General features: G+C 31.4%; 46 protein-coding genes, 1 other RNA gene and 2 riboswitches (1 of these 49 running past the window's edge). Of the genes, 45 read left to right on the top strand and 2 right to left on the bottom strand.

Annotated elements, in window-relative coordinates:
* On the bottom strand, positions 1-1,800 hold the 5' portion of the coding sequence (locus tag B3630_RS09985; RefSeq protein ID WP_346897750.1) for an ABC-F family ATP-binding cassette domain-containing protein. It extends 114 nt beyond the left edge of the window; 1,800 of the gene's 1,914 nt are visible here — the first part of the coding sequence; the start codon lies at positions 1,798-1,800; its stop codon lies beyond the left edge, outside the window.
* Positions 1,801-2,241: 441 nt separating this feature from the next.
* Between B3630_RS09985 and B3630_RS09980 the strand changes: the two genes are divergently transcribed.
* The 39 genes from B3630_RS09980 to B3630_RS09790 all read left to right on the top strand — a co-directional run bounded on the left by B3630_RS09980 (position 2,242) and on the right by B3630_RS09790 (position 46,281).
* Entirely contained in the window at positions 2,242-2,892 is a 651-nt protein-coding gene (locus B3630_RS09980; protein ID WP_346871141.1) for a redox-sensing transcriptional repressor Rex, read from the top strand.
* Positions 2,893-3,134: 242 nt separating this feature from the next.
* On the top strand, positions 3,135-3,914 hold the full coding sequence (locus B3630_RS09975) for a short-chain-enoyl-CoA hydratase (protein WP_035130499.1): 780 nt from the start codon (positions 3,135-3,137) through the stop codon (positions 3,912-3,914).
* A gap of 36 nt (positions 3,915-3,950) precedes the next feature.
* A complete protein-coding gene (locus B3630_RS09970; protein WP_346897748.1) occupies positions 3,951-5,090 on the top strand; it encodes an acyl-CoA dehydrogenase in 1,140 nt (379 codons plus the stop codon).
* 13 nt (positions 5,091-5,103) lie between these two features.
* A complete protein-coding gene (locus B3630_RS09965) occupies positions 5,104-5,889 on the top strand; it encodes an electron transfer flavoprotein subunit beta/FixA family protein (protein ID WP_346866799.1) in 786 nt (261 codons plus the stop codon).
* A 24-nt stretch (positions 5,890-5,913) separates the two neighbouring features.
* Entirely contained in the window at positions 5,914-6,921 is a 1,008-nt protein-coding gene (locus B3630_RS09960) for an electron transfer flavoprotein subunit alpha/FixB family protein (RefSeq protein WP_346871143.1), read from the top strand.
* A 257-nt stretch (positions 6,922-7,178) separates the two neighbouring features.
* Entirely contained in the window at positions 7,179-8,027 is an 849-nt protein-coding gene (locus tag B3630_RS09955) for a 3-hydroxybutyryl-CoA dehydrogenase (protein WP_346897746.1), read from the top strand.
* 600 nt (positions 8,028-8,627) lie between these two features.
* Positions 8,628-9,491 carry a sulfide/dihydroorotate dehydrogenase-like FAD/NAD-binding protein gene (locus B3630_RS09950; RefSeq protein WP_346897744.1) on the top strand — a complete coding sequence of 288 codons (864 nt, stop codon included), beginning with the start codon at positions 8,628-8,630 and terminating at the stop codon, positions 9,489-9,491.
* Positions 9,491-10,873, top strand: coding sequence for an NADPH-dependent glutamate synthase (gene gltA, locus B3630_RS09945; protein ID WP_346897742.1), 1,383 nt, complete (start codon positions 9,491-9,493; stop codon positions 10,871-10,873). Before B3630_RS09950 ends, gltA begins: the two co-directional genes overlap by 1 nt.
* Positions 10,874-11,097: 224 nt before the next feature.
* Positions 11,098-11,508 (top strand): C-GCAxxG-C-C family (seleno)protein, encoded by a 411-nt coding sequence (locus tag B3630_RS09940; protein ID WP_346897740.1) that lies wholly within the window; start codon positions 11,098-11,100, stop codon positions 11,506-11,508.
* Positions 11,509-11,602: 94 nt separating this feature from the next.
* The gene (locus tag B3630_RS09935; protein ID WP_346897738.1) at positions 11,603-12,484 is read left to right on the top strand and encodes a DNA-3-methyladenine glycosylase; all 882 of its coding nucleotides are present in this window, start codon (positions 11,603-11,605) and stop codon (positions 12,482-12,484) included.
* A gap of 57 nt (positions 12,485-12,541) precedes the next feature.
* Complete coding sequence (locus tag B3630_RS09930) at positions 12,542-13,258, top strand: TVP38/TMEM64 family protein (RefSeq protein WP_346897736.1); 717 nt, start codon at positions 12,542-12,544, stop codon at positions 13,256-13,258.
* 194 nt (positions 13,259-13,452) lie between these two features.
* Positions 13,453-13,737, top strand: a complete 285-nt coding sequence (gene groES, locus B3630_RS09925; RefSeq protein ID WP_346897734.1) for a co-chaperone GroES — start codon at positions 13,453-13,455, stop codon at positions 13,735-13,737.
* Positions 13,738-13,818: 81 nt separating this feature from the next.
* On the top strand, positions 13,819-15,447 hold the full coding sequence (gene groL / locus B3630_RS09920; protein ID WP_346897732.1) for a chaperonin GroEL: 1,629 nt from the start codon (positions 13,819-13,821) through the stop codon (positions 15,445-15,447).
* A 233-nt stretch (positions 15,448-15,680) separates the two neighbouring features.
* Positions 15,681-15,765, top strand: a riboswitch (cyclic di-GMP riboswitch).
* A gap of 96 nt (positions 15,766-15,861) precedes the next feature.
* A complete protein-coding gene (locus B3630_RS09915) occupies positions 15,862-16,599 on the top strand; it encodes a prepilin peptidase (RefSeq protein ID WP_346897730.1) in 738 nt (245 codons plus the stop codon).
* Positions 16,600-16,684: 85 nt separating this feature from the next.
* On the top strand, positions 16,685-18,373 hold the full coding sequence (locus tag B3630_RS09910; protein WP_346897728.1) for a GspE/PulE family protein: 1,689 nt from the start codon (positions 16,685-16,687) through the stop codon (positions 18,371-18,373).
* A gap of 18 nt (positions 18,374-18,391) precedes the next feature.
* A complete protein-coding gene (locus B3630_RS09905) occupies positions 18,392-19,597 on the top strand; it encodes a type II secretion system F family protein (RefSeq protein ID WP_346897726.1) in 1,206 nt (401 codons plus the stop codon).
* Between the two features lie 174 nt (positions 19,598-19,771).
* Complete coding sequence (locus B3630_RS09900) at positions 19,772-20,179, top strand: type II secretion system protein (protein WP_346897724.1); 408 nt, start codon at positions 19,772-19,774, stop codon at positions 20,177-20,179.
* A gap of 640 nt (positions 20,180-20,819) precedes the next feature.
* Positions 20,820-22,085: a pilus assembly protein PilM gene (pilM, locus tag B3630_RS09895; RefSeq protein WP_346897722.1), complete on the top strand. Its 1,266-nt coding sequence runs from the start codon at positions 20,820-20,822 to the stop codon at positions 22,083-22,085.
* Between the two features lie 8 nt (positions 22,086-22,093).
* Positions 22,094-22,669: a PilN domain-containing protein gene (locus tag B3630_RS09890; protein ID WP_346897720.1), complete on the top strand. Its 576-nt coding sequence runs from the start codon at positions 22,094-22,096 to the stop codon at positions 22,667-22,669.
* On the top strand, positions 22,656-23,903 hold the full coding sequence (locus B3630_RS09885) for a hypothetical protein (protein WP_346897718.1): 1,248 nt from the start codon (positions 22,656-22,658) through the stop codon (positions 23,901-23,903). The genes B3630_RS09890 and B3630_RS09885 overlap by 14 nt, the downstream gene beginning before the upstream one ends.
* On the top strand, positions 23,890-24,750 hold the full coding sequence (locus B3630_RS09880; protein WP_346897716.1) for a type IV pilus modification PilV family protein: 861 nt from the start codon (positions 23,890-23,892) through the stop codon (positions 24,748-24,750). The genes B3630_RS09885 and B3630_RS09880 overlap by 14 nt, the downstream gene beginning before the upstream one ends.
* Positions 24,751-24,805: 55 nt before the next feature.
* Entirely contained in the window at positions 24,806-26,830 is a 2,025-nt protein-coding gene (locus B3630_RS09875; RefSeq protein ID WP_346897714.1) for a hypothetical protein, read from the top strand.
* Positions 26,831-26,849: 19 nt separating this feature from the next.
* On the top strand, positions 26,850-27,344 hold the full coding sequence (locus B3630_RS09870) for a prepilin-type N-terminal cleavage/methylation domain-containing protein (protein ID WP_346897712.1): 495 nt from the start codon (positions 26,850-26,852) through the stop codon (positions 27,342-27,344).
* Between the two features lie 85 nt (positions 27,345-27,429).
* On the top strand, positions 27,430-30,381 hold the full coding sequence (locus B3630_RS09865) for a VWA domain-containing protein (protein ID WP_346897710.1): 2,952 nt from the start codon (positions 27,430-27,432) through the stop codon (positions 30,379-30,381).
* A gap of 190 nt (positions 30,382-30,571) precedes the next feature.
* A riboswitch (purine riboswitch) is annotated at positions 30,572-30,670 on the top strand.
* Positions 30,671-30,916: 246 nt separating this feature from the next.
* Positions 30,917-32,371 carry an IMP dehydrogenase gene (gene guaB / locus B3630_RS09860; RefSeq protein ID WP_346897708.1) on the top strand — a complete coding sequence of 485 codons (1,455 nt, stop codon included), beginning with the start codon at positions 30,917-30,919 and terminating at the stop codon, positions 32,369-32,371.
* A gap of 22 nt (positions 32,372-32,393) precedes the next feature.
* Positions 32,394-33,923 carry a glutamine-hydrolyzing GMP synthase gene (guaA, locus tag B3630_RS09855; protein ID WP_346897706.1) on the top strand — a complete coding sequence of 510 codons (1,530 nt, stop codon included), beginning with the start codon at positions 32,394-32,396 and terminating at the stop codon, positions 33,921-33,923.
* Positions 33,924-34,250: 327 nt separating this feature from the next.
* A complete protein-coding gene (locus B3630_RS09850) occupies positions 34,251-34,634 on the top strand; it encodes a hypothetical protein (RefSeq protein ID WP_346897704.1) in 384 nt (127 codons plus the stop codon).
* 259 nt (positions 34,635-34,893) lie between these two features.
* Positions 34,894-35,256, top strand: a complete 363-nt coding sequence (locus B3630_RS09845) for a NifB/NifX family molybdenum-iron cluster-binding protein (RefSeq protein WP_346897702.1) — start codon at positions 34,894-34,896, stop codon at positions 35,254-35,256.
* Between the two features lie 18 nt (positions 35,257-35,274).
* Positions 35,275-36,105, top strand: coding sequence for an ATP-binding protein (locus B3630_RS09840; protein ID WP_346897700.1), 831 nt, complete (start codon positions 35,275-35,277; stop codon positions 36,103-36,105).
* Positions 36,096-36,947, top strand: a complete 852-nt coding sequence (locus tag B3630_RS09835) for an ATP-binding protein (RefSeq protein WP_346897698.1) — start codon at positions 36,096-36,098, stop codon at positions 36,945-36,947. The genes B3630_RS09840 and B3630_RS09835 overlap by 10 nt, the downstream gene beginning before the upstream one ends.
* Positions 36,948-36,987: 40 nt before the next feature.
* Positions 36,988-37,344 (top strand): NifB/NifX family molybdenum-iron cluster-binding protein, encoded by a 357-nt coding sequence (locus tag B3630_RS09830; RefSeq protein WP_346897696.1) that lies wholly within the window; start codon positions 36,988-36,990, stop codon positions 37,342-37,344.
* Between the two features lie 210 nt (positions 37,345-37,554).
* Entirely contained in the window at positions 37,555-38,007 is a 453-nt protein-coding gene (locus B3630_RS09825) for a DUF134 domain-containing protein (RefSeq protein ID WP_150845363.1), read from the top strand.
* Positions 38,008-38,125: 118 nt separating this feature from the next.
* Entirely contained in the window at positions 38,126-39,136 is a 1,011-nt protein-coding gene (locus B3630_RS09820; protein ID WP_346897694.1) for a hypothetical protein, read from the top strand.
* Positions 39,137-39,469: 333 nt separating this feature from the next.
* Entirely contained in the window at positions 39,470-40,162 is a 693-nt protein-coding gene (locus tag B3630_RS09815; protein ID WP_346897692.1) for a hypothetical protein, read from the top strand.
* Positions 40,163-40,294: 132 nt separating this feature from the next.
* The gene (locus B3630_RS09810) at positions 40,295-41,317 is read left to right on the top strand and encodes a calcium/sodium antiporter (protein WP_346897690.1); all 1,023 of its coding nucleotides are present in this window, start codon (positions 40,295-40,297) and stop codon (positions 41,315-41,317) included.
* Between the two features lie 29 nt (positions 41,318-41,346).
* A complete protein-coding gene (locus B3630_RS09805) occupies positions 41,347-42,702 on the top strand; it encodes a glucose-6-phosphate isomerase (RefSeq protein WP_346897688.1) in 1,356 nt (451 codons plus the stop codon).
* 2 nt (positions 42,703-42,704) lie between these two features.
* Positions 42,705-43,151 (top strand): YaiI/YqxD family protein, encoded by a 447-nt coding sequence (locus B3630_RS09800; protein ID WP_346897686.1) that lies wholly within the window; start codon positions 42,705-42,707, stop codon positions 43,149-43,151.
* A 208-nt stretch (positions 43,152-43,359) separates the two neighbouring features.
* Entirely contained in the window at positions 43,360-45,366 is a 2,007-nt protein-coding gene (locus B3630_RS09795) for a triple tyrosine motif-containing protein (protein ID WP_346897684.1), read from the top strand.
* A 72-nt stretch (positions 45,367-45,438) separates the two neighbouring features.
* Entirely contained in the window at positions 45,439-46,281 is an 843-nt protein-coding gene (locus B3630_RS09790) for a lytic transglycosylase domain-containing protein (protein ID WP_346897682.1), read from the top strand.
* Between the two features lie 56 nt (positions 46,282-46,337).
* On the opposite strand, the gene cutC is transcribed toward B3630_RS09790, so the two are convergent.
* On the bottom strand, positions 46,338-48,722 hold the full coding sequence (gene cutC, locus B3630_RS09785; RefSeq protein WP_346897680.1) for a choline trimethylamine-lyase: 2,385 nt from the start codon (positions 48,720-48,722) through the stop codon (positions 46,338-46,340).
* 280 nt (positions 48,723-49,002) lie between these two features.
* On the opposite strand from cutC, the gene B3630_RS09780 reads away from it, so the two are divergent.
* The 6 genes from B3630_RS09780 (at position 49,003) to ssrA (ending at position 57,341) form a co-directional block, all read left to right on the top strand.
* Positions 49,003-49,719 carry a 16S rRNA pseudouridine(516) synthase gene (locus B3630_RS09780; RefSeq protein WP_346897678.1) on the top strand — a complete coding sequence of 239 codons (717 nt, stop codon included), beginning with the start codon at positions 49,003-49,005 and terminating at the stop codon, positions 49,717-49,719.
* A 901-nt stretch (positions 49,720-50,620) separates the two neighbouring features.
* A complete protein-coding gene (gene rnr / locus B3630_RS09775; protein ID WP_346897676.1) occupies positions 50,621-52,798 on the top strand; it encodes a ribonuclease R in 2,178 nt (725 codons plus the stop codon).
* 427 nt (positions 52,799-53,225) lie between these two features.
* Positions 53,226-54,392 carry an iron-containing alcohol dehydrogenase gene (locus B3630_RS09770; RefSeq protein WP_346897674.1) on the top strand — a complete coding sequence of 389 codons (1,167 nt, stop codon included), beginning with the start codon at positions 53,226-53,228 and terminating at the stop codon, positions 54,390-54,392.
* Positions 54,393-55,493: 1,101 nt separating this feature from the next.
* The gene (smpB, locus tag B3630_RS09765) at positions 55,494-55,961 is read left to right on the top strand and encodes an SsrA-binding protein SmpB (protein ID WP_035131317.1); all 468 of its coding nucleotides are present in this window, start codon (positions 55,494-55,496) and stop codon (positions 55,959-55,961) included.
* Between the two features lie 196 nt (positions 55,962-56,157).
* Positions 56,158-56,769: a histidine phosphatase family protein gene (locus B3630_RS09760; RefSeq protein ID WP_346897672.1), complete on the top strand. Its 612-nt coding sequence runs from the start codon at positions 56,158-56,160 to the stop codon at positions 56,767-56,769.
* Positions 56,770-57,006: 237 nt separating this feature from the next.
* Positions 57,007-57,341, top strand: a transfer-messenger RNA (tmRNA) gene (ssrA, locus tag B3630_RS09755).
* The last annotated feature ends 330 nt before the right edge of the window (positions 57,342-57,671 follow it).

Below are 57,671 nucleotides of genomic sequence, written 5' to 3'. Positions count from 1 at the left end.
TAGCTGCCCTTGAAGCCCTTCAAGAGATTCCTCTGTAGCTGCTATTTTATTTTCAATGTTTTTAAGCATATTAGCTTTTTCTTTTTCAGCTTTTTCAGCTTCGCGTTTTTTCTTTTTATCTAGTTTTAACTGAGTCTTAGTAATGCCAGAACCTTCCTCTATGTCCTCAAACCTTAAAGGGTTTTTCTTTTTCTCTATGTAATAGGAATAGTTGCCTAAGTATTCTTTCACTCCATCCTCGTTAAGCTCAAAGATTTTATTTATAATTTTATTTAAGAAGTATCTATCATGGGATATGAGAATTATTGTACCATCATAGTTTAAGATTGCATCTTCTAAGGCCTCACGAGAGATAATATCTAAGTGGTTTGTGGGTTCATCTAGAAGAAGAAAATTAGCTTTAGAAAGCATTAGTTTTAGTAAATTAATTCTACATTTCTCTCCACCACTAAGAGTAGATATGGACTTAAATACGTCATCCCCTGTAAATAAGAAGGCTGCAAGAGCCGATCGTATCTCCGTGGTAGTCATATGAGGAAAATCATCCCATACCTCATCTAAAATAGTTTTATTAAAGTTTAAATTAGATTGCTCTTGATCGTAATATCCAACAAATACGTTTTTACCTAACACCTTAATCCCATTATCTGAAGATATTTTATCCATGATTATTCTAAATAAAGTAGTTTTACCACGACCATTTTCACCTATAAGAGCAATTTTCTCTTCACGTTTAATATCCATATTTAAACCTTCAAATAAAAGTTTTTCGCCAAAACTTTTACTTAAATTTTCTATATAAAGAACATCATTACCACTTTTTATTTGTGTTTCAAACTTTATTTTTGAAGCCTTAGACTCTTTAATAGGTGCTTCTATTCTTTCTATCTTATCTAAGGCTTTTTGACGACTTTCAGCAGCTCTTATACTTTTTTCACGATTAAAGGACTTATACTTAGTTATGATTTCTTCTTGTCTTTTAATCTCTGCTTGTTGAAGGTCGTAAGCCTTCTGCATCACTTCTTTATTTTTCTCTTTAAGGTCGATAAAGGCTGTATAATTTCCGTTATAGCACTGTGCAGTTCCACCTATGAGTTCTATGGTTTTGTTAGTGATAGCATCCAAGAAGAATCTATCGTGGGAAATTACTATAATTGTGCCTTTAACTTCTTTAAGATAGTTCTCTAACCATTCTATTGCATCAAGGTCAAGATGGTTTGTAGGTTCATCTAGAAGCAAGATTTCAGGTTTTCTAAGAAGGAGCTTACATAAAGCAACTCTAGTCTTTTGACCACCGCTTAATATAGATATGGACTTATCAAAATCAACTTCTGTAAAGCCTAGTCCTTTAAGTACACGACTAATTTCACCTTTGTAAGTGTACCCACCACGATTTTCGTAAACCTCTGTTAAAGTAGTATAATCACGTATAATCTTATTGTGGTATTCTTCTTTAGCAGCATCATAAGGTTCCTTCATCTTCTCTTCTAAATTGTGTAATCTTTCCTCCATATCTATTAGTGACTTAAATACAGAAAGAAGTTCAGTATATATGGTATTATCTGAATCTAGAGAAAGGTTTTGAGAAAGATATCCAAGTTCCTTTGATTTATCTATAAATAGCTCACCACTATCATATTCCATTTGATTGGTTAAAATTTTAAATAGGGTTGATTTACCTGCACCATTAGCACCTATTAAGCCTATTTTTTCACCTTCATTTACATTAAAGGTAATATCTTTTAAAATCATATCTATTCCGAAGTATTTACTTATATTTTTACAACTTAAAACTATCATTTATTTCACCGTCCTACTAGCATTTTATCATGAAAGTTAGAAATTTAAAATAATTTGTATAGTACAGTGTAGGAATGGGTATTGTGAGTAATATGAAACATTGTTATATATAATACAATGAAAAGTAAAATTGGTATAGAAATTAAGTTTATTAAATTTATAGATTATTTATGATAAAAAGTTAAAAAAATTTATAATTTATATATACAATAAAGTGTTTTAAATGTACAATATAGCATTATAGTTTATTTATTTGATAAAAAAAATGTATAACAAATCCGTAATGATATAGTATAATATCTATATGAATAAAATCTCAGTTAAATATGAGATTATAACAGTTATTTTAGATAATATTTTCAATAGAAGATTATAATATGAAAAAGTATGGAAGTGAAAGTGAAAAATATATAAAGAATATAAATAAGGAGTTGATAAGAGGTGGAGAAGAAAAGAAGCATTTCTATGGCTGTAATAAAAAGGCTACCTAAATACTACAGATATTTGCGCGAATTAGATAAAAATGAAGTTGATAGAATATCATCTAAAGAACTAAGTGAAAGAATTGGGTTTACAGCTTCACAAATAAGACAAGATTTAAATTGTTTTGGAGATTTTGGTCAGCAGGGGTATGGATATAATGTTAAGGAATTATTATATCAAATCTCTGTTATATTAGGCCTTAATAAAGAGTATAATACTGTAATAATTGGAGCAGGAAATATAGGTCAAGCAATTGCCAATTATACAACCTTTGATAAGATGGCATTTAATCTTAAAGGTATTTTTGATGTAAATGTAAAACTTATTGGGCTTAAAATAAGAGATATAGAAATTAAAGATATGGATGAATTAGATAGTTTCTTACAGAGAGAAAAGATTAACATAGCCATAATTTGTGTTCCTAAAAATAGAGCTCAAGGGGTAGCAGATGTGGTAATAAAGAATGGCGTAAAGGGAATATGGAATTTTGCACCTATAGATCTAAAGGTTAACGAAGATGTTATTGTAGAGAATGTACATCTTAATGAGAGTTTAATGACTTTAAGTTACTTATTAAATGAGTGTGAAAAAGAAGAAGAATTCCTATAATGCTAAAAAAAGACAATACAAATTTCTTAAAATTTGTATTGTCAGGAATTTTTTGAATTTAATTATATGAATTAAGTAAAAAGATTCATTAAAAACATAAATAAAATATAAATTAGGTTGAAAAAGAATTATAAACAGTCTATAATAGTGATTAAGGTATTAGAACCTTGATCACTATTTTGTTAAATTAATAACGATTTATGGCGGCTAACACCTGAAAAATTGCATGGGGGATTTTAAAAATGGATTATAAGAACATAGTCTTGGAAAAAGAAGGAAATGTGGCTTTAGTTAAACTAAACAGACCAAAAGCATTAAATGCTTTAAACACAGAAACTTTAAAAGAAATTGATTGTGTTATCCAAGAAATTTCTGGGGATAAAGAAATTTATGCAGTTATTCTTACAGGAGAAGGTAAAGCTTTCGTTGCTGGAGCTGATATTTCAGAAATGAAAGAAATGAATGCTATAGAAGGTAAAGAATTTGGTATTCTTGGGAATGGGGTTTTTAGAAAAATTGAAAAACTTGAAAAACCTGTTATAGCTGCAGTTAATGGTTTTGCATTAGGTGGTGGATGTGAACTTGCAATGGCTTGTGATATTAGAATTGCATCAGTTAAAGCTAAGTTTGCACAACCAGAAGCAGGGCTTGGAATAACTCCTGGGTTTGGCGGAACTCAAAGGTTATCAAGACTTGTAGGTGAAGGAATTGCAAAAGAATTAATTTACACTTGTGACATGATTAATGCTGAAGAAGCTTTAAGGATTGGATTAGTAAACAAGGTAGTAGAACCTGAAACACTTTTAGATGAAGCAAAAGCTATGGCTAATAAAATAGCTAAGAATGCTCCTATAGCTATAAGCCAATGTAAAGCTGCTATCAATAGAGGCTTGCAAATGGATATTGATAGTGCAGTATTATATGAAGCTGAGGCATTTGGAATGTGTTTTGCTACTGAAGACCAAAAAGAAGGTATGACAGCTTTTGTTGAAAAGAGAGACAAGAATTTTAAGAATAGATAATCGAAATAGATAATCGTATAAGTAGGAGGTATTATAATGAATTTTTCATTAACTAAGGAACAAGAACTTGTAAAGCAAATGGTAAGGGAGTTTGCTATTAATGAAGTAAAACCTATAGCAGCTGAAATAGATGTTACAGAAAGATTCCCAATGGAAAACGTAGAGCAAATGGCTAGATACAACATGTTAGGAATTCCATTCCCAACTGAATTCGGTGGAGCAGGTGGAGACAACGTATCTTATGCTATGACTGTAGAAGAACTTTCTAAAGTTTGCGGAACTACAGGAGTTATAGTTTCTGCACACACTTCTTTATGTGGAGCACCAATATATCAATTTGGTACTCAAGAGCAAAAAGAAAAATATTTAACACCACTTGCAAAAGGTGAAAAACTAGGTGCATTTGGTCTTACTGAGCCAAACGCAGGTACTGACGCTGCTGGACAACAAACAACAGCTGTACTTGAAGGAGATCACTACGTATTAAATGGTTCAAAAATATTCATCACTAACGGTGGAGTTGCTGATATATTCGTAGTATTTGCAATGACTGATAAATCAAAAGGAACTAGAGGAATATCTGCATTCATAGTTGAAAAGGATTTCCCTGGATTCTCAATAGGAAAAGTTGAAGAGAAGTTAGGAATAAGAGCATCATCTACTACTGAATTAGTATTTGAAAACTGCATAGTTCCAAAAGAAAACTTACTTGGAAAAGAAGGAAAAGGATTTTCTGTTGCAATGAAAACTCTTGACGGAGGAAGAATTGGTATAGCAGCTCAAGCTTTAGGACTAGCTCAAGGAGCTTTAGATGAAGCTGTTGCTTACATGAAAGAAAGAAAACAATTCGGAAGATCAATAGCAGCATTCCAAGGACTTCAATGGATGGTTGCTGATATGGATGTTCAAATTGAAGCTGCTAGACTTTTAGTATACAAAGCTGCTTACAAAAAAGATATGGGTATGCCATACTCAGTAGATGCTGCTAGAGCTAAATTATATGCTTCAGAAGTAGCTATGGATGTTACAACTAAGGCTGTTCAATTATTTGGTGGATATGGATACACTAAAGAATATCCAGTTGAAAGAATGATGAGAGATGCTAAGATAACTGAAATCTACGAAGGAACTTCTCAAGTTCAAAGAATGGTTATCGCAGGAAGCATATTGAAATAGGAGGTAGTGAAAGATGAAAATAGTTGTTTGTGTAAAACAAGTACCAGATACAAATGAAGTTAAAATAGATCCAAAAACAGGAACTCTTATAAGAGATGGTGTTCCTTCAATAATAAACCCAGATGACAAGAATGCTTTAGAAGGAGCATTACAATTAAAAGATACTTACGGTGGACACGTAACTGTTATAACAATGGGACCTCCACAAGCAAAAGTAGCTTTAGAAGAAGCATTAGCAATGGGAGCAGACGAAGCTATACTAGTTACAGATAGAGCTTTTGCTGGAGCTGATACATTAGCTACATCTCACGCTTTAGCTGCAGCTATTAAAAACTTAGATTATGATATAATATTCGCTGGAAGACAAGCGATTGATGGAGATACTGCACAAGTTGGACCAGAAATTGCTGAACACTTAGGAATGCCTCAAATAACTTATGTTGAAGCAGTTAGCCAAGAAAAAGAAGGCGTATTAAACGTAAGAAGAGCTTGGGAAGATGGATATGAAAATATCAGAGTTAATACTCCAGTTCTATTAACTGCAATCGAAACTTTAAATGTGCCAAGATATATGAACATTAAAAACATATTCTCAATGGCTAAAGAAAAAGAAGTTAAAGTATGGACTGTAGCAGACATTAACGTTGATGTTAACCTACTTGGTCTTAAAGGATCACCTACAAAGGTTAAAAAATCAATGACTAAAGAAGCTAAAGGACAAGGTGAAATATTTGAAGTATCACCAAAAGAAGCAGCTTCAATTGCGCTTTCAAAACTAAAAGAAAAACACTTCATCTAAGATATAGTTAAGGAGGAAATTACCATGAATATAGCAGATTATAAAGGTGTATGGGTCTTTGCAGAGCAAAGAGACGGAGAATTACAAAAGGTTGCTTTAGAATTATTAGGAAAAGGAAGAGAAATAGCTGACAAGTTAGGAGTAGAACTTACAGCATTATTACTTGGACATAAAAATATAGAAGAAATGACTAAAGAATTAGGAGCTTTTGGAGCAGATAAAGTATTAGTATGCGACAATGAGTTACTAACTCACTATTCAACTGATGGATATACAAAAGTTATAAACGAAGTTGTAAACGCTAAAAAACCAGAAATCCTATTCATTGGAGCTAGCTTCATTGGAAGAGATTTAGGACCAAGAGTTGCAGGAAGACTTTCAACAGGTCTTACAGCTGACTGTACATCACTTGATGTAGATCCAGAAAATAACAACTTATTAATGACAAGACCAGCTTTCGGTGGAAACCTAATGGCTACAATCGTTTGTGGAGATCATAGACCACAAATGTCTACAGTAAGACCTGGAGTTTTCGAAAAGTTAGCTAAAGATGAAAACAGAGCTTTCCAAGTTGAGAAATTTGACGTTGAATTAGCAGCTTCTGATATAAGAACAGAAACTATGGAAGTTGTTAAATCAGTAAAAGAAATGGTAGACATTACTGAAGCTGATATCGTAGTTTCAGGAGGAAGAGGAGTTGGTTGTAAAGAAAACTTCGATTTACTTCAAGAACTTGCAGACGTAATGGGAGGAACTTTAGCTGGATCAAGAGCAGCTGTTGATAATGGCTGGGTAGAAAAAGCAGTTCAAGTAGGACAAACAGGAAAAACTGTAAGACCTACTATATATATAGCTTGCGGAATTTCTGGAGCAATCCAACACTTAGCTGGAATGCAAGATTCTAACTATATCATAGCTATTAACAAGGATTCAGATGCTCCAATCATGAAAGCTGCTGACGTAGCTTTAGTAGGAGACTTTGCTAAAGTTATTCCAGAAATGATAGCTCAATATAAAGAGATGAACAAATAGTAAATTTATAAGACTTTAGATTAATTGAATTTTATAGTACACTAATTAACATAAGATGAGGGGATATACGGAGATGTATATACCCCTCATTTGTTAAATATTGAATAATAGTCTTATTTCGTTGAAAATTGTATACATATATTTATATTTATTGAGTTATTTTTGATAAATATAAATATAAATATATAAAAATGTGGTAATATAGATTTGTAATAGTCTATAATCCATAATACAAAATTATGTTAGGAGTGTTTAATATGAAAAAGATATGTGTTTTAGGCGCAGGTACAATGGGATCAGGAATAGCTCAAGCTTTTGCCGCTAAAGGATATGAGGTAATAGTTAGAGATATAAAGGATGAATTCGTACAAAAAGGTCTTGGAATGATAGAAAAAAATATTAAAAAACTTGCTACAAAAGGTAAAATAACAGAAGAACAAGCAGAAGAAATTCTATCAAGAGTTAGTGGAACTACAGAATTAAGTTTATTAGATGATGTAGATTTAATAATAGAAGCTGCAGTAGAAAACATGGAAATCAAAAAACAAATATTCAGGGAATTAGATGAAATCTGTAAACCAGAAGCAATCCTGGCTACAAATACATCTTCACTTTCTATAACTGAAATTGCTACTGCTACAAAGAGAGTTGATAAAGTTATAGGACTTCACTTCTTTAACCCAGCTCCAGTGATGAAACTTGTAGAAATCATAAAAGGAATGGGAACATCACAAGAAACATATGATGCAATGCATGAATTAGTTATTAATATATCTAAGGAGCCAGTTCAAGTAGAAGAAGCTCCAGGATTTGTAGTAAACAGAATTTTAGTACCTATGATAAATGAAGCTGTTTGCATCTTTGCAGAAGGTATTGCAAGTGCTGCAGATATAGATAAAGCTATGATGCTTGGAGCAAATCATCCAATGGGACCTCTTGCGTTAGGTGACTTAATTGGACTAGATGTTTGCTTAGCAATCATGGATGTATTATATAAAGAAACTGGAGATTCAAAATACAGAGCACACAGCCTACTTAGAAAATTCGTTAGAGCTGGACAATTAGGAAGAAAAACTGGAAAAGGATTCTTCGATTATAGTAAATAATAATAGAGTAAAAATATTATAATAAAAGAGTAAAGAGTAATTTATCTTTACTCTTTTATTTATGTGAAAATAAATTAAATATAATTAAAAAAATAAAAGATAGATAAAATTATAACAATGAATCGTATAATTTATTGTAGATTTTTAAAAATAAAAAGAGTATAGTTTAAAAGGAATCATTAGAAGTTTGAAAAAATAACTGTAATTAAAGAAGATGTTTATAAAAAAATGGATTTATTTGCTTGAAAATTTATAATATTTAATTTACTATATGGTTGACTATAATTAAATAAAATTATAAAATATAAGTGTAACCGACACAATGTATATTCATGTAAAGGATTTAAGTCGTATTATTTAAGGATATATGGAGATTTAAGTTAGTTTATTGGACAAGTGTAATGTGGTAAAGAATCCTATCATTATTGCGCTGTTTATTTTTGCGTTTGTAACCACTATGTTAAATAAATATCTAATGTTCATATATAAATTTCAATGAAAATAGTATAATATTATATTTGGCAAAGGATATGAATTAAAATGGTGAAATATTAAATTCATATAAAAACAAAATATGTTTAAAATACGGAGGAAAGTACTATGTATAAAATTGTTGAAAAGAAAATTTTGGCACCTTCAATATTTATGATGAAGATTTTAGCACCAAGAGTAGCTAAATCAGCTCGTCCAGGTCAATTCATTATAATAAGAATGGATGAAAAGGGTGAGAGAGTACCTTTAACAGTATGTGACACAGATGTAGAAAATGGAACAGTATCAATAGTTGTACAAACAATTGGATGTACTACAAAAGCTATGGAACAATATGAAGAAGGGGATTCTTTCTTTGACTTTGTTGGACCTTTAGGAATGCCTTCTGAGCTTTTAGAAGAAGACAAAGATAAGCTAAAAAATGAAAAAATAATGTTTATATCAGGTGGAGTTGGAGCTGCACCAGTATATCCTCAAGTAAAATGGTTACATGAAAATGGAATTAAAGCTGACGTAATCATGGGATTTAAAAATAAAGAAATGGTTATTTTAGAAGAAGATATGAAAAATGTTGCAGACAATGTTTATATAGCAACTGATGATGGTAGCTATGGATTTAAAGGAATGGTTACTAATAGATTAAAATCTTTGGTTGAAGAAGGCAATAAATACGATACAGTAATTGCTATAGGACCAATGATAATGATGAAATTTGTATGTAAATTAACAGAAGAATTGGGAATAAAAACAATAGTTAGTATGAACCCAATCATGGTTGATGGAACAGGTATGTGTGGTGCTTGTAGAATAACTGTTGATGGAGAAACTAAATTTGCTTGTGTTGATGGACCAGAATTTGATGGACATAAAGTAAACTTCGATGAAGCATTAAAAAGAACAACTATGTATAAGACAGAAGAAATACAAAAGGATTCTATACAAAAAGGATGCAAAGTAGGAGGAAATAACTAATGGATAGAATGAAAAGAACTCCAATACAAGAACAAAATCCAAAGGTAAGAGCAACTAACTTTCAAGAAGTTTGTCTTGGTTACACTGAAGAAGAAGCAGTTCAAGAAGCTTCAAGATGTTTAAATTGTAAAAATAAACCTTGTGTATCTAAATGTCCAGTTGCAATAGATATACCAGAGTTTATTCATCACGTAAAAGAAAGAGAATTTGAAAAGGCTGCAAAGTCTTTAGATAGATATACAGCACTTCCAGCAGTATGTGGAAGAGTTTGTCCTCAAGAATTACAATGTGAAAGCAAATGTGTTCTTGGAATAAAAGGTGAGGCAGTAGCTATAGGTAAATTAGAAAGATTTGTAGCTGACTGGTCAAGAAATAATAATGTAGATTTAACTCAAGAAATTCAAAAGAAAGATAAGAGAGTTGCTGTAATTGGATCAGGTCCATCAGGAATAACTTGTGCAGGGGAGCTTGCAAAAATGGGTTATGATGTAACTGTATTTGAAGCTTTACATGAGCCAGGTGGAGTTTTACTTTATGGAATTCCTGAGTTTAGATTACCAAAGGATACCGTTGTTAAACATGAAGTAAACAACCTAAGAAAATTAGGAGTTAAAATAGAAACAAATGTAGTTGTTGGTAGAACAGTTACAATAGATGAATTAATGAATGATGAGAAGTTTGATGCTGTATTTATAGGATCAGGAGCAGGACTTCCTAAGTTTATGGGAATTCCAGGAGAAAACTTAAATGGAGTATTCTCAGCAAATGAATTCTTAACTAGAAATAACTTAATGAAAGCATTTAAAGATGAATATGCTACTCCGATTAAGTCTGGTAAGTGTGTTGCGGTAGTTGGTGGTGGTAACGTTGCTATGGATGCTGCTAGAACAGCTTTAAGACTAGGTTCAGAAACACATATAGTTTATAGAAGAAGTGAAGCTGAACTTCCAGCTAGAGTAGAAGAAGTACATCACGCTAAAGAAGAAGGAGTTATCCTTGATTTATTAGTTAATCCTACAGAAATCCTTGGGGATGAAAATGGTTGGGTTAAAGGAATGAAATGTGTAAGGATGGAACTTGGAGAGCCAGATGCATCTGGAAGAAGAAGACCACAAGTAATAGAAGGTTCTGAGTTTACATTAGACTGTGATACTGTTATTATGTCATTAGGAACTTCACCAAACCCATTAATTCCAGCTACAACTAAAGGCTTAGAAACTAATAAATATAAATGCATAGTTGCAGAGGAAGAAACAGGACTTACCTCTAAAGAAAAAGTATATGCTGGTGGAGATGCTGTAACAGGAGCAGCTACGGTTATACTTGCTATGGAAGCTGGTAAAAAAGCTGCTAAAGCTATTGATGAGCAATTAAGTAAATAAGACATCTTCAAAAAATCAAGCCATATTTTAAAGTTATGTGAAATTCTTTAAAATATGGCTTTTTTATATGATAAATATAGTATAATGAAACTGAAAACTAGTAGGTTTCTAATACATTTAAAGAAATTTTTTAGTCATAGATTTATAACTAAAAATATAATAAATAGAGTTCTTAGCTTCTCTGAAGGTTAGAACTAATTAATAGGAAAGTAGGGTGCATAAATATGTTATTAGATGTAGTAAAAAAATATTATGGAGAAGAATATGATTTAAACTGTGCAGAGACTATGCTATATGCTGCTAATGAAGAATATGGTTTAAACTTAAGTAAGGAAACTTTTAAAACTATGGCTGCTTTCGGTGGGGGAATGGGTGTAGAATCAACTTGTGGGGTTATTACAGGAGCAATCTCTGTTCTAGGTATTTTATTTACAAAGGAAAGAGCTCATGAAAGTGATTATGTAAAAAACCTTACTCAAGAATTCATTAAAACCTTTAATAAAGAATGTAATTCATTAAACTGTGATAAATTAAAGGAATTATATAGAAATGATGAAATAAAATGTCTTAATATAGTAGAAAAAGGTGCAGTTATATTAGACAACATAGTAGCTAGAGAGAGAAATAAATATTAAGTGAGAATAATTTTAAAACTTAGTGCTGAGAATATCCTTAGCACTATTTTTAAACTAGCATCCCATAAGTGATATTTCAAGGAGGTTGATATGGATGGACTTTAAAGAAGCTATTGAAGAAAGTGGAAAAGTTATATTAAAGGATGTAAAGAATTTTGAACTTCCCCATATTTTCGATTGCGGACAATGTTTTAGATGGAACAGACAAGATAATAATAATTATATAGGTGTAGCATTCGGAAAAGTTATTGAAATTGAAAAAAAACATAATGATATAATTATATATAATACGGATTTAAAGGATTTTAATGATATATGGATAAATTACTTTGATTTAGAAAGGGATTATTCAGCTATAAAAGAAGAATTTGAGAAGGATGAACTTTTAAAAAAAGCAGTAGAATTTGGTGTAGGAATAAGAATACTACAGCAAGATACCTTTGAAATGCTAATATCTTTTATTATATCTGCAAATAATAGAATTCCTATGATAAAAAGAGCTATAGAGAATATAAGTAAAGCATTTGGCAAATCTATAAAGTACAAGGGAAATACATATTATGCTTTTCCAACCTTAGAGGAGTTTAGAAGAGCTACAGTAGAAGATATAGAAGCTTTAGGCGTTGGATTTAGGGCTAAGTATATATATAAGGCACTAGAAGATTTGAGTAGTGGCACCTATGATTTAAATGCAATAAAACAATGTGATGATGATGGATGTCATGAGGGTCTTAAAAATTTTAATGGAGTAGGGCCTAAGGTAGCAGATTGTATAATGCTATTTTCTATGGGGAAATACTCTGCATTCCCAGTGGATGTATGGGTGAAAAGAGCAATGCAATTCTTTTATGTGGCACCAGATGTATCATTGCCTAAAATAAGGCAGTTTGCAAGAGAGAAGTTTGGTAGTTTATCTGGATTTGCACAACAGTATTTATTTTATTATGCAAGAGAAAACAATATAAAAATAGATTAAATTAGAAATATGTTGATATATAGAACATAAACTAAGGGTATACAAGGTGGGAAAGGTATGGAGAATAAAAATAAGATAAAAAAGTATGTAATAAATGGAGTAATATGGACTATAGTTATAGTAGTGTTACTAATAGCCTATTGGGAATTTTCCAAGAAATTCACTGTATTTAGAGATCCTGAAGAATTAAAAAAATTAATACTATCCTTTGGTAGTTATAGTATAATTGCATTTGTAGTTCTACAAATGATACAAGTAATAATATTCTTTATACCAGGAGAAGTTGTTCAAGTAGCAGGGGGATACATATTTGGACCTTTAGTAGGAGGAATTGCTTCCGCTATAGGGATAATTCTTGGAAGTATAGTTGCTTATTTTATAGCCAAATTATTTGGAAAAAAATATATAAATAAGCTTATTGAAAAAAATAATTTAACTAAGATAAAGAGGATATTAGATGCTGGAAGTAATAATATAGTTATCTTTGTAATATACTTTATACCTGGAATACCTAAAGATATATTAGTTTATGTAGCTGGTATATCCAATGTAACTCTAAGTGATTTTATATTGTATTCTTCTGCGGGGAGATTACCATGGATAATCACATCTGCCATGTTTGGTCACGGTATACATAGTGGAGACTATGTATCTATGATAATTATAGGGGTAGTATCAGGAGTCTTATTTTTAGTCGGAATACTTAAAGGACATAGCATTATAGACTTTTTCCATAGAGCGTTAAAGCATAAAGGAAAAAATAAGAGAAAATAAGAGAAAATATTACCATGAGTGAGATATTTTAATATATTCGCTTATTTTACCAGGTTCTATTAAAATAAAAGATTTGCTTATAAAATAATAATTATATATTATTATATTGTAGTTAGCACTCAATAGTTCTGAGTGCTAATAAATAAAGATAAATAAAAAAATTATATAAATAATTAACATTAGGAGGGTTTTTTATGAATATCAGACCATTAGGCGACAGAGTTGTAATCAAAAGATTAGAATCTGAGGAAATAACTAAAGGGGGAATAGTTCTAGCAGGTACTGCAAAAGAAAAACCACAAGAGGCAGAAGTCGTTGCAGTAGGTCCGGGAACTTATTCTCATGGAAGAGAAATTAAGATGGAAGTGAAGATAGGAGATAAAATATTATTTTCTAAATTTGCAGGCACAGAAGTTAAATTACAAGGACAAGAATATATAATATTAAAGCAAGAAGAGATATTAGCAATATTAGAATAAATAATATATCTTAATAATTGTAAAGAAAAATAATTTTAATGATAAGCTAAGAAATTCACATATCATAGGAGGTAAATGAATATGGCTAAAAGTATTTTATTCGGAGAAGAATCAAGAAGAGCTATGCAAAGAGGTGTAGACGTACTTGCAGATACAGTTAAGGTAACTTTAGGACCAAAGGGAAGAAACGTTATATTAGATAAAAAATTTGGTTCACCACTTATAACAAATGATGGTGTTACAATAGCTAGAGAAATAGAACTTGAAGATGCATATGAGAATATGGGAGCACAGCTTGTAAAAGAAGTTGCAAACAAAACAAACGATGTAGCTGGAGACGGAACTACAACTGCTACAGTACTTGCTCAAGCTATCATAAGAGAAGGACTTAAGAATGTAACAGCTGGTTCAAACCCAATGTTACTTAGAAATGGTATAAGAATGGCTGTAGATACAGCAGTTGAAGAAATAAAAAAATACTCTAGACAAGTAGATGGAAAAGAAGACATAGCAAGAGTTGCAGCTATATCAGCAGCAGACGAGGAAGTTGGGGCTCTAATAGCTACAGCAATGGATAAAGTAGGTAACGAAGGTGTTATCGCTGTAGAAGAGTCTAAAACAATGGGAACTGAACTTGATGTTGTTGAAGGTATGCAATTTGATAGAGGATATTTAAGTGCATATATGGTAACTGACACAGATAAGATGGAATCTGTACTTGATAATCCGTACATTTTAATAACTGATAAGAAAATATCTAACATCCAAGAATTACTTCCAATTCTTGAGCAAATAGTACAACAAGGTAAAAAACTTTTAATAATTGCTGAAGATGTTGAAGGTGAAGCAATAGCTACTTTAGTAGTTAATAAATTAAGAGGAACATTTACATGTGTTGCTGTTAAAGCTCCAGGCTTTGGTGATAGAAGAAAAGAAATGCTTGAAGATATAGCAATACTTACAGGTGGTACAGTAATTTCAGAAGAATTAGGACATGACATTAAAGATGCAACTATTGAAATGTTAGGAAGAGCTGATAGTGTTAAAGTTACTAAAGAAAATACTGTTATCGTAAATGGAAAAGGTGCAAAAGAAAATATAGCATCTAGAGTAAATCAAATTAAAAAACAAATGGAAGATACAACTTCTGAATTTGATAAAGAAAAATTAAATGAAAGACTTGCAAAGCTTGCTGGTGGAGTTGCAGTAATCAAAGTTGGTGCTGCTACTGAAACAGAATTAAAAGAAAAGAAATTAAGAATTGAAGATGCTCTTGCTGCTACAAAAGCTGCAGTTGAAGAAGGTATCGTTGCAGGTGGTGGAACTGTTTATATCAATGCAATAGAAGCAGTTACTAAGCTAACTTCAGAGGTTTCAGAAATTCAAGTAGGTATTAACATTGTAAGAAGAGCTCTTGAAGAACCACTAAGACAAATAGCTACAAATGCTGGTGCTGAAGCTTCAGTAGTAGTTGAAAGAGTTAGAAGTTCAGCTACAGAAATAGGTTATGATGCATTAAATGCTGAATATGTAGATATGATTAAAGCTGGAATAGTTGATCCAACTAAGGTTACAAGAAGCGCACTTCAAAATGCTGCATCTGTAGCATCAACATTCTTAACAACAGAAGCTGCTGTTGTTGATATTCCAGATAAAAACCCAGCTCCAATGCCAGGTGCACCAGGAATGGGAATGGACGGAATGTACTAAAATTAAATATTAAGTAAAATTAAGACCTTCATGATGCTTTCGTGGAGGCCTTTTTTTTACAGAAAAACATTAAATACACTAGATTCTAAGAATAAATGTAATAAAATAACACATACCAAAGAAAATATATAGAAATATAATACATAATATAGTATAATATGTTTAACGTTTCTAAATTTATACAATGATAAAACAAATTTATATAAATTTAAAATTAGTTTGTGTAAAAAGAAACTATGTTTAGATACAGTGATGCAACTTTTTTATTTGGGTACCTTGAAAGTTGTTGAGTTAATGGTACAACCGGCTAAATTATTTATTTAGTCGGTTTTTTTGATGCATTTTATATACACATATGTAAGAATATAGTATAATAGTTTTTAAATAGAAATAAATGTAAAAGGATAATAAATTATGGGTTTTATAGTATTTTTATATGGGATAGTAATAGGAAGTTTTTTAAATGTATGTATTTATAGAATACCTAATAATCAGTCGTTAATTAGTCCGCCTTCCCATTGTGGAAATTGTGATACTAGATTGAAATGGAAGGATTTATTACCAATAGTAAGTTACCTATGGCTTAAGGGTAAATGTAGATACTGTAATTCTGAGATTTCTATGAGATATCCCTTAGTAGAAGGGTTTACAGGAATTTTATTAGTAGGAATATATCTAAGATATGGCATAGGAGTAAGCTTTTTTAAGTATTCCCTTTTAACTCTATTTTTAATAGTCATAGCCCTTATTGATTATGATACTACAGATGTGTATTCTAGTGTAGTTTATAGTGGGATGGCAGTGGGTATAATATTTATCCTTATAGAAACTGTAACGTATCCCAATAGTATAACTAACTATATTATTGGGGGATTAATAGGCCTGGGGATTATTGGTTTAATATATGTTTTAACTGGTGGCATGGGTGTTGGAGATATTGAAATAGCAGTATTATGTGGATTATTTTTAGGGTGGAAATTGGAGATATACTTTTTACTCATATCCTTCATTATAGGAGGAACAATTGCAGTTATGTTAATTGCATCAAAAAAGAAATCAAAGGATGAGTATATTCCTTTAGGACCTAGCTTGGCTATGGGAGCATATATAGTCCTAATCATTGGAGAACAATATATATTAAATTTCATTTAATATAAGGAGTTTTAAGAAATAAAAAGAAGTATAAAACTTTTAGATAAGTACAAATAAATTAATTGTAAAGGTGAGGTGGAGAGAAATGGCAAGGAATACTGTCAGACTAGGTGACTTGCTAGTAAAGGCAAATAAAATTACTAGGTCACAATTATCAGAAGCCTTAGAGATTCAAAAGGTAAAGAGAAAAAAACTAGGAGAATTATTAATCGATGAAGGTATAGTAACAGAGGATATTATTATAGAGGTACTTCAAGAACAGTTAGGTATTGAAAGAGTAACATTAAGTAATATAGATGTAGATTCTAAGGCTGTTAAATTAGTTAACGAAGGCTTATGTAGAAAATATGAATTATTCCCTTTTTATATAGAAGGTGGAGTAATAAAGATAGCGGTATCAGATCCTTTAAATATATTTGCTATGGATGATGTAGCTATAACTACGGGGCTAAGGGTGGAGCCTTATATCTCCACAAAGGATGACATTCATAAGGCTACGGAAAAGTATTATTCAGATAGAAATGTGGAAAGTGCTGTAGAAGAGATAACCAGGTCTAGGATAGTGTTTCATAACAAGACAGAAGATATAGAAAAGATTGATGAAGTTAAAAATGCTCCCACAGTAAAGCTAGTAGATTCTCTACTTAAAAATGCAGTGGAACAAAGAGCTTCAGACATTCATATAGAGCCCTATGAAAAATATATAAGAGTTAGATATAGAATAGATGGTCAGCTAGAAGAAATATCATCCTTAAATATTGATGTACTTCCAGGTATAGTTACTAGAATAAAAATTCTAGCAAATCTTAACATAGCTGAAAAAAGAATTCCTCAGGATGGAAGAATAGTTACTGTGATCAATAATAAAAACATAGACATGCGTGTGTCTATAATACCACTTATCACAGGGGAAAAGGTTGTAATAAGAATATTAGATAGAAGTAACTATAAAATTGGAAAAGATAATCTAGGCATGAGTAGTGAAAATATAAAAAATCTTGAAAATATCATATCTGCACCCCATGGAATAATTTTAGTAACAGGACCTACAGGAAGTGGAAAATCCACCACTCTATATACTATTTTAGTGGAACTTAATGATATTAATAAGAACATAGTTACTGTAGAAGATCCTGTAGAATACTCCATGGATGGAATAAATCAAGTAAATGTAAATAATAAGGTAGGACTTACCTTTGCTACAGGCTTAAGGTCTATATTAAGACAAGATCCAGATGTAGTAATGGTGGGAGAGATGAGAGATAGTGAGACTGCTGAAATTGGCATAAGAGCGGCCATAACAGGTCACCTGGTTCTTAGTACACTACACACAAATGATGCACCATCCTCAGTAATAAGGCTTATAGACATGGGAGTTGAACCTTTCTTAGTTGCCACTGCCATAAAAGGAGTAATAGCTCAAAGGCTAGTTAGAAGAATATGTCCAAGCTGTAAGGAAGCTTATGAGGGTGATGAAGCTGAAAGGAAACTTCTTAACTTAAATAGTGATGATAAAGTAACTCTTCATAGAGGCAAGGGTTGTGCTAGCTGTAATTATACTGGTTATAGTGGCAGACTTGGAGTCTATGAAATAATGAATGTAGATAGAGATATAAAAGATTTAATTATAAAATCTAATAACTCAGAAGAACTAAAGGATGAAGCTGTTAAAAAAGGTATGAAGACTTTATCGGATAGTTGTAGAGAGTTAGTTCTTAAAGGTGAAACCACCATGGAAGAAATGATGAAGATAATATTTATGGATAACTTGTAGAGGAAGGAGAACTAAATTATGTCTAAATATAAATATAAGGCTATTAGCTCTAAGGGTGAAGTTATTCAAGGGGTACATGAATGTAGGAGTAGAGAAGAGGTACTTAATCTTATGGTATCTAGTGGATATTCACCACTGTCCATTGAGGAAGCTATAGGTAGTAAGGAGATTATCCTAGGAAATAGAAATAAGGTTAATAACAAGGATATTTCTATATTTTGTAGACAACTAGCTACCATGATAGAAGCCGGTGTTTCCATAACTAATGCAATAGGTCTTCTAGCAGAACAAATACCTAACAAGAAGCTTAGGGAAGTCCTTGTAAAAGTAGATGAAGATATAAGAAAAGGTGAAGAATTATCTGTAGCCATGGGTAAATACTCTAATGAATTTCCAGACTTGCTTATAAGTATGATTCAAGTTGGAGAACAAAGTGGTACCCTAGATTCCATAATGAATAGGATGGCCACTTACTATGAAAAGCAAACCAAGATGAACGGTAAATTAAAAAATGCCTTAATCTATCCAGGCATATTAGCCACAGTAACAGTGTTTGTAGTGGTATTTATTTTAACCTATATAATGCCAATGTTTATGGATATGTTTGAATCAGCTGGTTCAGACCTTCCAGCCATGACAAAGATAGTACTATCTCTAGGAGATGGCATAAGGCACTACGGTATATTAATAGGTCTTATTATTGTAGGTACAGTAGTAGGCTTTAAATATTACACCACGAGAGTTGATGCTGGAATTTATATGTACAGTAAATATAAACTGAAAAAATCTCTCTTTAAAGACTTAAACCAAAAGATTGTAGTATCAAGATTTGCAAGGGGCTTATCTACAGTTTTAGGAGCAGGACTATCCATAGCCAGCTCCATAGATGTAGTATCTGCAGTACTAGAAAATAAATATGCATATGCAAAACTAAAAACAGTAAAAGAAAGAATGTTAGTTGGAGATACACTATCCGATGCCATAAAGGAATCACAGTTATTTCCACCAATGCTGGGGTCCATGATAAAAATTGGAGAAGAAGCTGGAGAACTAGATAACATCCTAAGCAAAACAGCAGACTTCTACGACGAAGAGCTAGAAAGAACAATAGAAGCCTTCACCACAATCCTAGACCCAATAATGCTAGTAATAATGGGAGTAGTAGTAGGGTTCCTAATAATCTCCATCCTAACTCCAATGTTTGAAATGTACAATGTAATGTAAAAAGGACAAGCATATCTTTTAACTAATGTGAATAAGTACTTCATATTATCTGCACTCAGACAATATTGAAGTCGAGTATTCACAATTATCTAGAACATAGTCAAAACAAAACAACAGGTCTAATTAGGGGAAACCCTTTAGAAATAAATAGAAATAATTGGGAGGTCATTTAAAATGATAAAAAGAACAAACAACAAAAATAAAAAAGGTTTTACACTGATAGAACTAATCATAGTTCTAGCAGTAATGGCAATCATAGCATTAATAGCTATACCAAACTTCTCAGCAGTAAGAGAAAATTCTAAAACTAAAGCAGATAAACAAAGCTGTGAAACAATTGAAAGAACTGTATTAATGCTAGTTTCAGATGAAACTATAAAAACAAGTGGTACAGCGGTAGTTTCTTTTGATGCAGATAATAAAATTAGTACTGTAACTAATAAGGGAGGTTCATCAATAGGGGATACAGAACTTGATCAGATTAAGACTGCACTATCTTCAGTAAAAAAACCACAAACAAAAGATACTTATGAGATAGTAATTGATGCAGCTAAAGCAACAGTCAAAACTACTACTCCATAAGCTGAAAAATAATGTGGAAAGTAATAATTCAAACTATATATGCTTATTGCATTAAAATAACTAAAACAACCCACAAACATAAGTGTAAAGCCACCCTTTACACTTATGTTTCTAAAAACAAATAAAGCATTCAGCTACATAAATAAACATTACTTATATCAACACTTAAACCATGAAAGAACATAAAAACATAGAAAATACAGAATTTATACATAACCGCTAAAACATCAAAAATACTGCAAACCATTGATACCACAATAACTAGTTAACTATTTATATAGTTTTATATAAAAAATTTTATATAGCTATATATTTAAATAGTTTTATAGATTTATAGCAAAATCGTTAAATGGACGTATAGTTTCATATTTTAATAGGTATATAGATAAATATTTAATTTAGGAATAATGAAGAAAATTTTAAATTGCCAATGTAATTTAATGATGAAAAATATTTTTCCTTGGAGATATTTCTCGGGGAATAAAGAAGATATATGAAAATTAATAGAAGTTATGAAAGAAAAATAATGAATTTGAAAGTTATCTAGGGTGCTAAGTTATTAGAGCCTTAGTGTATATGAAATAGATATAAATATTGTTAATTAAGCATAAAGGATTTGAAGAAGAAGGGAGTGCTAATTTTGAGTTTGTTTAATAAATCTAAGGTCAGTGAAGGATTAAAGAATAAGGAAATTCAAGTAAATATAGATAATGATACCTTACTAAATAAGGAAGATTATCATAAAGGCATTGATGTTGAAAATTCTAAAAAGGAATCCATATGGAATAGAGATATAAAGTTGCAGGATTTAAAATTTAAAAGAATAAAAAAAGTTGATGATAGTAAACCTGCTAAGCCTAAGAGTATAAGACTTATAAGTCTTGACATAGGCTCTAGTGATATAAAAATAGTAGAGGGACAAGTTAAGGGTGGAAAGTTAAAGGTTTATAATATGAGGAAAATAAAATCTCCAGAGGATATTATTCAAGATGGAGAGCTTTTTAATGAAGAATCTATCTTACTTAAGTTAAAGGAAGAAATGAAAACCTCAGGGGTGAGAACTAAAAATATAGCGGTAGTTTCCTCCTCATCTACAATCATAAGTAGAGAGATTATAGTTCCTTATGTGGATAATAATGAAGAATTAAAAACCTTAGTTAATTATGAAATAGAGCAATTTCTAGCTATAAATTTAAATAACTATGTAATTCAATTTATGAGGTTAGAGGAAGTTATAGTGGATGAGGTGAGAAAGCAAAAGATATTTACTATTATATATCCTAAAAATCTCATTGAATCCTATAGAAACTTAGCTGAAAAACTACTTTTAAATCCCTATGCGCTGGATATAAGTAACAACTCCATAAGAAAACTAAGTAGCACTACAGATATATATAATGTAGATTTAATAAATAAAGAGGAATCCATTTTGTATTTAGACTTAGGTTATAAAAGTGTAGATTTATCTATAGTTAATAACAACAAGTTAGAATTTATAAGAGTTATGCCCATTGGTGGAATAGAGATAGATAAATTTATAGCAGATTTAAATAGAATTTCTATGGAGGAAGCAGAGGAAATAAAGAAGGCTCAGGTTGAAGTAGGAAAGCGTAGGAAAGAAAATCAACTTAATGATGGAGTAGTAGAAGTCATAGAGGGTTGGCTAGAGGATTTAAATAGAATTATTCAGTTCTATACTAATAAAAGTAATGGGAAAAAGATAAGTCATATATATTTATACGGTGGCACTTCTAAGTTAAGGGGAATAGATGAGTATATATCCTTAAAGACTGGCATAGAAACTACAAAAATAATTACAGCTAACAATATAGAATTTAGTAAGAATGTAAATACAACAACTATTGAAGAGTATGTTAATGCATTAGGTGCATTAGTAAGATTGTAGGTGAGATTATGAATGATTTGAATTTTTTCTATGTGGATATAAATAAAGAAAGCGATGCAGGAATAAAGAAAGCAATTTTTAGTGCAGCAGCTATAGTTGGGTTAGGTATTATAGTAACCTTGTCATTTAATACTTTTGGAATTTATAGAGCTGAAAAATCAATAAATGATCTTAACAATAAAATTAATGAAGAAGCTTTTGTAGAAAATTATAAGGAAAGTTTAGAGGTAGCTACAGAGAAAAAAACCTTTTCTACTTATAATAGTAAGTTAAATGAAATTTTCCATGGCATAATTGATAGAAATAAATTAAGTCCAGATTTTATTGAAGAGATAAATTATACCCTTCCAAAAGAAGTGTATTTTAAATCTATGAATTTTGCAGCAGGTTCTATAGAAGTAAACGCTACAGCTACAAATAGAGAGGCTATTGCTGAGTTCCAACATAATATGAATAATATTGAATTCATAGAAGAATCTCATATAGGTGGAATAGTGTCAGACTTAGGTGAAGGTGAAAAAGAAGTATTTACCTTTACTATGACCTGTAAACTAAAGGAGGCGTACTATAATGAAAGTAAGTAAAAGAGAAAAATTTTTATTAGGAGTATTAGTCCTCATAATTATATGTACAGCATATTATAAGCTGGTTTATGAAAGGCAATATGCTAAATTGCAAGAAATTAAACAGGAAGAATCAGAGCTGAATAAGAAATATAATGAGATGTTTTCAAATATAAATACTATTACAAAGAATAAAAGTGACATAAAGATTCTAAAGGATAGGATAGGTTCAAAATCTATGCTCTTATATCCTAAGATCTATCAAGATAGAATAATAATAGAGCTAAATAAACTATTAAATGATGCTGGAATTAAGGGAAGTTTAACATTTTCAGAGGTTACTGTTTCTCCAATAGAAGTTTATTTTTCAGTAGTAGCAGACCCTAAGGAACAACCATCCCTAGAGCAAGTAGTAGAGGAGTCTAGTAAAGAAAAGATTAAGGAAGATGTGGAAGAAAAACTAGAGGAAACTAAAGAACTTGGAGAAGAGCAAGCTACTAAAAAAGATGAAGGAGAGTCAACTGGAAATAAGGTAGAGCAAATGAAGGTATCTGTATCCTTTAATGGCACCTATAAAAATGTTACTAAGTTTATAAAGCTAATATCAGAATATGAAAGAATTTTAGCTATGCCCAATATAAACATAACAGCCTCAGGAAATGATGAAGTCTCTGGAACCTTAGATTTAGAATTTTACTCCATACCAAAAATTAATCCTTATGAAGATTCAAAATACTTAAAATGGACTTTTGATGAGGAGTATGGAAAGGAAAATCCTTTTTTAGAAGGAAGTCAAAGCTCCATGGCATCAAGAACTAGTGAAGGAAATAATTATGTTCTAATTATGGCTTTAAAGGGTGTAAATTCAGATTTACCGAGTTTAACTTTAGGTAAGGAAAATGATTTAACTAGAGAAAGTTATATATATAACGATGAAAATAAAAAGGTAGATGTAGAAATTCAGGTAAATAAAGAAGGTGGTAAGTACTATATTAAGTACAAAACAGAGAAATTTAGCTATCCATCGAATTATAGTAAAAATGGTATAGAATTAAGGAATGTGGATGAAGAAAACATAAATATTGCAATATACTCATCTAAACGTATAGGTATTGATGATAAGGTAGGAGCAAATATAAAGGTAATAAATAATGCTAATGATAAGAAAGTTTCACTTACTATAATTGATGATGATAAAACTAGTCCAAGGGTGCAAATAACACCAGAAGGAAAGGTGGAGTATGTTAATAAATAAAGTTACTAAATCTAGAAAAAGTAAAAAAGGTTTTACTCTTCTAGAGGTAATAATTAGCTTTGCTCTAATTTCAATTATTCTTATTCCTATATCTGATTTAGTACTAACTTCTGTAAAAATAAATAAATCAACAGAAAATAAACAACAAGCTAAGGCAGTACTTCAGGAAACCATAGAAAATATTAAAGCTATAGATAATTTTTCAAGTACTTTAACAAAGCCATTAAATAATGGCATTACTTTAAGTGAAGCTACAGGAGAAGATGGTAAGTTAATGTATTCCTTAAGTGGGGAGATAAATGGATTTTATATAGAGGGATATATAAAAGAACAGTCCCAGGTCATTAATAATAAGGTTAGTGAAATGGAAGTTGATAGAACTATATATTTTAATGGGGGGTCCATATCCATATCAAATGGTAAGGAGGTTATAGGAGAAGCTATAAAAAAACTATCAGATAACTCAGCTACACCATCGGAGGAAGTCTTTATTGAAATGAAAGAAGCAGGGGAGATAAATGTTACTTATGGGGGAAGTATCATTGCTATTCCTAAACCAGAAGCTAAGTCATTACTTATATGCTTAAATGAAGACAGTGAAAAGAAGTTAAATTTAAGTGTAGAAAATAAGAGTCATACAGAAAACTTAAAAATATATCTATATAATGGGGAAAAAGTATCTGAAAGGCAAGATGTAATAATATCTAAATTTAATGGACAAATAGAATTAATCGAAGGAGTTCAATATAGTGATGATATTATCAATGAAAAATTGTACTTTGTAGAATTAAGAGCTAATAAAGATGGGGAAGCAGTAGAAACTATGAATTTAGAAGTACTTAAGTAGAATAATTAATTAAAAGGGGTTTTAATAAAGTTATTAAATTAAGAGGAGGGAGAAGATGAGAAGAAGAAAGACTAAAGGTTCATCTATGTTACTTGTAATAGCTGTATTTGGTATATTAGCTACCTTAGCACTGGCTATGCTAGGAGCTACCTATGCAAACTATAGACTAAGAATAGAAGAGAACAATAGGGTCAAAAATCTCTATTCTGCTGAATCTGGAATTGATAAGGCCTACACTAGAATCACTAAAGTAGTAGAGATAGCTATAGAGGAAGGTATAGCGGCAGGTAATAAGGAGACTACAATAAAGAAGCAAAATGAAATTTTCAAAGGGGTTTTTAAGGATTATATAGATTATAATCTTATAGATTACGTATCTGGAGAATATGTAGTAAATAGTAACAAGGCAGAAGTTAAGTGTGAGTTAAAAGTTCCAGCAATAGAAAAAGAGGGGTTAGATTATAAAATTGTTAAGTTAACTTCTACCTATAAAGATGATAAAGGCAAAGAGAGAGTGGTAAGTGTAGCTTACAATTTAGTTACGCCAGAATCTTATAGAATCCTTGGCAAAACCGATGGAAACACATCTAAATTAATAAACTATTCTTTAGCTGCTGATGGAAACTTAACTATTGCTACTGATTCGTCCCATGTTAAGGAAGGTAAAGTAGAAGTGGATGGAAACCTATGGATTCAGGGTTTACGAAGCGAGGATATGGCTAAAGCTCCAACGGTAGATAAGTATAAGGGTGGAATTGAGATAAATAATACGGATATAGAATTTAAAGGACAAGTTAATACTGCTGCCAATATTACTATAGACAAAAGTAAGGTAAATTTTAAAGCAATAACTTTAGAGGATAAAGAAGTTGATAATAAGGTTTATGCTGAGAATATATTTTTAGGTAGTTTAGCAGAAGGTGATGTGGATAGGGGTATAGATGTAGATTCCAGTAAGGCAGATATATATCTAGCTAACGATTTAGTTATAGGAGCTAGTGATGTGAAAATTAATATAAAAAACCTCTATGGGTTTAATGATTTAAATATTGCGTCACCTACAGATAATGGACAGGTTGTTAGGGGTTCTAGTTCTATAATAATTAATTCTATGAAGTGGCCTAATAATAAGGGTAATTTAATAGTTAGTGATAGTGCCTATTTAATGGGTTCTGCTTATATAAAGACTCATAGAGAGCCTTATCAGACTGGAGAGTCTGTAGCCTTAAAGGGGAATTATAAGGCTTATGCCAAGGATTATAATGGGAATTATAAGGATAGCCAATATGAGTATTTAGATCCCTTAGTCCTTATAACGAAAGATGCACAAGGACAACCTTTAAATGTAGTAAATAAAGCAGAGCACTTTGTAGATTATAGTAATTCAAGTGATGAAAGTATAAGAGCGAAGGGAATATCCCTTCCACAGAAAACTTATACTGCTGGAGCCTATATTTCAGGAGGAAAAGCCCATGGAAATTCAGTGAATCTTAATGAAAAAGAACTTGATGAAGTAAAACACATGAGGGAAAGTTTTGTACAAGCTGTTTATTATATGGAAAATGAAGAGTTTGATGTGAATAAATTTCAGCAGGGTAAGGCTGTTTATACTGTAGAAAATCAAATAAACTGGGATGGTGTATCTTCATTAATTGCTAATAGGGGTAACATTATTCAGTTAGAAAACATGGTAATTCTATTAAATGATGATGAAAATAGGGGCATTGAAATTAATGATGATAAGCTTATCTTAAGACATGAAAATAAAGAGGCAACCTATAATAAAGAATTTAATAGAGAGGAATCTAAAGATATAACATATATAGTAGTGACAAAGGGTGATGTAAATTACAATGGAACTAAGGACTATAAAGGTACTATTATATCCTTAAAAGATATAAATATAAAGAATTCTAAGGGTTTAATAGGAACTGCTAAATTATCGGAAGCTGAGATAAAGGATAAGAAGAATAAAGGTGTATTAGATTTTATCTTTACTCAAGGTAAAAACTTAGTAACAGAGAGAACTATACTAGCTACAGATTTGATTACAAAGGAAAAATGGACACTAGAAAAATAAGTTATAAGGTAGTGGGATTATGATTTTAAATAGAAAGAAAAAAGGAGTAACCTTAATAGAATTAGTGATAGCATTAGGACTTTTAGCTATAGTTACTTCATTCATATTCTCCTTTTTCTTTTCTAATGAAAGAAAGCTAGAGGAGATAAACACTAGGTCAGACCTTCAATATGAAGCTAAGGTTATTTTAGATAGTATATCTAGACATGCCATGGCAGCTACTAAATGTAAAGTGGACAAAGAACTTGATGGTACTGTAAAAACTATAACCTTTTCAAAGGTTGAAGATGATGGCACAGTAACTGCTGAAGGAGCTGAATTTATCATTGAAGAAAATAATGTTTATCTATCTACAAAAGAGGATGGTAAAAGACGTATTGGTTCACATTTACATCACATAGAGACTTCAGATGACGTTTTAAAGAGTATAGAAGTTAGATTGTCATTAAAAGAAGAGGATATAGATTATTCAGTAAAAGAGAGTTTTTTATTTAGAAATAGTCATAAGAAGTAATGAATTAAGCTTCATTGGGAATAAAGTTCCCACTAAGGCAAGGAAGTCTGTTAACAATCTACTAATGGTGATGGAGGTGGATAAAATGAAAAAAAGAATCGGTTACAAAGCAATATTATGCATAGGTCTTATTCTATGCATGACAGCTACCTTAGTAATGACTTCTGCATCAAATGCCAGTGCTGAAGTAGCAACAAAACCAGCCTTCGAGGTAAAGATAAATTCAGTATCCCCTGAATTCCCTAAGGTAGGAGAAGATATTACTGTCAGTGGAGAAATAATTCCTAAACCCTTTGAAGCTGAAGTTCCAGCTAAAGAAATCGTATTGGTGCTAGATGTATCTGGGAGTATGAAAGATAATATTGATGTGGAATGTACTAATGAAAGACTTAGGTATTGCACAGCACATGGTAGAGCCCATTGTGAAGATAGTCCTTGTAAATTAGAATGGCGTTGGTATAACAATTGGTATGGATATAGATATTATTGTTTAGAACATGGGGGATGGAGCGATAGCTATAACGTGGGTTGTAATAATAAATACCACTATTGGGTAGAGGACTATTGTAAAGAACATGATAAAATTGGACCACATACTACAAAATCAACAAAGATAAAAGAGCTTAAAAAAGCTGCTAAAAATTTCGTAGATAAGATGAAGAATGTACCTAATTTAAAAATTGGTATTGTAGTATATTCTACAGAGGCGATTATAAATCCTTATGGTAAAAATGGCGATAAATATATAACAGATATTGATAAAAAGAATGGTCATTATATACCTAATTATGTTTCTATTAGTGATGATTTTATAAATATAGATGACAATAGGCTCTCATCTATGATAGATAATTTGGAAGCTTTAGGAGGAACTAATACTGGAGAAGGTTTAAGAAAAGCTGAATATATGCTTGAAGATGGAAAATCTGATGCTAATAAAACCGTAGTTTTGATGTCTGATGGATTACCAACATTTTATTCAGTGAAATCAAGAAATAAAGAAAATTATACTACAATAGACAATAAAAATCCAAGCTTTGCTGGAAATGGAAGTAGTGTAACTGAAGAGACTGTTTCCTATGCAACTACCATTGGTGAAATTGTAAAAGGGACAGCAAATAATGTATTTTCTATTGGATATGGTTTAGGAGATGAGAAAAGTAAAGACAACCAAACATTAAAACAAATCCATAAATCTATGGGAGGCTCGGATAGTAATTTTTTTGCAACCAGTGATGGTGCCATTGATAATGTATTTAAGCATATAGCTATAGAAATCTTATCTACCTATGCTATCAATAATGTAAAGATGGAGACGAATCTTAAATCAGGTTTTACTCTAAATATTGGAGGAAATAAAGTAGATATTGATAATGTAATATATAAAACTGATGGTGAAGTTAAAAATGGCAAAGTTACCTATGAAGCAGATCATGTACCATTTAAATTCATAATTAAAAGTGAAGTAACAGGATATCATGAACTCTTTAATGGGTCTACAGTAAGCTTTCCTTGGAAAGATGATGAGATTATCACTGCTCCAGTACCTAGTATAAACGTTAATATAGATAAAAATGAATTACCTAATATTAGGGCTAAGTTAACAAGTCCAAGTGAAGTAGAGGCTTATTCGGGAGATGAAATAAAGGTAACCTATGATGTAATAGGAGAAGATTTTACTTTTGAAGATAGTAACAATATGAGGAAAAAGGATATAGCCATAGTGTTGGATGTATCAAAGTCTATGTTAAAGAGTGGAAAGTTAGATGAGATAAAAACTGCTTTAGTAAATTCATTAATAAATAATAGTGGTTTAGGAAAGGATAATGTAAATTTTAGTTTAGTAACTTTTAATAATAAATATAAAGTACACTCTGAGCTAACTAATAATCGAAATGAAATAATAAATATTATCCAAGCTATAGAGATTCAAGATAAAGGAGCAGAGGATAACAATGCAAGGCAGATAGACAATGCCATGGTAGAGGCAAAGACAATACTGGATGGTAAAAATCCTGATGCAGATAAATATATGGTATTAATTGCATCGGATCATTTGAACTACAATGATAGGCATCTTCCTAATTTAAATGATGAAAAGTATAACATAATGAGCTTAAACTTAAAGGAAGGAAATAAATGTTTAGATGAGTTGCATAAAGAAATGGGAGAAACTTTAGAAAACTATTTTATAAGTGAAGATAGAAGCGGTGAGGACATAAAGGACGACTTAATGGATAAATTGGCAGATAGAATAATTTCTCAAGGAAGATATATGACTTATGAAATTCCAACAGAATTAAAGTTGGACTTAGGTGATAATTTTACCATGGCTTCTAGTGCTAAATCTTATAAAAATGGAGTAGCTACAATTCAGGGACCAACAGTTGTTTATGAAAGTAAAGGTGATGGAAAATATCAAACTAATAATGAAGCTTATAAAGTAAGCTTTATAATAAAATCTAAAGAAGGCAAAAGTGGAACTTTATCCTTTGGAGATAATAATGTTATAGCCTATAAAAATTTGCGTAAAGAAGAAGTTACAAAGATAATAGAAACTCCTAAGGTGAATTTAATATCTACAGTAATAGACTTAATCCATGGGTTAGATAATGGAGTCACAAGTAGTGGATATAGTGTCACTGAGGGAGAAGTACGTATAGCTAACGATATGAAGGTTAATATAGCCTCTGTAGCCAATATATTATCTAGTAATGTAAATGTGGAACTTAGAATAAATAAGGATATAGACTTACAGGACTTAAGCAAAATAAAGGTCTATACTCTTAAAGGTGGTAATTTAGTGCCTATGGAGTGTACTATAACTAGTATTGGATCAAAATTAGGTCAGAACTGCTATAATGTTAAGCTACCTCCAGATATAAAGGTAGAAACTCAGATTGTGATAAAATATCAGTGTCAGATGCCAAAGAATATTTCTAGTGAAGAGAATGGTTCTTATGAGAATAATATTTTATTTAATAAGGAAGAAAAAACTTTCAGGCTTAAAGGAGAGGCTTTACCAGATTTATTTTAAAGTTTTAAGTATAAATATGCATTATCTCACTATAATTTATTAATTAATTATAGTGAGATAATGGAAAAATTCTCATTAGTAATGTATAATTATTATATAAGTCGATAAATTTCTACAAAATTTAGAAAATAGGTTAAAAGTTTTCCTTGACAAACATACTTATTTTAAATAAAATAGGTGTAATCAATTAATAAATTATGAATAAATAACTCATATATCCCTTGAATATGGCAAGGAGTTTCTACCGGAAACCGATAAATTTCTGACTATGAGTAAAAGTAATCATGTTATAGATTTCATTGAATTTATGGACATGCTTAATTTTACTTGTATGTACATAATATGAACTCTAAAGGAGTTATATTATGGGTGGAAAGTGAATTAAGCATGTTTTTGTTTATGTTTTAATTTAATTTAAAATATAAACAAAAACTATGTTAGAGAATTTAATACAATAATTTTAATTGATTACAGATTATAAGTATAACTAAAGTTAATTATAAAGAAAATAATATAGAAGGAGAGGATTTAAATTATGGCAAAGATATTAAAACAAGGATACACTTTTGATGATGTATTATTAGTTCCAAATAAATCTGAAGTTTTACCAAAGGATGTTAGCTTTAAAACAAACTTAACTAAAACTATAGCTCTTAATTTACCACTAATAAGTGCCGGAATGGATACAGTAACTGAAAGTAAGATGGCAATAGCTATGGCCCGTGAAGGCGGAATTGGAATTATTCATAAGAACATGTCTATAGAAGCTCAAGCAAGCGAAGTAGATACAGTTAAAAGACAAGAAAATGGAGTAATTGTAAATCCATTCTCCATAGGAAAAGATAATGTTATACAAGATGCATTAAACATAATGTCAAGATATAGAATATCTGGAGTACCGGTAACTGAAAATGGGAAATTAGTTGGTATCATTACTAATAGAGATATAGTGTTTGAAACTGATTATAGTAAAAAAGTAAGTGAAGTAATGACTAGTAAGAATCTAGTTACTGCAAAAGAGGGAACAAGTATTGAAGAAGCTAAGACAATACTTGCAAAACATAAAATTGAGAAATTACCTTTAGTAGATAAAGATTTTAATCTTAAAGGATTAATTACTATAAAAGATATAGAAAAGGCTGTGAAATTCCCTAATGCTGCAAAGGATTCTTCAGGAAGATTACTTTGTGGAGCTGCAGTAGGAGTTACAAAGGATATGATGATAAGAGTTGATGCTTTAGTTAAAGCTCACGTAGATGTCATTACTATAGATACAGCACATGGACACTCTAAAGGTGTTATAGATGCAGTTAGAGAAGTTAAAGAAAAATATCCAGAGCTTCAAGTTATAGCAGGTAATATTGCAACAGCAGAAGGTACAAGAGCTTTAATAGAAGCTGGAGCAGATTGTGTTAAGGTTGGTATAGGACCTGGATCTATCTGTACTACAAGAGTAGTTGCAGGAGTTGGAGTTCCTCAACTTACAGCAGTTATGGACTGTGTTGAAGAAGCGGAAAAATCAGGGGTTCCAGTTATAGCTGATGGAGGAATAAAATATTCAGGAGATATCGTTAAGGCATTAGCTGCTGGAGCAAAAGTTTGTATGATGGGTTCAATGTTTGCTGGTTGTGAAGAAGCACCTGGTGAAATAGAAATATATCAAGGTAGAAGTTACAAGGTATATAGAGGAATGGGTTCTTTAGGAGCTATGGCAAATGGAAGTAAGGATAGATATTTCCAAGAAGATAACAAGAAATTAGTACCAGAAGGTGTTGAAGGAAGACTTCCATTTAAGGGTAGCGTAGTAGATACTATATACCAATTAATTGGTGGTATTCGCTCAGGAATGGGATATTTAGGATCACCTACACTAAAAGATTTATATGAAACTGCAAACTTCGTAGTTCAAACTTCAGCTGGATTTAGAGAAAGTCATCCACATGATATAGTAATTACTAAGGAAGCTCCAAATTATAGTGTAAATCAATAATCTAAGAAGGAGAGCTTAATTTATGGATAGAGAATTAGTATTAGTTGTTGACTTTGGTGGTCAATATAATCAATTAATAGCAAGAAGAGTAAGAGAGCATGGAGTATACTGTGAGATAATCCCATATAGTACTTCTGTTGAAAAAATAAAAGAACTAAATCCTGTGGGAATAATATTTACTGGTGGACCTAACAGTGTTTATGGAGAGGGTGCTCCAAGAGTAGATAAGGAATTATTTGAATTAAATATTCCTATCCTAGGAATCTGTTATGGTGCTCAGCTTATGTCCCATGTTTTAGGTGGAGTTGTTAAGACTGCTACTGTTAGAGAATATGGAAAAACTGATGTTAACCTAAATACAAATAATAAATTATTTGCTGGAATAAAAGAAAAACAATGCTGGATGAGTCATACTGACTTTATAGAAAGCGCACCACAAGGTTTTGAAATTATAGGTCATACAGATGAGTGTCCTATAGCTGCAATGGCAAATGAGGAAAGAAAACTTTATGGGGTTCAATTCCACCCAGAAGTTCAACACACTTTATTTGGAACAGAAATGCTTAAAAACTTCTTATACAATGTATGTGAAGTTAAGGGAGACTGGTCTATGTCTGCCTTTGCAGAAGAAAAGATTACACAAATTAAAGAATTAGTAGGAGATAGAAAAGTGCTTTGCGCTCTATCAGGTGGAGTGGATTCATCTGTTGCAGCAGTACTTGTTCATAAAGCAATAGGTAAAAACCTAACTTGCGTATTTGTAGACCATGGTCTACTTAGAAAAGATGAGGGAGATCAAGTTGAGAAAATCTTTAGAGAAGGCTTCGATATGAACCTTATCAGAGTAAACGCTCAAGATAGATTTCTTGGAAAGCTTAAAGGTGTTTCTGATCCAGAGAGAAAAAGAAAAATTATTGGAGAAGAATTCATCAGAGTTTTTGAAGAAGAGTCAAATAAACTTGGTAAAATGGATTTCTTAGTTCAAGGAACTATTTATGCTGACGTTGTAGAAAGTGGAACTAATTCATCAGCTACAATTAAGAGTCACCACAACGTAGGAGGACTTCCAGAGGACATAGAATTTGAACTAATAGAGCCATTAAGAGAGTTATTTAAAGATGAAGTAAGGGCTGTAGGAGAGGAAATTGGAATTCCACACCACTTAGTATGGAGACAGCCATTCCCAGGACCAGGACTTGCAATAAGAGTACTTGGTGAAATTACAGAAGAGAAGCTACACATAGTAAGAGAAGCAGATGCTATATTTAGAGAAGAGGTTGCAAATGCTGGACTTGAAAGTGAAATTTGGCAGTACTTCGCTTGCTTACCTAATATAAGATCGGTAGGAGTTATGGGGGATGAAAGAACCTATAGTCATACAGTAGCATTAAGAGGAGTTACATCTTCTGATGGAATGACATCAGACTGGGCAAGAATCCCTTATGATGTACTAGATAAGGTATCTAGAAGGATTGTTAATGAAGTTAATGGAGTAAATAGAATTGTATATGATGTAACTTCAAAACCACCTTCAACTATAGAGTGGGAGTAATATAAATATTATAATAGATTGGATATTACTCTATCAATTGATGGATAGAGTAATATCCCTTAAACCCTAATGTATTTATACATGTTAACATGTTTAAATAAATCACACCCAAATAAGGTAGTTATGAATTTCTAAATGATTTAGAAATTTCATAGCTACTTTTTTATTCATAATTAATATAAAATGTAAGTACTAATTTATAACTTATGGTGTTAAAAAATAAAATAATAGAATATCCATTGAATTTATAACATTATTTATAAATTGTAAGGTCACAATTTTTCTTATGCAAGAATACCATAATATTGTAAAGGAGATGATTAAAAAATGGCTTTAGAAATACACGATCATAACAGAGATGACCAGTCTTTATATGATGAATGTAAAAGACATGTTTATTATCATGTTATTTTAACGATGAGAGATGGAAGCATAGTGGATGGAATAATTGAGAATGTAGATGGAGATCGCGTTACCATGTTAGTGGGCGAAGACGTAATGGAGCTAGATGATGAAAATCAATATTCTCAGCAAAGACAATATAACCCTTATGGACGTCCTAGAAGAAGACATAGACGTTATAGACGCAGAAATTTATCACTTTTAGATTTAGCTAAATTATTAATAGTACCATATCCACCTTATATTTCTCCATATCCATATTACGGCCAATATCCAGGTCAGTATACTAATCCATATTATCCTTTTTAATAAAGAATACTTAAACAGCAGTAGTTTTGATGGTTTATAATTAAATAAAGACAATATTCAAGAGTATTGATGGAATAAAATTATCCCCTAAAGTAGTTATGAAATTTCTATAAAATTTAGAAATTTCATAACTACTTTTTTATAAAGAATTATAATTGGCATTTGACAATAACCTAAAATAGCAGTAACATATAATTAGCAAATGCCAATAATAAAAATCGCATAAAAGAATAATTAATAAAGAAATGAGGAGTGGAAAATGAAAATAGCAGTTTCAGCAGCAGGAAAAACTATTGTAAATTTACTTGATATGAGATTTGGAAGATGTGAATATTTTCAAATTCATAATACTGAAAGTGGAGAAATTAAAGTTTTAGAAAACCAAGGCAAAAATGCTAGTGGTGGAGCAGGTATTTCTGCATCTAACCAATTAATTGATGAAAACATAGATGTTATTATCACAGGAAATCTTGGACCTAATGCTTTTGAAATCATTGAAAAATCAGGAGTTAAGGCATATAAGTGTGATGGTATAGTTATAGCTGAGGCTATAGAAAAATATAAAAAAGGTGAACTGGAAGAAATAAAAATGTCTGGTCCTGCACATCACGGAGCTCACTAGATTGGAGATGAATAGGTAGTGAATATAGCAGTACTTAGTGGAAAAGGCGGTACAGGAAAAACCACAGTATCTACTAATCTTGCTCTTGCTCTAAAGGCAAATTATATAGATTGTGATGTGGAAGAGCCCAATGGTTTCTTATTCCTAAAGCCTACAGTAGATACAGAAGAAAAAGTAATGGTAGAACATCCTATCATAGATGATAACAAATGCACTAACTGTGGAGCCTGTGTAAAAGCTTGTCAATTCAATGCTCTAGCAAAGGTAAAAGATGATATTATGCTGTTTCAAAAGTTATGTCATGGTTGTGGAGCATGCGAAATTGCATGTAAATATGGTGCTATAACCTATGGTGAAAGAGAAACAGGCAAGGTTGAAAAAGGATCAGTAAGAGATATAAACTGCAGCAGAGGTGTTTTAAATATAAGTGAGCCAATGGCAGTGCCTGTTATTAGAGAATTACTTAATGGATTATCTAAGGGAACTAATTTAATAGATTGCCCACCTGGAACTTCTTGTAATGTGGTAAATTCTTTGAAATATGCTGATGGAGCAATACTTGTTACAGAGCCTTCTGAATTTGGTCTTCATGACTTAAAGATGGCAGTGAAACTTGTGAGGATGTATGATATTCCCTTTGGCATAGTTATAAATAAGGATGATGGAAAAGATAATATAGTAAAAAAATATTGCAAAGAAGAAAATATAGAATTAATAGGTACAATTCCCTATGATAAGGCTACAGCAGTACTTTATTCTAAAGGAGAAATACTCTATGATTATTTAGTTTATAAAAAAATCTTTGATAAGCTTTCAGAGGGAGTAAAGGAGGCGCTATCTTGGAATTAGTAGTTTTAAGTGGAAAAGGTGGCACAGGAAAAACTACCATTGCAACAGCTTTAGCTGAACTTGAAAAAGATGTATTAAGAATAGACTGTGATGTAGATGCTCCCAATCTTTATCTCTTTTACAAGGGAAAAGATATTGAAAAAGATGAATTTGTAGGCGGGAAAAAAGCTTCAATAAATGAAAGTATTTGTATTAAGTGTGGTAAATGTGAAGGTGTTTGTAAATTTAATGCCATAGAAAACTTTACTATAAATCCATTTCTTTGTGAAGGCTGTGGAACATGTACATTAGTTTGTCCTGTAGATGCAATAAAACTAGAGGATGAAAAGACAGCAGATACCTTCATTACAGAGCTAGATAAAGGCATAATTTCAAGGGCAGAGATGGGTATAGGCAGTGATGGTTCAGGAAAATTAATAACTCAATTAAGAAAGAATGGCAAGAGATTTAATAAGGATGAAAAGTTAACTATAATTGATGGCTCACCAGGTATTGGATGTGCTGTTATAGCTTCAATAACAGGTTCAAATGCAGTTTTAGTTGTAACAGAGCCTACAAAATCAGGCCTTGAAGATTTAAAGAGAGTAGTAGAACTATGTAAACACTTTGGAGTTTTTACTATGGTTTGTGTAAATAAATTTGATATAAATGAAGAAGTTACAAAGGAGATAGAAAACTTTATTTATGAAAATCAAATAATTTTAGTAGGTAAAATTCCTTATGATGATATGGTTATGAAGTCTATAAATGAATTAAAACCTATAACTTTCTACAAAGATAGTATGGCTGAAAAAGCTATTGAATCTATGTGGAGTAATATGACTAAGTATATATTAAATTAATATATTAAATTTTTAGATAAAATAAAAGGAGGAATTTTTAATGAAAATAGCAGTTGCAAGTGATGAGAAATATGTAAGTGGGCATTTTGGACATTGCGAAGGATTCACAATATATGAAGTAGAACAGGGTAAGTCTTTAGAAAAAAGTTTTACTCCAAATCCAGGACATAGACCAGGGTTTCTTCCAGTATTTTTAAGAGATTTAAAGGTGAATGTTATTATTGCAGGTGGTATGGGAGAAACAGCACAAGACTTATTTAACGAAAATGGAATTGAAGTTGTAGTCGGTGCACAAGGACTTAGTGATGATGTAGTTCAAAAATTTGTAAATGGTGAATTAAAATCAACAGGAAGCGTTTGTACAGAACATCAACATGAAGGTCACTGTAACGAATAATTCTTATAAAATGAAAATATTTAGTGGCAAAATCCTGCATATTGATTTTAAATGTTATAAATGTAATAGTATAATTGATATAGATAGTTAAAACTTAAATTTTGACTATCCTAAATTAAATAAAAAAATAGAAGAAGAAAGTAACGTAGAAATATATGATTCTGATATAATGTTTATAGTATTATGTAACAAATGCAGGGAGGATTTAAAGTGCCAAGACCAACAAAATTTAGAAGAGTAGAGTTTTTCCCAGAGGATACTTATTTTGTTCCATGGGGAAAGCCTAAATGTGAAATTAAAGAAACAGTTTTAAAGGTAGAAGAACTTGAAGCTATGAGACTTAAAGATATTGAAGAATTAAATCAAGAACAATGTGCTGAAAGAATGCAAGTATCAAGACAAACCTTCCAAAATATTATTGACAGTGCAAGGAAGAAGATAGCTATTGCTTTAACAGAAGGAAATGCTATAAGAATAAGTGGTGGTAACTACAGGGCTACTTTTTGTAAATTTAAATGCCTTCATTGTGGAGATGTGTATGATATAAATTATGAGCAAGACAAGGATAATTGTCCTACTTGTGGTTCAGAGGAAGTTGTTTGTAGCAAGAAAGCAGAGCTTTGTAAAAGATGGTGTAGAGGAAATAGTGTAGAGGATAAATAAGAGGTGGATTTCCACCTCTTATTTATTATAAAAAATTAATAAACAATAATTTTTAAGAATTTAAAGTCCATTCTCTAGGAATAATAAATTTAAAGTCATAGGAATGGAGAGTGCTGATGTGAAGAATTTTAAGGTGATTGTTTTAGTAATATTTATCACTTCTTTTATAGTTAACTCACCTATAGAGGTTTTAGCATTACAAAGTAATAAAAGAAAAGATGATGATAAGAGGATAATTGAAATATGTGATGAGGTAAGAACTACTCCTGTGGATGAGGAGGAATTATTAAAGCTAACAAGGGGAGGATTAGACAAAGAAGATGCCGAGTTTTATATAAGACTAGATAAAATAGTAGAAAGACTAGAACAATGTGATTTAGAAGTGATATTAGACAATTCCATAGATGATATAACGGATAAAGACTTTAGAAATAATAAGGAATATTATAGAAATCAAATACTAAAGGGAGATAAAGTTGCTTTAAAGAAAGCTTTTAAATCTCTAAAAAATATCTTTAGTGAAGAAGAATACACAGAAAAGGTGATTAATACTTTTGCTAATAAATCTGCCTATGAAATAATTTATCCTGATGGTTCAAAGATTACCTATAACACAAAAAATTCTCAAAGAGAAAATTTAAATGAAGAAAAGAATATTAAAAAATCAGTTATGTCGAACCAAGGTTATGAAGAAATTCTCATGGAAGAGGGAATTTCATATGCCTATGGAAAGGCTGAAGCTAAAGAAGCAGAGTGGTCTTTTGAATCAGAATTATCCTATTCTAAGATACATCTATATACTGAATTTTTACTAGGTACTGATAAAATATCAAAAATTAACTACGCTAGAGGCGGGCAATCTTCCTATGGAGTAGTTAATATTGCAAATAGTACTGGAGCCACTATCTCTAGAACCTATAGTGAAGGTAAAGAAATACCTGCAGAAGCAAGAAATGAAGTCATATTTACTGTGACAGGTTCCTTTGGAGCTTCATTTTTAATCTTATCCATAGGAGCAAATCCAGGATATAACTGGACTCAATATATAATATTTAGACTTTATGAAGTAGAAAAAATAGATGATAAATATGGAGCTCACTACAAATGGTACGCTGCTGAATTTAAGTGAGACTCCAAATTTTATATTTGGTTAGTCGAACTTACTCATTCGAATGGATATGAGAAGGAGTGTCCTCTCGAGCAAAGCGAGAAAAAGAAATTTTATATTTGGTTAGTCGAACTTACTCATTCGAATGAATATGAGAAGGAGTGTCCCCTCGAGCAAAGCGAGAAAATATATCTATGATTTGGTTAGTCGAAGTTAAGTGACCATTTAAATCTATGATTTAATTATGAGAACTTACTCATTTGAGCATAGAGAAAAGGAGTTTCATTTTAAAGATGAATATGAGAAGGAGTGTATTCCCGAGCAAAGGGAGAAAAAACTAAAGAGGAATGTTATATGAGTAAACTTAAGAAGAAATATAAAAACAAAAAGAATTATAAAAATAAAAATGAAAAAACGATTAAGAAAAATAGAAGAATTTTTATGATTTCAGTTATAGGGTTATTCTTATTAATTACAGCTATTTTCATTAAGAATGATTTATTTAAAGAAACCATGGGGACAAAAAGTGGCAATTTCCCTAAAAAAGATGAAGAACCCTTTGAAGTAAAGTTAACAGACAAGATATCCTATCTTCTATCTAAGAACCTTAACATAGGTGAAGATAGAATATCTATTCTAAATGTATCAGATATACAAAAGGATAAATTGATAATGTTTATATATGAAGACAATGGTAAAAATTATGAGGGGTTATGCCAATTAAGTAAAGTAGAAAATTCTTATAATATTTTAGCAACTGCTATAAAAGAGGTAGATAAACATGCTCCTTTTACAGTGAATGTAATGGAAACAAAGGTAAGTGCTACTGAAAATTACAAAGTTCTTGGAGGAGTAATAAATGATGAAAATATAAAAAGCATAAATATTAACTTTACTAATAATACTATGACGAATATATTAATTGGAGAAGATAAATCATTCTTTTACGTAACAGAAGAAAATAAGATAGATATTTTAAATATAGAAGCATTGGACAATTCTCTTAAAATATTTTATAAATGGTACAGCAAAGAAAAAGGAATATAAGATAAATATAAACTCGGTGAATATGTTAAAATTCATTGAGTTTATTTGTTTTAGCCATTATTATAAGTATATAGGGTAGTTTGAAGTAATTTACATAATACTGTATACTGGCATAAGAGGGTGGAGGATATAATGGAGATGTTTTTACCTATAGTAATGTTTATTATAGGAATTATAGTAATAATAAAGGGCGGAGATATATTTGTAGACTCAGCTATGTGGATTGCTGAGATAACAGGAATACCAAAAATAATTATAGGAGCAACCATTGTAAGTTTAGCAACTACTCTTCCAGAGTTTTTTATAGCTTCAGTGGCAACTATTATGGGATCACCAGAGATTGCAATAGGTAATGCTATAGGATCAATAATTTGTAATACAGGACTTGTTCTTGCTATTTCAATGATTGCAATGCCTGTGGAGGTAGAGAAGAAGAGATTTATGCCAAGAGCTTTTATGATGGTAGTATCTATGGTTTTACTATTACTTTTTTCCACAGATGGAAATATTAATAGAATAGAAGGGGTAGTTCTTTTAGGATTACTTGTGTACTATATAAGAAAAAATATAAAGGGTGCTAAAAAGTCCCTTGAAATTCCTGATGAGATTGCTATTACTATAGATGAAATTAGTGTTAGAAGAAGAGTAAAAAAGAGAGAATTTGCAAAACATATAGTTGTATTTATAATAGGAGCAATACTTATAGGATGTGGAGCTAGGTTATTAGTTGTAAATGCGCAGATTATTGCCAGGAATTATGGAGTCACAGAAGGAGTAATTAGTTTAACCATTATGGCATTAGGAACATCTTTACCAGAATTAGCTACTGTTTTAACTTCTATATATAAGAAGGAAAGTGGAGTAGCGGTTGGTAATGTTATTGGGGCAAACATACTAAATATAACCATGACTATAGCTACTAGTAGTATTTTAGCTAAGGGTGGATTAGTACTAAACTCTAGAAATATTCATATATTTAACGCATCTTTTATAAGCTTTAATCAGACTATACTTTTAGATATTCCAGTGGCTCTATTATTGATGCTACTTATAATCTTACCTATATCAACTAATGGAAGATACTCTAAGAGAAATGGAATAATGCTTCTTAGCGTTTATATAATATACATAAGTTTTTTGATTTTGATAATATAATTAAATCGTTTTATAGGAGGTAATAAGAAATGACTAGTTCTATAAGTTTAAATATAAAAAACCTTCAAGAAGCAGTTACGGGGTCACATATAGATAATTTAAAACCTATGATAGAAGCAGCCCATAACACTCTGCATAACAGAAGTGGTGCTGGTAATGAATTTTTAGGGTGGCTTGACCTACCAACTGATTATGATAAAGCTGAGTTTGAAAGAGTAAAGGTAGCAGCTAAAACGATACAGGAAAATTCTAAAGTTCTTATAGTAATAGGCATTGGGGGTTCATACCTTGGAGCTAGAGCTGTCATAGAAGCAATGACAGGCCCCTTCTTTAATAGTATGGATGAGGATAAAAGAAAGGTTCCAGCAGTATACTTTGCAGGAAACAATATAAGTTCTACTTATCTTTCTCAACTTATACAGCTCATAGATGGGAAGGATTTTGCCATAAATGTTATTTCAAAATCAGGAACTACTACAGAGCCTGCCATAGCCTTTAGAATATTTAAAGAAATCATTGAAAAAAAATACGGCAAGGAAGAAGCTAAAAAGAGAATTTTTATAACAACGGATAAGGCAAAGGGAGCTCTTAAAAAATTAGCAGATACAGAAGGATATGAAACCTTTATAATTCCTGATGATATTGGTGGAAGATTTTCCGTTTTAACACCAGTAGGATTACTTCCCATTGCAGTGGCAGGAATAAATATAGATGAGCTATTACAAGGTGCTAGAAATGGAAGAGAAAACTTTAGTAGTGAAGATGTACATAGAAATATTTGTTATAAATATGCAGCTGCAAGACATCTTTTATATGAAAGAGGAAAAACTACAGAAATTCTTGTAAACTATGAACCTTGTCTACAATACTTTGGAGAGTGGTTTAAGCAACTTTATGGAGAGAGTCAAGGTAAGGATGGAAAGGGTATATTTCCTGCATCCGTTAACTTTTCAACAGACCTTCACTCCATGGGTCAATATATTCAAGATGGAATGAGAAATATATTTGAAACTGTAATAAATGTAGAAGAACCACAAATAAATTTATCCATAAAAGAAGATGAAGAAAATGTGGATGGACTTAACTTCTTAGCAGGAAAGACTATAGATTTTGTAAATAAAAGAGCTATGGAGGGAACAGTCCTTGCCCATGTAGAAGGTGGAGTTCCTAATATAGTTATAAACATGAAAGCTTTGAATCCTAAGGCCCTAGGAGAGCTTATATACTTCTTTGAAAAATCCTGTGCCCTAGGAGGATATTTATTAGGAATAAATCCTTTTGATCAAGAAGGGGTAGAAGCCTATAAGAAAAATATGTTTGCTCTACTTGGTAAACCAGGTTATGAAAAGCTTCAAAGGTCTCTAACAGAGAGGTTAGGTGATTAATTATGACTATTATAGTTGATGGTGATGGATGTGCAGGAAGAGGTATTATAGAAGAAGTAGCTAAGATCTATAAGGTTCCACTAAAAATTTATTGTGATATACATCATGTTATAAATTTAGAATATGGTGAAGTTATAATTATGGATAGTGGCTTTCAAGCAGTAGATATGAAGGTTGCCAACGAAGCTAAAAAAGGAGATATAGTAGTAACTCAAGATTATGGAGTAGCAGCTATGGTTCTTGGTAAAAAATCCTATGCCATAAGTCCAAGGGGATATATATTTTCAGAGAACAATATAGATAAATTACTCTTTGAAAGACATATAAGTGCCAAGGTAAGACGTGGTGGAGGAAAGACAGGAAAGCATAAAAAAAGAAATGAAGACGATAATATAAGCCTTAGAGATAATTTAATAAAGCTTGTAGAAAGAAGTCTAAGAGAAGAATAGAAAAACATAAATTAAGAAAACACTTGTAGAAATATAATTTACAAGTGTTTTTTTACAAGGATTTTGTCTAATGAATTATCGCATATAAAAGCCTCTATAGGTTGTTACATAATATGTAAGTGTAGTATAATATAGCTATGATTATGTAAGAATATTATAACAATTTAATCAATTAGGAATGTACATGTACATTCTAGGGGGAATATGTATGAATGAAATGGTTATTGGTACAAGCCTATCAAGTCCACAGGAGAAGGGGACTGAAATTAAAATATATATAGAAAATAAAATGTCAGATGATTTATTATATAAATTTATAATAAACTGTGATGGAGGTTGGGAAACCATTAGAGATTTTCATGAGGAGGATTTTACCTATTGGAAACCTAAGGAAGATGGTAAATACATGATAATGGTACAATCTAAAAAAAGAGATGGAAAAAAACCTATTGAATTTACATCTAGAATGGACTTTATCATAGGCTCTGTAGAAGAAAAACTAATAAAAGATATTATAATTAGTAATAATGAAATAAAGTTAGGAGAAAAGATAGAAATTGATGTCGTACCTAACAAATTACCTATCCTGTGTAAGTATTGGATAAAAGAAGATTGTAAATGGAATTTAATAAGAGACTATTCCATGGATACTAGTTTAAGTTTCACCCCAAACCGTGAAGGGGATATTGAGATTCTTATAGAGAGTAAAGAAGAGGGTTCAGACCATCAATTTGATGACTTTAAAAATGCAACCTTTAAGGTATTACCCATGGATGAAATAAGAATTAACAATATACAGTGCTTAACAGAAGAGCTGATAGTAGGTAATGAATTAACCTTTGAAATAGATGCACGCTTTGATGAAAATAGAGTTGTGTTATACAAATTTATGAAGATTGATGAATATGGCAACATGCATGTAATGCAGGACTTTTCAAGTAAGAGACTAGTCAGCTTCACAGAAATATTACCAGGTAAGTATAAGCTTTTATGTTTAGTGAAGGACATGTATTCCCATGAGAATTTTGATGATAGGGGGATAATACATTATACTGTAGATAAATATAAACCTATAAAAATTCTTAATTTCACTTCTGATTTAAGCTCACCACAGCTTGAAAAAACACCTATAGAGTTTAAGGCAATATGCTCTGGTGGAGATAAATTGCTCTACAAGTTTGTAGTAGATGGAAATTATCATAGTAGTTCAAATTTTACTACTAACAACAGTTATAAATGGATTCCAGAAAAAAGTGGCTTATATAGAGTTGAAGTTCTTGTAAAGGATAGTACCTATAAGGACGATTATGAAGAGAAGGCAATTATGGACTTTGTTATAGATGAAGACTGCACACAAAATGTATATATAAAAGAAATCAAACTAAATAAGGATAAGCAAGTCCTTATAAATGAACCAGTTAAGGTAAATGTTGAAGCCACTGGCTCAAGAAATTTATTATATGAATTTATTGTGAAAAAAGAAGGTAAGGAAGTCCAATTCATAGAATATAACGAAGAAGATAATTTTAAGTTCACTCCTACTAGTGTAGGAAAATATGAAATAGAAGTTAAGGTAAAACATCTAAAATCTAAGAGAGACTATGATGTACATTCAGTGATATATATAGATTGTAAAGAATATATACCAGCTAAGATAGATTATATTCTTACAGAGAAGAAGTATATGTACCTTATAGGTGATGAAATAGTCTTAGAGGTAATAACAGAAAACACTAGCAATACTTTAACTAAATATAAGGTTGAAATCAATGGCAGGGAAGTTGAAACTACGGAATTTAGTAATGATAAGAAGTTTAAACTAATTCCAAAATGTGCAGGAGTATATACGGTAAAAATATATTGTAAAAATGTATTTAGTACTAAAGAGTATGATTGTAAAAAAGAATTAATTTTAGACGTATTACAAGGAGTTCCAGTAACTAACTGCAAGATAACCTTAGATAAAGAAGTAATAAGGTGCAATGAAGATGTTAACTTCTGTGTGGAATGTGACGGTGGAAAAGATAATTTATATGAATTTTATTTAATGGAAAAGGGAGAATGGAAGCTAATACAAAAGTATAGTAAGAAAAATTATTATACCTTTATGCCTTTCTATAAAGGGTTTTATAAGATATTGGCATTATGTAAAAGCTGTTACTCTAAGAGTGCCTATGATGACTATTCCATTTATGAAATTCAGTGTAAGGAATAAGGCGTCTTAAATAAATAATTAAATAAGTGAAAGATGCCTAATATGGTATAAAGAAACAGAGGAGATGAATTAATGAGTTACGATGTGGGTAGTGTTTATGGTGGAATAAATAACTATATAAACAGCATAGCTACAAATGGAAATACTAATAGTAGTATAGGTTCAGTAAACAATGGAATTACTCAAAATCAATATGTTAATGGACTAGGTATTCTAAATGATACCTTAAGTTCTGGTACTGGCAGTGATGCCCTTACTGGACTGATGAGCTTAGGTTTAATGTCAGGAAGCTTTGGTGGAGGTTCAGATAGTAGCACTTCTTCAAGCACTAGTGGATTTAGTTTAATCATGGCATCTTTACTAAAGGCCATGGGTGAAAAAGAGAGACAAACTCAGCAGGGAATAGATCAAAATAATAGAGCTTATAATAGTACTTATAATGGTATTAATGATATAAGTAATGTCATTATAAGAGCTATAGGAGGAGTAACTCCTTCCACAGTGGTAAGTGCTACAGGTACTGACTCTGAAAGAATTGAAAAAGCCATAGCTGATGCTTCAACTAAATATGGAGTAAATGCTAATTTAATAAGAGCTATAATTAAAACAGAATCAAACTTTAACCCTAATGCAGTATCGCCTGCGGGAGCTAAAGGATTAATGCAGTTAATGCCTTGCAACATAGATCACTATGGAGTTAATGATCCTTTTAACATAGAGCAAAATATTGATGCAGGTACAAGACACATAAAGGATTATCTTAAAACCTATAATTATGACCTAAATATGGCACTAGCAGCATATAACTTTGGACCAGGAAATATGGCATCCAGAGGAATCGGTAGCTCCAGTGACTTTTATAAATTACCATCAGAAACAAAAAATTATTTAGCTAAGATAAATAATTTAATATAATAATAAGGCTGTTTCATTGAAACAGCCTTATTATATAGTATAAGTAGTTTAAAATATTAACCAAGTAAAGTTCGACTGATGATCTCATCTTGTACTTCTTTACAAAGTTCTACAAAGAATGCACAATATCCTGCAACACGTACTATTAAATCTCTGTGATTTTCAGGATGTTTTTGTGCATCAATCAAAGTTGCATTGTCAACACAATTAAATTGCATCTCTCCATTACCCATTATTGATGCTGTTCTCAATAATGTAATAATAGCGCTTTTGCCTTCAGCTTCATCAAGGAAATCTTTACTTACCTTGAAGTTATGAGCCATACCTAAGCTCATTGATTCTACATTTATCTTAGATACTGATTTTATTACAGCTGTAGGACCTTTTTTATCTGCACCTTGTGAAGGACTCATTGCATCTGAAAGTGGTGAATAGGCAGCTCTTCCATTAGGAGTGGCTCCTATCATTTCTCCAAGAGGAGTATTAAAGGATTGAGATAATGTGCCATGAATCTGCCTTGCATAAAGTGATTTATATGAATTCATCTTTAGCTCTGTATAATCAACAATTTCTTTTGCAATCATATCTACATAATCATCGTCATTACCATACTTAGGTGCATTTAAGCAATCGGTATGAATCTGTTCAAATCCTTCCCAGTTTACATCCATAGCTTTTTTTATTTGGTCAAGAGTGTATTTTTTATCTTCATAAACTAATTTTTTAATAGCAGCCATACTGTCAACATAGGTTGCAAGTCCAGCAAATATAGTTCCTGGTCCCTCATACATAACAGCACCACCTGCCATTACATCCTTACCAGTTTCCATACATCCATCCATAAATATTGACATATATGGCGTAGGGGTTACATCCCTGAAAACTTTTTCTATTATAACAGTACCTCTACAATTAATATCGATTAGGTAATCAAGCTGTTTCTTTACTGCACCTTCAAAATCTTCATAGGTTTTAAAATCATTGATATCACCTGTATCTAACCATTGTTTATCACCATAGGATTTTAAAACCCCCCTATTCATAGCCATTTCTATTGTAATAGGCCACTGCGTAAAACCACCTGCAGTCCACTGGTGTACTTTCCCACTTTTCTGTGGTTCAACACAACCCATCAGGCTGTAATCTCTAGCATCTTCAAAGCTATATCCTTTTTTAAGCATCATTTTGATATGTGCATCATCAAAATGGCATGCAGGCATACCGCCACCGATTTTAATAAGTTCAACAATTTTCTCAAGGTATTTTTGTGGAGAAAGGTTGTGTATACGACAAGCTAGAGTAGGCTGATAAACCTTAACTTGTCTTACAGCTTCCATAATTAAATAGGTTAAATCGTTGGTACCATCTCCTCCATCACGTTTTACACCACCAACGCACATATTTATAAATGGCATATATCCAGCAAAATACTTAGCAGTAGCACCTGGAGTATACCAGATTACTTCTGAACATTTTAACATAAAGCAGCCCATTAATTCAAAAGCTTGTTGTTCTGTAATATTTCCATTTTTGATATCATTTTCATAACATGGAAGCATGTATTGGTCAACACGTCCAAGAGATGTACTACATTGATTTTCTTCAAGTAAAAACAATGATTGTATCGTCCAGATTGATTGTAATGCTTCATGAAATGTTTTAGGAGGGTTTGCAGGTACTCTTTTATTTACTTCTGATATTTTCTGTAATTCCGATTTTCTTACCAAGTTACTTTCTTTTTCTGCAAGTTCCAATGCATATTCTGAAAGACGTTTTGAATAAGTCAAAATTCCTTCACAGATTTCAATTGAAGCTTGGTAAAAATTTTTCTTTTCATTTATTTCTTCCAATGTACCAGTTAAATTTGCTAGATGTTCTTCAGCTTCAGCTTTTATTCCAAGAATACCTTTTTTAAATAAGATTATATCGTAACCTGGACTAGAATCACCACCACCACTAGTTATATGATAAGTTAAATCTGTAATGGCTGCTTCTGCAGCATATTCCCAAATTCCTTCTTTTTTCATTTCAGTTTCGCAAGCTTCAGCAAGAGATTTGCCTTCCCAAAATGGGAAAAGTTCTTCCCTCATAATTTTTTTATCTTCTTCACTTATAAAATAAGGATCCTGAGGTCTTGTGCTAATTTCATCCAATTCATCTTTAATCCAGCTCCATGCAGTATCAGGTGAAAAAGCTCCTGCACGTGGTTTGCCACACGGATGCCCTACAATTAGTTCATTATGTTGAATTAGCATAGGTGCTGTTTCGCACGATCTCCTAAAGCCCTTTGCTCTTCTAAGATTTACTGGAATATCCGGATATTGTTTTGTTACTTCAGTATAAGCAATTGCTCTATTGATTGTAATACTTGGAGTAACTTTTAAATATGCTTCTTTTAATTTTTTTAGTCGATTAGTCATTATAAATTTGTTATTCTCCATAATAGTTACGTCCCTTCACTTATTATTTATTAGTTAATATTATTTACTGATAAAATTATATACCTTCCTCTAAAGGTAAGTGTCAATTATTTATTGGATATTTAGTGGGACCATATAATTTTTATTAAGCATATGGCCATGAATAATAAAAATTTAATATAATAAGTTTAAATATTAGATTTATTTTTAAAGTAATGTTAAAATGAATTTTGACTAATAATAATTAAAGTTAAATAATGAGTTAATATATACACAAACTATAAATAAAGGATGGTATGATATGGAACGTTTAGATAAAATTTTAGGAAACTTAGGTTATGGAAGTCGTAAGGAAGTTAAGGTTAGTTGTAAAAATGGAGAGGTTGTTGTTAATGGAGAGGTTGTAAAGGACAGTTCAACTAAGGTTGATCCGGAGACAGCAGTTGTTGAAGTAAATGGAGAAAGGGTTATGTATAGAAAGTATGTTTATCTACTTTTAAATAAGCCTGCAGGAGTTGTAAGTGCAACCTTTGATAATTATGATGAGACTGTTATAGATTTATTAGATCCAGAATACCAAGTTTTTGAGCCATTTCCAGTGGGAAGATTAGATAAGGACACTGTAGGATTCTTATTGCTTACTAATGATGGAGGTTTAAATCATAAGTTAATATCTCCTAAAAACCATGTAGATAAGGTTTATTATGCAGAAATAGATAAGCCAGTAAATGAAAAGGATATCGAAAGGTTTAGAAAAGGTATTGTCATAGATGATGGTTATAAGTGTATGCCAGGAAAGTTAGAAATTATTTCTTCTACAGAAGATGGTTCTGAAGTTTTAGTTACAATACAGGAAGGGAAGTTCCATCAAGTTAAAAGAATGTTTGAAGCTTTAGATAAGTCTGTTGTATATTTAAAAAGAGTTAAATTTGGTCCTATGGAACTGGATGAAACACTAGAAGAAGGCGAATATAGGGAGCTTACTAAAGAAGAAATTGAAGTATTAAACAACTTATAGGTATTTATTGACTGTATATACATTAAATTGAATATAAAAGGTAATTTGGTGTAATGTGTAGAAAATATACAAAAAATATAGATAAAGTATAAATATTAACAATTAGTTTATATTTTTTATTATAAATTTACTTGAAAATTTATAAAATTATATATATAATATATATATAAATAGAATAAATAACCCCTTTTTATTTATACGTATAACCTAACCCCAAGGGTTATACAAGTTATTTTATGTCGAATATAATTGTATATTATTGCAAGGAAAAAACCCATTGGTTACCCCCGATGGGTTTTTTCTTGCAATAAAACTTATTTTTGGAAAACATATGTTTAAGAAGTTAAACAGAGTTCTTAGCTTCTTTGAAGCATACTAACAGAATTCTTAGTATCAATTTATTTAATACTTAGAAGTCGTTGTCCTTTAGGGGAAATCGTTATCCAGGAACGTAGCAGCTCTTAACTCCTACTTTGAAAAAGATTGGAGTATTAGAGCTGGTAGTTATCGGATAAATATAGAAATTATCTAGCATATACTGTAAACTATATAATATGTAAATATCTAATGTAAAAAACACATAACATTGATTTAATAGAGCAATAATAGTAAATAGGTATACTAATTATAAACAGAGTTCTTAGCTTCTTTGAAGGTTACTAACAGAATTCTAAGTATCAATTTATTTGATACTTAGAAGTCGTTGNNTCGTTATCCAGGGACGTAGCAGCTCTTAACTCCAACTTTAAAAAAGATGGGAGTATTAGAGCTGGTAGTCATCGGATAAACAGAGTTCTTAGCTTTTTTGAAGTTTTAGAGATGGTTGGCATTATATAAAAAATAGTATGTATTAAGAAGATATATTACGTAAAGATGAGAGAAGTATGAAAGGAAGTGCATTATGAATATAAGAGAAGTACTTATAAGCTTTATGAAAGAAAAAGCTTATAAACCAATGAGTTTAAAAGAGTTGTCTAAAATATTTGGTATAGGTAAAAAAGAATCTAAAGATTTTTCAAACCTATTAAATGAAATGGAGAAAGATGGAGAAATAATAAAAAATAGAGCAGAGCTATATGGTATTCCAGAGAGAATGGGTATACTTAAAGGGGTTTTTGCTGCTCACCAAAAGGGTTTTGGTTTCGTAATTGTAGAAGAAGATAGACCAGATATATTTATCCCTGCTAGTAATGTAAATAGTGCCATGAACAATGACGTGGTATTAGTTAAAGTATTAAAAGATGAAAACAACGGTAAGAAATCTGAAGGAGAAATTATCAGAATTGTTGAAAGAAAGAATAAAAAACTAGTTGGAACCTATGAAGATAGTAAAAATTTCGGATTCGTTGTACCAGATGATAAAAAGATAGGTCAAGACGTATTCATTTCAAAAAATGATAGAAATGGAGCTAAATCAGGTCAAATAGTAGTGGTAGAAATCACTAGCTGGCCAGAGAAAAGAAGAAACCCAGAAGGAAAGATCATTGAAATTCTAGGAGAAAAGGGAGATAAGGGAATAGATATCTTAACTATCATTAGAAAGCATAATCTTCCTGAAGAATTCCCAATACAGGTAGAGGAATATGCAGAAAGAATAGAAGATATGGTTCCTCAAAGTGAAATAGACAGAAGAAGAGACCTTAGAGATGTGACTATGGTTACTATAGATGGAGAAGATGCAAAGGATCTAGATGATGCTGTTTCAGTAGAAGTTCTTAAAAATGGAAACTTCAAGCTAGGAGTTCATATTGCAGATGTATCACACTATGTAAGAGAAAATAATGTCCTTGATAAGGAAGCCTTTAAAAGAGGTACATCTGTATACCTAATTGATAGAGTTATTCCAATGTTACCTAGAAAACTATCAAATGGAGTATGTAGCTTAAATCCAAAGGTAGATAGACTTGCCCTTAGTTGCTTCATGGAAATTGATTCTACAGGAAAAGTAGTAGATCATGATATCTTTGAAAGTGTAATAAAAACTAATGAAAGAATGACTTACACTGATGTAACTAAGATTCTTAGAGATGAAGATGCTGAAACTATAGAAAAATTTAAACATCTTCATGAAGACTTTAAGAACATGGGTAAGTTATTTGAGCTCTTAAATAAAAAGAGATTATCAAGAGGTGCCATAGATTTTGACTTTGAAGAATGTAAAATAATCCTAGATGATACTGGTAAACCAGTAGATATCCTACCTCGTGAAAGAGCTGTTGCAAATAGAATAATAGAAGAATTTATGTTAATCTGTAATGAAACTGTAGCAGAACACTTCTTCTGGCTTAATGCACCATTTGTTTATAGAGTTCATGAAGACCCAGATATGGAGAAGTTATTACACTTTAGTGAATTCGTATATAACCTAGGATATCATGTAAGATTTAAAGAAGATGAGATTCATCCAAGGGAGCTTCAGAAGATTCTAGAAAAGGTTAAAGGCAAGAAGGAAGAAACGGTAGTTAGTACCTTACTTTTAAGATCTATGATGAAGGCAAAATATTCCCAAGTATGTGTAGGACACTTTGGTCTTGCTGCTAAATATTATTGTCACTTCACATCTCCAATAAGAAGATATCCTGACCTAGTAATTCATAGAATTATAAAGGAAATGATAAACGAAGGATTAAATTCTAAGAGAGAAAAGAGATTAAGAACCTTTGTAATAGATGCTTCAAAACAATCTTCTGACACAGAAAGAATGGCTGTGGATGCGGAACGTGAAGTAGATGATTTAAAGAAAGCTGAATACATGATGGATAAGATTGGAGAAGAATTTGAAGGAATCATATCCTCTGTAACTAGCTTTGGTATATTCGTTGAACTTCCTAACACTATAGAAGGTTTAGTTCATATTAGTGAGCTTCATGATGACTACTATATCTATGATGAAAAGCATCTAGCTTTAGTTGGTGAGAGAACTAAGAATATCTACAGGCTAGGGGATGAAGTTAAGGTAGTTTGCTCTAAGGTTGACATAGATGCCCACGATATTTACTTTGAAATAGTTAAACCACAAGTAGAAGAAGAGGAAGAAGAAATGTCCCTAGACATCGATGATTTAATTTTTGGAGAATAAAATATAGTTAAGAAGTAAATGGACTTTCAAAAAATTAACTAATCTAATAAAAATGTTGAGCATGCCCATATATTATTGACGCTGAGCCCTTTTGGAATATTAGTAAGTTAAAATGTTTAGAGAATAAAAACTTAAGGATAAAAATTTAACATTGTATAAGAAGAGATAAAATTTTATTTATTAAATTAAATATGATTTTACCTCTTCTTTTTTATGTAATTTGCTATAAATTAAGGGAAACAAATAAAAATATAGGATAATTTTACACACAAGAGCGTAAAAATTAAAAAAAGATTGTTAAAAAATTAAACAAATCAGATAAATTTTTAACAAAGTACTAGTATTTTTAGAAAAAGGTGGTATACTGAAATTATAAATGTTAAATAAATAACAAGATTTTAAAGTTTATATTAGGGGGGTTCATATTATGGCACGTTTTACATTACCAAGAGATATATATCATGGAGAAGGAGCTTTAGAAACTCTGAAAACTTTAAAGGGAAAAAGAGCTTTCGTAGTTGTTGGTGGCGGATCTATGAAGAGATTCGGATTCTTGCAAAAGGTTGAAGACTACCTAAAAGAAGCAGGTATGGAAGTTGAATTATTTGAAGGGGTAGAACCAGACCCATCGGTAGAAACAGTTATGAAAGGTGCAGAAGCTATGAGAAGCTTTGAGCCAGATTGGATAGTTTCTATAGGTGGAGGATCTCCAATAGATGCAGCAAAAGCAATGTGGATATTCTACGAATACCCAGAATTTACTTTTGAACAAGCAGTTATTCCATTTGGACTACCAGAATTAAGACAAAGAGCAAAATTCGTTGCAATACCATCAACTAGTGGTACAGCTACAGAAGTTACAGCATTCTCTGTAATTACTGATTACAAAGCTAAGATTAAATATCCATTAGCTGATTTCAATATAACACCAGATATAGCAATAATAGATTCAGCACTTGCGCAAACAATGCCTAAGACTCTAGTTGCTCATACTGGAATGGATGCTTTAACTCATGCTATAGAAGCATACACAGCATCACTAAGATCAAACTTTTCTGATCCATTAGCATTAAAAGCAATTGAAATGGTAAAAGAACACTTAATAGATTCTTATAATGGATGTGAAAAATCAAGAAACTTAATGCACGAGGCTCAATGCCTTGCAGGAATGGCATTCTCAAATGCACTACTAGGAATAGTTCACTCCATGGCTCATAAAACAGGAGCAGTATTCCACATTCCTCATGGATGTGCAAATGCAATCTTCCTTCCATATGTAATTCAGTACAACAGAACTAAATGTGAAGATAGATATGCAGACATAGCTAGAATGTTAAAACTAAATGGAAATACAGATTCAGAATTAACTGATTCATTAATAGAAATGATCAATGACTTAAATACAAAACTAAGTATTCCTCACTCAATGAAGGAATACGGTGTTACCGAAGAAGACTTCAAAGCAAATCTTGAGTTCATAGCTCATAATGCAGTACTTGATGCATGCACAGGCTCAAACCCAAGAGAAATAGACGACAAAACAATGGAAAGACTATTTGAATGCACTTACTACGGTAATAAAGTAGAGTTATAAGTGACACTCCAAATCTTTGATTTGGCCAGTGGAACTTACTCATTTGAACAAAGTGAGAAGGAGTTTCCTCTCGAGCAAGGCGAGAAAAGAAATCTTTGATTTAGTTACTCGAACTTACTCATTGGAACAAAGTAAAAAGGGGTTTCTTCATAATTGGGGTAAAATAAATAATTTAGTTAGTGGAAGAAACTCCACTTAAAAAATGGAGTTTCTTATATTATGTTATAAATTCTGTTGAACTAAGGTACAGCAGATTTAAAAAATATCCTTATAATTCATCAAATCAAATCAAATCAAATCAACTTGGAAGAGCTGTCTCAAAGTAGAGTTTAAAAAAATTCTACCGTGAGACAGCTCTTCTAAGTTCTACTCCAAATCTTTGATTTGGTTAAGTAGAACTTACTCATTTGAACGGAGTGAAAAGGAGTTTCCTATCGAGCAAAGTGAGAAAAAGAAATCTATGATTTGGTCAAGTGAAGCTTACTCCTTAGACTGAAAGGAAAAGGAGTTTCATATAGAGCAAGGCGAGAAAAAGAAATCCCTGAAACTCCCACAGGGCCAACAACTAGTTAAATAGTTACCTAGGTATATAGGTAAATAGTTTCCTATAGAAATAGAGAGCTATTTAAAAAGTTTCATATATATATTTTTTTAATTTTAAATAGTTAAAATGTAGATGCTCCCTAGAGGGCTTTAATACAGTAATATCAAGGTGTTAGCTGTGAAAGAACATAAACAGAGTTCTTTGCTTCAGAGGGAGTTTTTACTCCCTCTGAAGGTTAGAAATCGTTATCCAGGGACGTACCAGCTCTTTACTCCCATTTTAAAGAAGATGGGAGTATTAGAGCTGGTAGTCATCGGATAAAAACATAAAAAGCTAAAAACATGGGAATTGGAGAAACTAAATTAATATGAAAATTATTTTTGTATGTCTATAACATTTTAAAGAATTAAAATTCATATATTTCAAGGTTAATAATTACAATATTTTTATTTTAGGTTATAATAAAAATAGGTTATACTATACAATACATTTTAAATTTAGTAAAATCACATGTATAATGAGAAAATTATATATTAATGATAAAAGTAGGTGAAAACATGGCAAAGAAATTAGGAACTAAAACTTTAGTAGAAAATAGAAAAGCAAGACACGATTACTTTATAGAAGAAGCTATGGAAGCAGGAATAGTACTTGTAGGAACAGAAGTTAAATCTATAAGAGCTGGAAAAGCAAACCTTAGAGATAGCTATGCAGATGTATACAATGGAGAAGTCTTCGTAAAAAATATGCACATAAGCCCTTATGAGCAAGGAAACATATTTAACAAAGATCCTCTAAGAGTAAGAAAGCTACTTCTTCACAAAGGAGAAATAGATAAACTTTTAGGATTCACAGCTCAAAAGGGGTACACTCTAATACCACTTAGCTTATATCTTAAAGACGGTAAAGTAAAAGTTAACCTTGGAGTTTGCAGAGGTAAAAAAGATTACGATAAGAGAGATGTAATGCTAGAAAAAGCAGCTAAGAGAGACATAGATAGACAAATGAAAGAGAAATATAGGTAACACTCCAAATTTTATATTTGGTCAAGTGTTACCTACTCATGGGAATGAATATGAGCAGGAGTTTCATTTTAATATAGAAATCTTTGATTTAGTTATTCGAACCTACTCATGGGAACGAATATGAGCAGGAGTTTCCTTTGCACAATAGAATTTTGCTATGAAGTATGGGAAGTTTAAATAGGGGGAGAGGTAAGGGATGAAAAGAATAATTACCATTCAACATACTCAATCAGTACATCATACCAATGGAATGATTGGTTCATGGACAGATTGGGATTTAACTAACCTGGGAAAAGACCAAGCAAATAACATTGGGATAAACCTTAAGGAAGAACTTTCAAAAGATAATGTCTATATTATGTATTCTTCAGACTTAAAAAGAGCAAAACAGACTGCTGAAATTATAGCAAAGCATTTAAACTTAGAACCCATCTTCAATGAAGCTCTAAGGGAACGTAACCTTGGTTCTGCTGTAGGCAAAAGTGTACAATGGCTTAGAGAAAATCAAACAGCATGGGAAAAGACAATTGATGATAGATGTGTACCAGATGCTGAATCTAGAAGGGAAACTTGGAATCGTCTAGAACCTTTCTACAATGATATAATGAGCAGTGAGGATGAGAATATAATCATTGTTTCCCATGGGGACACATTAAGTATTTTCAACGCTATGTGGTTAGGACTTAAACCAGATGATCTTAATAACTGTGATTTATTTGGATTTGCAGGTGGAGTTTCTCGTTTTATAGAAGATGACAATGTAAAACACATCATAAAGAGACTGAGCGACATGTCTTATATAAAATAGTTTGAGCTACCTATATATGATAAAATAAACTTATATTTGGTGTGAAAGTATCATTAAAAGTGGTACTTTTTTTACATATATAGATTTGCCAAATACCATATGTAGAATCTAAAGGAAATATGTCCATAAACACTATAAAACTTTTTACAAAACTTTACTTGCTATAAGGATTGATATTGTTTATAATGAATATACGTGGTAATCACTAATAATTACCACTACCTAACATGGGGGCGTACTGGTTTCGACGGGGGTACGTGACATATAGGAAGCGAGTAGAGGGAACTCATGGGCCCGCTTTAAAAAACTATGGGATTAAAGATAAACGCAGAAGACAATTTTGCATTAGCAGCTTAGTATAGTTGCTCGTCCTACCTTTGAGTCCCACGGCTTAGGATAGGGCGCCGATTAGTGGGGAACCGAGCCATGGAAAGCTTTGACCATGGAACGGAATTTATGAAGCTACTGAAGTAGAAACCCGGTCTCTAGGGGTTCTATAGAGGGAATGTTAAAATAGAGACTGCACTCGGAGATGCTTATGTGGAATGGCTTTCGGACAGGGGTTCGATTCAAAAGAGTCGCCTTAGAGAGTAATTTCTAAGTGAAAACTTGGCTTTATCGGTGAAACCGTAACAGATGGTGCTGACGGCAATACCGAGTGGTATGTGAAGAAATTCAACAGCCGTGTATCGACTTATAGGTTCCTAAGGAGTAATCTATGGAATACTAGGATAGAAGATGTCAAACTAAAATATGCTTCTATAATACGCCAAGAGTCCTATACAGTATTCAACTTTAAAAGAGAATATTGGAAGAGGAGGAAAATATAGTCAGTACCTGCAGAGATGTAGGAAGTATATGTCCCCTCGCCTCCACCATTGAAGGGGCTTTCGCAAAATAGA

It is taken from the genome of Clostridium sp. UBA7503 (assembly GCF_002477055.1).
Taxonomy (GTDB): domain Bacteria; phylum Bacillota; class Clostridia; order Clostridiales; family Clostridiaceae; genus Clostridium_J; species Clostridium_J sulfidigenes.
The sequence above is the reverse complement of the archived record's forward strand: the minus strand, read 5'-3'. Positions and strand labels throughout refer to the sequence as shown.

Bases quoted from the DNA above. Each gene is read 5' to 3' on its own strand.
- B3630_RS09975 (WP_035130499.1), top strand. From the start codon at position 3,135: ATGGATTATAAGAACATAGTCTTGGAAAAAGAAGGAAATGTGGCTTTA.
- B3630_RS09970 (WP_346897748.1), top strand. From the start codon at position 3,951: ATGAATTTTTCATTAACTAAGGAACAAGAACTTGTAAAGCAAATGGTA.
- B3630_RS09965 (WP_346866799.1), top strand. From the start codon at position 5,104: ATGAAAATAGTTGTTTGTGTAAAACAAGTACCAGATACAAATGAAGTT.
- B3630_RS09960 (WP_346871143.1), top strand. From the start codon at position 5,914: ATGAATATAGCAGATTATAAAGGTGTATGGGTCTTTGCAGAGCAAAGA.
- B3630_RS09955 (WP_346897746.1), top strand. From the start codon at position 7,179: ATGAAAAAGATATGTGTTTTAGGCGCAGGTACAATGGGATCAGGAATA.
- B3630_RS09950 (WP_346897744.1), top strand. From the start codon at position 8,628: ATGTATAAAATTGTTGAAAAGAAAATTTTGGCACCTTCAATATTTATG.
- gltA (WP_346897742.1), top strand. From the start codon at position 9,491: ATGGATAGAATGAAAAGAACTCCAATACAAGAACAAAATCCAAAGGTA.
- B3630_RS09940 (WP_346897740.1), top strand. From the start codon at position 11,098: ATGTTATTAGATGTAGTAAAAAAATATTATGGAGAAGAATATGATTTA.
- B3630_RS09935 (WP_346897738.1), top strand. From the start codon at position 11,603: ATGGACTTTAAAGAAGCTATTGAAGAAAGTGGAAAAGTTATATTAAAG.
- B3630_RS09930 (WP_346897736.1), top strand. From the start codon at position 12,542: ATGGAGAATAAAAATAAGATAAAAAAGTATGTAATAAATGGAGTAATA.
- groES (WP_346897734.1), top strand. From the start codon at position 13,453: ATGAATATCAGACCATTAGGCGACAGAGTTGTAATCAAAAGATTAGAA.
- groL (WP_346897732.1), top strand. From the start codon at position 13,819: ATGGCTAAAAGTATTTTATTCGGAGAAGAATCAAGAAGAGCTATGCAA.
- B3630_RS09915 (WP_346897730.1), top strand. From the start codon at position 15,862: ATGGGTTTTATAGTATTTTTATATGGGATAGTAATAGGAAGTTTTTTA.
- B3630_RS09910 (WP_346897728.1), top strand. From the start codon at position 16,685: ATGGCAAGGAATACTGTCAGACTAGGTGACTTGCTAGTAAAGGCAAAT.
- B3630_RS09905 (WP_346897726.1), top strand. From the start codon at position 18,392: ATGTCTAAATATAAATATAAGGCTATTAGCTCTAAGGGTGAAGTTATT.
- B3630_RS09900 (WP_346897724.1), top strand. From the start codon at position 19,772: ATGATAAAAAGAACAAACAACAAAAATAAAAAAGGTTTTACACTGATA.
- B3630_RS09890 (WP_346897720.1), top strand. From the start codon at position 22,094: ATGAATGATTTGAATTTTTTCTATGTGGATATAAATAAAGAAAGCGAT.
- B3630_RS09885 (WP_346897718.1), top strand. From the start codon at position 22,656: ATGAAAGTAAGTAAAAGAGAAAAATTTTTATTAGGAGTATTAGTCCTC.
- B3630_RS09880 (WP_346897716.1), top strand. From the start codon at position 23,890: ATGTTAATAAATAAAGTTACTAAATCTAGAAAAAGTAAAAAAGGTTTT.
- B3630_RS09875 (WP_346897714.1), top strand. From the start codon at position 24,806: ATGAGAAGAAGAAAGACTAAAGGTTCATCTATGTTACTTGTAATAGCT.
- B3630_RS09870 (WP_346897712.1), top strand. From the start codon at position 26,850: ATGATTTTAAATAGAAAGAAAAAAGGAGTAACCTTAATAGAATTAGTG.
- B3630_RS09865 (WP_346897710.1), top strand. From the start codon at position 27,430: ATGAAAAAAAGAATCGGTTACAAAGCAATATTATGCATAGGTCTTATT.
- guaB (WP_346897708.1), top strand. From the start codon at position 30,917: ATGGCAAAGATATTAAAACAAGGATACACTTTTGATGATGTATTATTA.
- guaA (WP_346897706.1), top strand. From the start codon at position 32,394: ATGGATAGAGAATTAGTATTAGTTGTTGACTTTGGTGGTCAATATAAT.
- B3630_RS09850 (WP_346897704.1), top strand. From the start codon at position 34,251: ATGGCTTTAGAAATACACGATCATAACAGAGATGACCAGTCTTTATAT.
- B3630_RS09845 (WP_346897702.1), top strand. From the start codon at position 34,894: ATGAAAATAGCAGTTTCAGCAGCAGGAAAAACTATTGTAAATTTACTT.
- B3630_RS09830 (WP_346897696.1), top strand. From the start codon at position 36,988: ATGAAAATAGCAGTTGCAAGTGATGAGAAATATGTAAGTGGGCATTTT.
- B3630_RS09815 (WP_346897692.1), top strand. From the start codon at position 39,470: ATGAGTAAACTTAAGAAGAAATATAAAAACAAAAAGAATTATAAAAAT.
- B3630_RS09810 (WP_346897690.1), top strand. From the start codon at position 40,295: ATGGAGATGTTTTTACCTATAGTAATGTTTATTATAGGAATTATAGTA.
- B3630_RS09805 (WP_346897688.1), top strand. From the start codon at position 41,347: ATGACTAGTTCTATAAGTTTAAATATAAAAAACCTTCAAGAAGCAGTT.
- B3630_RS09800 (WP_346897686.1), top strand. From the start codon at position 42,705: ATGACTATTATAGTTGATGGTGATGGATGTGCAGGAAGAGGTATTATA.
- B3630_RS09795 (WP_346897684.1), top strand. From the start codon at position 43,360: ATGAATGAAATGGTTATTGGTACAAGCCTATCAAGTCCACAGGAGAAG.
- B3630_RS09790 (WP_346897682.1), top strand. From the start codon at position 45,439: ATGAGTTACGATGTGGGTAGTGTTTATGGTGGAATAAATAACTATATA.
- cutC (WP_346897680.1), bottom strand. From the start codon at position 48,722: ATGGAGAATAACAAATTTATAATGACTAATCGACTAAAAAAATTAAAA.
- B3630_RS09780 (WP_346897678.1), top strand. From the start codon at position 49,003: ATGGAACGTTTAGATAAAATTTTAGGAAACTTAGGTTATGGAAGTCGT.
- rnr (WP_346897676.1), top strand. From the start codon at position 50,621: ATGAATATAAGAGAAGTACTTATAAGCTTTATGAAAGAAAAAGCTTAT.
- B3630_RS09770 (WP_346897674.1), top strand. From the start codon at position 53,226: ATGGCACGTTTTACATTACCAAGAGATATATATCATGGAGAAGGAGCT.
- smpB (WP_035131317.1), top strand. From the start codon at position 55,494: ATGGCAAAGAAATTAGGAACTAAAACTTTAGTAGAAAATAGAAAAGCA.
- B3630_RS09760 (WP_346897672.1), top strand. From the start codon at position 56,158: ATGAAAAGAATAATTACCATTCAACATACTCAATCAGTACATCATACC.